Source organism: Streptomyces sp. NRRL S-920, from assembly GCF_000717945.1.
Classification (GTDB): domain Bacteria; phylum Actinomycetota; class Actinomycetes; order Streptomycetales; family Streptomycetaceae; genus Streptomyces; species Streptomyces alboniger.
Genome location: NZ_JODF01000004.1, coordinates 1 through 57,671, shown reverse-complemented (window position 1 = coordinate 57,671; position 57,671 = coordinate 1). Strand labels below are relative to the sequence as shown.

At 68.5% G+C, this 57,671-nt stretch carries 49 protein-coding genes (1 of these 49 running past the window's edge); 7 read left to right on the top strand and 42 right to left on the bottom strand.

Annotated features, from left to right (window positions below):
* The 7 genes from IG54_RS0104785 to IG54_RS0104755 all read right to left on the bottom strand — a co-directional run.
* A protein-coding gene (locus tag IG54_RS0104785) for a hypothetical protein (protein WP_030777670.1) crosses the window boundary here: on the bottom strand, nucleotides 1-3,098 show its 5' portion. It extends 952 nt beyond the left edge of the window; only the first 3,098 of its 4,050 coding nucleotides appear in the window; its start codon is at nucleotides 3,096-3,098; its stop codon lies off the left edge, out of view.
* Nucleotides 3,091-3,288, bottom strand: a complete 198-nt coding sequence (locus IG54_RS0104780) for a hypothetical protein (protein ID WP_030777668.1) — start codon at nucleotides 3,286-3,288, stop codon at nucleotides 3,091-3,093. The genes IG54_RS0104785 and IG54_RS0104780 overlap by 8 nt, the downstream gene beginning before the upstream one ends.
* Nucleotides 3,289-3,386: 98 nt before the next feature.
* Nucleotides 3,387-3,905, bottom strand: coding sequence for a hypothetical protein (locus IG54_RS0104775; RefSeq protein ID WP_030777666.1), 519 nt, complete (start codon nucleotides 3,903-3,905; stop codon nucleotides 3,387-3,389).
* Nucleotides 3,906-4,009: 104 nt separating this feature from the next.
* The gene (locus IG54_RS0104770) at nucleotides 4,010-4,621 is read right to left on the bottom strand and encodes a hypothetical protein (RefSeq protein ID WP_030777664.1); all 612 of its coding nucleotides are present in this window, start codon (nucleotides 4,619-4,621) and stop codon (nucleotides 4,010-4,012) included.
* An 84-nt stretch (nucleotides 4,622-4,705) separates the two neighbouring features.
* Nucleotides 4,706-5,140 (bottom strand): XF1762 family protein, encoded by a 435-nt coding sequence (locus IG54_RS0104765; RefSeq protein ID WP_234335975.1) that lies wholly within the window; start codon nucleotides 5,138-5,140, stop codon nucleotides 4,706-4,708.
* A gap of 50 nt (nucleotides 5,141-5,190) precedes the next feature.
* Nucleotides 5,191-5,619, bottom strand: a complete 429-nt coding sequence (locus IG54_RS0104760) for a hypothetical protein (protein ID WP_030777659.1) — start codon at nucleotides 5,617-5,619, stop codon at nucleotides 5,191-5,193.
* Nucleotides 5,619-5,840, bottom strand: a complete 222-nt coding sequence (locus IG54_RS0104755; RefSeq protein ID WP_158708824.1) for a hypothetical protein — start codon at nucleotides 5,838-5,840, stop codon at nucleotides 5,619-5,621. Before IG54_RS0104755 ends, IG54_RS0104760 begins: the two co-directional genes overlap by 1 nt.
* Nucleotides 5,841-6,213: 373 nt before the next feature.
* On the opposite strand from IG54_RS0104755, the gene IG54_RS41895 reads away from it, so the two are divergent.
* Entirely contained in the window at nucleotides 6,214-6,453 is a 240-nt protein-coding gene (locus IG54_RS41895; protein ID WP_158708823.1) for a hypothetical protein, read from the top strand.
* Between the two features lie 12 nt (nucleotides 6,454-6,465).
* Here the strand turns inward: IG54_RS41895 and IG54_RS0104745 are convergent, their stop codons facing one another.
* The 5 genes from IG54_RS0104745 to IG54_RS41200 are packed head-to-tail and all read right to left on the bottom strand — an operon-like array spanning nucleotide 6,466 to nucleotide 9,331.
* Nucleotides 6,466-6,999 (bottom strand): hypothetical protein, encoded by a 534-nt coding sequence (locus IG54_RS0104745; protein ID WP_030777655.1) that lies wholly within the window; start codon nucleotides 6,997-6,999, stop codon nucleotides 6,466-6,468.
* The gene (locus tag IG54_RS0104740) at nucleotides 6,999-7,331 is read right to left on the bottom strand and encodes a hypothetical protein (RefSeq protein ID WP_030777653.1); all 333 of its coding nucleotides are present in this window, start codon (nucleotides 7,329-7,331) and stop codon (nucleotides 6,999-7,001) included. Before IG54_RS0104740 ends, IG54_RS0104745 begins: the two co-directional genes overlap by 1 nt.
* Nucleotides 7,332-7,336: 5 nt before the next feature.
* Nucleotides 7,337-7,972: a poly-gamma-glutamate hydrolase family protein gene (locus IG54_RS0104735; RefSeq protein WP_051819270.1), complete on the bottom strand. Its 636-nt coding sequence runs from the start codon at nucleotides 7,970-7,972 to the stop codon at nucleotides 7,337-7,339.
* Between the two features lie 21 nt (nucleotides 7,973-7,993).
* A complete protein-coding gene (locus tag IG54_RS0104730) occupies nucleotides 7,994-8,851 on the bottom strand; it encodes a hypothetical protein (protein WP_030777648.1) in 858 nt (285 codons plus the stop codon).
* Nucleotides 8,852-8,863: 12 nt separating this feature from the next.
* Complete coding sequence (locus IG54_RS41200; RefSeq protein ID WP_030777647.1) at nucleotides 8,864-9,331, bottom strand: hypothetical protein; 468 nt, start codon at nucleotides 9,329-9,331, stop codon at nucleotides 8,864-8,866.
* A gap of 375 nt (nucleotides 9,332-9,706) precedes the next feature.
* Here IG54_RS41200 and IG54_RS0104720 point away from each other — a divergent pair, with 375 nt between their 5' ends.
* Together IG54_RS0104720 and IG54_RS0104715 are read left to right on the top strand one after the other, a co-directional pair.
* A complete protein-coding gene (locus IG54_RS0104720; protein ID WP_030777645.1) occupies nucleotides 9,707-9,994 on the top strand; it encodes a hypothetical protein in 288 nt (95 codons plus the stop codon).
* Between the two features lie 134 nt (nucleotides 9,995-10,128).
* The gene (locus IG54_RS0104715; RefSeq protein WP_158708822.1) at nucleotides 10,129-10,461 is read left to right on the top strand and encodes a hypothetical protein; all 333 of its coding nucleotides are present in this window, start codon (nucleotides 10,129-10,131) and stop codon (nucleotides 10,459-10,461) included.
* Nucleotides 10,462-10,506: 45 nt separating this feature from the next.
* On the opposite strand, the gene IG54_RS0104710 is transcribed toward IG54_RS0104715, so the two are convergent.
* The 30 genes from IG54_RS0104710 to IG54_RS37645 all read right to left on the bottom strand — a co-directional run bounded on the left by IG54_RS0104710 (nucleotide 10,507) and on the right by IG54_RS37645 (nucleotide 53,889).
* A complete protein-coding gene (locus tag IG54_RS0104710) occupies nucleotides 10,507-10,983 on the bottom strand; it encodes an IPT/TIG domain-containing protein (RefSeq protein ID WP_030777642.1) in 477 nt (158 codons plus the stop codon).
* Nucleotides 10,984-11,088: 105 nt separating this feature from the next.
* The gene (locus IG54_RS0104705) at nucleotides 11,089-12,336 is read right to left on the bottom strand and encodes a hypothetical protein (protein WP_234335973.1); all 1,248 of its coding nucleotides are present in this window, start codon (nucleotides 12,334-12,336) and stop codon (nucleotides 11,089-11,091) included.
* On the bottom strand, nucleotides 12,333-12,608 hold the full coding sequence (locus tag IG54_RS0104700) for a hypothetical protein (RefSeq protein ID WP_030777638.1): 276 nt from the start codon (nucleotides 12,606-12,608) through the stop codon (nucleotides 12,333-12,335). Before IG54_RS0104700 ends, IG54_RS0104705 begins: the two co-directional genes overlap by 4 nt.
* Before the next feature lie 75 nt (nucleotides 12,609-12,683).
* Nucleotides 12,684-13,208 (bottom strand): hypothetical protein, encoded by a 525-nt coding sequence (locus IG54_RS0104695; RefSeq protein WP_158708821.1) that lies wholly within the window; start codon nucleotides 13,206-13,208, stop codon nucleotides 12,684-12,686.
* A gap of 667 nt (nucleotides 13,209-13,875) precedes the next feature.
* Nucleotides 13,876-15,192 carry a phage major capsid protein gene (locus tag IG54_RS0104690; protein WP_234335971.1) on the bottom strand — a complete coding sequence of 439 codons (1,317 nt, stop codon included), beginning with the start codon at nucleotides 15,190-15,192 and terminating at the stop codon, nucleotides 13,876-13,878.
* Nucleotides 15,193-15,442: 250 nt separating this feature from the next.
* Nucleotides 15,443-17,356, bottom strand: coding sequence for a 2'-5' RNA ligase family protein (locus IG54_RS0104685; protein WP_030777631.1), 1,914 nt, complete (start codon nucleotides 17,354-17,356; stop codon nucleotides 15,443-15,445).
* A gap of 74 nt (nucleotides 17,357-17,430) precedes the next feature.
* A complete protein-coding gene (locus IG54_RS0104680; protein ID WP_030777629.1) occupies nucleotides 17,431-17,643 on the bottom strand; it encodes a hypothetical protein in 213 nt (70 codons plus the stop codon).
* An 11-nt stretch (nucleotides 17,644-17,654) separates the two neighbouring features.
* Nucleotides 17,655-18,260: a hypothetical protein gene (locus IG54_RS0104675; RefSeq protein ID WP_030777627.1), complete on the bottom strand. Its 606-nt coding sequence runs from the start codon at nucleotides 18,258-18,260 to the stop codon at nucleotides 17,655-17,657.
* A gap of 195 nt (nucleotides 18,261-18,455) precedes the next feature.
* Nucleotides 18,456-18,695 (bottom strand): hypothetical protein, encoded by a 240-nt coding sequence (locus IG54_RS0104670; RefSeq protein ID WP_158708820.1) that lies wholly within the window; start codon nucleotides 18,693-18,695, stop codon nucleotides 18,456-18,458.
* Nucleotides 18,692-19,246 carry a hypothetical protein gene (locus IG54_RS0104665; protein ID WP_030777623.1) on the bottom strand — a complete coding sequence of 185 codons (555 nt, stop codon included), beginning with the start codon at nucleotides 19,244-19,246 and terminating at the stop codon, nucleotides 18,692-18,694. Before IG54_RS0104665 ends, IG54_RS0104670 begins: the two co-directional genes overlap by 4 nt.
* Before the next feature lie 3 nt (nucleotides 19,247-19,249).
* On the bottom strand, nucleotides 19,250-19,504 hold the full coding sequence (locus tag IG54_RS0104660) for a hypothetical protein (RefSeq protein WP_030777620.1): 255 nt from the start codon (nucleotides 19,502-19,504) through the stop codon (nucleotides 19,250-19,252).
* A gap of 11 nt (nucleotides 19,505-19,515) precedes the next feature.
* The gene (locus tag IG54_RS37655; protein ID WP_037896376.1) at nucleotides 19,516-35,859 is read right to left on the bottom strand and encodes a hypothetical protein; all 16,344 of its coding nucleotides are present in this window, start codon (nucleotides 35,857-35,859) and stop codon (nucleotides 19,516-19,518) included.
* 111 nt (nucleotides 35,860-35,970) lie between these two features.
* Complete coding sequence (locus IG54_RS0104650; RefSeq protein WP_030777618.1) at nucleotides 35,971-38,433, bottom strand: phage portal protein; 2,463 nt, start codon at nucleotides 38,431-38,433, stop codon at nucleotides 35,971-35,973.
* The gene (locus IG54_RS0104645) at nucleotides 38,433-38,771 is read right to left on the bottom strand and encodes a hypothetical protein (protein ID WP_158708819.1); all 339 of its coding nucleotides are present in this window, start codon (nucleotides 38,769-38,771) and stop codon (nucleotides 38,433-38,435) included. Before IG54_RS0104645 ends, IG54_RS0104650 begins: the two co-directional genes overlap by 1 nt.
* 74 nt (nucleotides 38,772-38,845) lie before the next feature.
* A complete protein-coding gene (locus IG54_RS0104640) occupies nucleotides 38,846-39,343 on the bottom strand; it encodes a hypothetical protein (protein WP_234335969.1) in 498 nt (165 codons plus the stop codon).
* A 150-nt stretch (nucleotides 39,344-39,493) separates the two neighbouring features.
* Complete coding sequence (locus IG54_RS0104635; protein WP_037896373.1) at nucleotides 39,494-40,597, bottom strand: hypothetical protein; 1,104 nt, start codon at nucleotides 40,595-40,597, stop codon at nucleotides 39,494-39,496.
* A 1-nt stretch (nucleotide 40,598) separates the two neighbouring features.
* Nucleotides 40,599-41,426: a thiopeptide-type bacteriocin biosynthesis protein gene (locus tag IG54_RS0104630; protein ID WP_037896371.1), complete on the bottom strand. Its 828-nt coding sequence runs from the start codon at nucleotides 41,424-41,426 to the stop codon at nucleotides 40,599-40,601.
* 16 nt (nucleotides 41,427-41,442) lie between these two features.
* Entirely contained in the window at nucleotides 41,443-42,672 is a 1,230-nt protein-coding gene (locus IG54_RS0104625; protein ID WP_030777610.1) for a lanthionine synthetase C family protein, read from the bottom strand.
* Nucleotides 42,669-45,725: a lantibiotic dehydratase gene (locus tag IG54_RS0104620; protein WP_030777608.1), complete on the bottom strand. Its 3,057-nt coding sequence runs from the start codon at nucleotides 45,723-45,725 to the stop codon at nucleotides 42,669-42,671. Before IG54_RS0104620 ends, IG54_RS0104625 begins: the two co-directional genes overlap by 4 nt.
* 76 nt (nucleotides 45,726-45,801) lie before the next feature.
* Nucleotides 45,802-45,993 carry an FxLD family lanthipeptide gene (locus IG54_RS0104615; RefSeq protein ID WP_030777606.1) on the bottom strand — a complete coding sequence of 64 codons (192 nt, stop codon included), beginning with the start codon at nucleotides 45,991-45,993 and terminating at the stop codon, nucleotides 45,802-45,804.
* A 73-nt stretch (nucleotides 45,994-46,066) separates the two neighbouring features.
* Nucleotides 46,067-47,254, bottom strand: coding sequence for a methyltransferase, FxLD system (gene fxlM, locus IG54_RS0104610; protein WP_234335968.1), 1,188 nt, complete (start codon nucleotides 47,252-47,254; stop codon nucleotides 46,067-46,069).
* 132 nt (nucleotides 47,255-47,386) lie between these two features.
* Nucleotides 47,387-48,301 carry an endonuclease/exonuclease/phosphatase family protein gene (locus IG54_RS0104605; protein ID WP_030777600.1) on the bottom strand — a complete coding sequence of 305 codons (915 nt, stop codon included), beginning with the start codon at nucleotides 48,299-48,301 and terminating at the stop codon, nucleotides 47,387-47,389.
* A gap of 187 nt (nucleotides 48,302-48,488) precedes the next feature.
* Nucleotides 48,489-49,409: a hypothetical protein gene (locus IG54_RS0104600; RefSeq protein WP_030777598.1), complete on the bottom strand. Its 921-nt coding sequence runs from the start codon at nucleotides 49,407-49,409 to the stop codon at nucleotides 48,489-48,491.
* Between the two features lie 56 nt (nucleotides 49,410-49,465).
* Nucleotides 49,466-50,353, bottom strand: coding sequence for a hypothetical protein (locus IG54_RS0104595; protein ID WP_158708818.1), 888 nt, complete (start codon nucleotides 50,351-50,353; stop codon nucleotides 49,466-49,468).
* Nucleotides 50,354-50,478: 125 nt separating this feature from the next.
* On the bottom strand, nucleotides 50,479-50,679 hold the full coding sequence (locus IG54_RS0104590; protein ID WP_030777593.1) for a DUF5999 family protein: 201 nt from the start codon (nucleotides 50,677-50,679) through the stop codon (nucleotides 50,479-50,481).
* Nucleotides 50,680-50,905: 226 nt separating this feature from the next.
* Complete coding sequence (locus IG54_RS39090; protein WP_030777591.1) at nucleotides 50,906-51,373, bottom strand: LuxR C-terminal-related transcriptional regulator; 468 nt, start codon at nucleotides 51,371-51,373, stop codon at nucleotides 50,906-50,908.
* A gap of 98 nt (nucleotides 51,374-51,471) precedes the next feature.
* Nucleotides 51,472-52,083, bottom strand: a complete 612-nt coding sequence (locus IG54_RS0104580; RefSeq protein WP_158708817.1) for a hypothetical protein — start codon at nucleotides 52,081-52,083, stop codon at nucleotides 51,472-51,474.
* Between the two features lie 255 nt (nucleotides 52,084-52,338).
* Nucleotides 52,339-52,791 (bottom strand): DUF6302 family protein, encoded by a 453-nt coding sequence (locus IG54_RS0104570; protein ID WP_051819269.1) that lies wholly within the window; start codon nucleotides 52,789-52,791, stop codon nucleotides 52,339-52,341.
* A 94-nt stretch (nucleotides 52,792-52,885) separates the two neighbouring features.
* Entirely contained in the window at nucleotides 52,886-53,275 is a 390-nt protein-coding gene (locus IG54_RS0104565) for a hypothetical protein (RefSeq protein ID WP_030777587.1), read from the bottom strand.
* Nucleotides 53,272-53,889 carry an ATP-binding protein gene (locus IG54_RS37645; RefSeq protein WP_158708816.1) on the bottom strand — a complete coding sequence of 206 codons (618 nt, stop codon included), beginning with the start codon at nucleotides 53,887-53,889 and terminating at the stop codon, nucleotides 53,272-53,274. The genes IG54_RS0104565 and IG54_RS37645 overlap by 4 nt, the downstream gene beginning before the upstream one ends.
* 219 nt (nucleotides 53,890-54,108) lie before the next feature.
* Between IG54_RS37645 and IG54_RS0104555 the strand changes: the two genes are divergently transcribed.
* From IG54_RS0104555 to IG54_RS0104540, 4 genes are all read left to right on the top strand, one after another.
* Complete coding sequence (locus IG54_RS0104555) at nucleotides 54,109-54,891, top strand: aminotransferase class IV family protein (RefSeq protein WP_030777582.1); 783 nt, start codon at nucleotides 54,109-54,111, stop codon at nucleotides 54,889-54,891.
* A 21-nt stretch (nucleotides 54,892-54,912) separates the two neighbouring features.
* Nucleotides 54,913-55,815: a formylglycine-generating enzyme family protein gene (locus tag IG54_RS0104550; protein WP_030777580.1), complete on the top strand. Its 903-nt coding sequence runs from the start codon at nucleotides 54,913-54,915 to the stop codon at nucleotides 55,813-55,815.
* Between the two features lie 447 nt (nucleotides 55,816-56,262).
* Nucleotides 56,263-57,132, top strand: coding sequence for a helix-turn-helix domain-containing protein (locus tag IG54_RS0104545; RefSeq protein ID WP_030777578.1), 870 nt, complete (start codon nucleotides 56,263-56,265; stop codon nucleotides 57,130-57,132).
* Nucleotides 57,123-57,368 carry a DUF397 domain-containing protein gene (locus IG54_RS0104540; protein ID WP_420712224.1) on the top strand — a complete coding sequence of 82 codons (246 nt, stop codon included), beginning with the start codon at nucleotides 57,123-57,125 and terminating at the stop codon, nucleotides 57,366-57,368. Before IG54_RS0104545 ends, IG54_RS0104540 begins: the two co-directional genes overlap by 10 nt.
* The last annotated feature ends 303 nt before the right edge of the window (nucleotides 57,369-57,671 follow it).

Genomic DNA, 57,671 nt, shown 5'->3' with positions numbered 1-57,671 from the left:
GCGCTGATCCGGATGGTCTCCCCGACCTTCAGGCCGTCGAGCTTGCCGCGCAGGCTCAGGAACTCGGCCATGGCCTTGTCGACGCCGGAGGTCTTCATGATCGTGGTGATGGTGTCGGGGATGAAGCCCATCTGGTCGGCGAGTTGCTTCGCCTGGTCCTTGGGGATGCCCATGTCGGTCGCGAGCTGGATGGCCTTGGATCGGGCCCGCTCCATCGCGCCCTGGCTCTTGTCCATCGCCTCAGACATGGGCATCACGCTCTGCTCCGCAGCCTCTTTGGCCTTGGTGGCGACGCCGAGCATGGAGTCCCGCAGCTCTGTGAGCTGACTGTTGAGCGTCTGGCCGTTCCGTGAGGCGGTGTTGACAAGGCCGTCACTGTCGACGAGGGCTTTGCCCCAGCCCTCGGCGTGGTTGATGTTGCTCTTCATCGTGTCGTCGATCTGCAACATCACTGAGTTGAGCTGTGCCTGCGCGTCGTGAAATGACTGGGAGTTGCCATTGAGGGCGTCGAGTGCGCGGCGCAGGCTGTCGACGCGTTCGTCAGCGCTCTTGGTTTTGTCGCTGAAACCCTGGACGGCGGACTGGAGTCGGTTGTATGCGGAGGTGCCGGTGCTTGCCGTGCCGTTGGATGCTTCGTTCAGTTCCTTCGCTCGGGTCTTCGACTTGTCCAGCTCGCCGCTCATTTCCTTCAAGGCGTCAGCGGCGGCCTGGTACTTCTCGCCCTGGGGGGACAACTTGGGGACCCAAGTGTCGGCGCCGATCTGGGCGTAGTGCTTGGTTCCTTCTGCGAGACTCCGCAGCTTCTTCTCCAGCCCGTCGATGGAGCCGCCCTGGTCGAGATAAGCGTCCGTGACCTGCTTGAGGGAGACGTCGGCACTGCGGAGGGTGTCGACGAGCTTGCCCTTACCGTCCGAGAGCTTGACGTCCTGGAGGTACTGCGCGGCCTGAGCCCTGACATTCGCGTCGATCTGCCCGTTCGAGTCCGCGAGAGCCTGGGACAAGGAGCTGATGCGTTCCTCATGCGCGGCCGCGGCGCGGGCGGCCGCCTCCTGCTTCGAGGCGAGATACCCGAGCCCGATGGTGACGCCAGTGATGGCGATGCCGAGGGGCCCGCCGAGCGCGGACACCATGCCGCCCAGCGCGTTCGATGCCACCCGGTTCGCGGCTCCGATGCCCCGCAGGGTGCCGGACAGACGGCCTCCCTCGCTGGCAGCACCCCGGTAGGCGGTGCGCATCTGGCTCCAGACGCCTACCTGCTGTCCGGCGACCGCGGTGCCGTTGCGCAGCACTCCGACGGTGCTGTTCATCGACCGGCCCGCAGCCATGACAGACGTACTCAAACCGCGCATCATGCTCGTGACGCCGCTGATCACCTTCAGCATGAGCAGTGTGCCGAAGAAGGCGGACAGCGCGAAGTTCGCACCGGGGAGCACATGCATGAGCGAGTTGAAGGCGTGCACCACGCCGTTGAACGCGACCAGCAAGAGGCCGAGCCCGCTGCCGGCCGCCGACAGGTTGCCGATGGCGGTGGCCAGATTGGAGACCACACTGATCAGTGCGGGACCGATCGAATGCCCGATGCCGTCGAAGAACGTGCCCAGTGCGGGCATCAACTGGGTCCTGATCTGCCGGATCAGGTCGGTGACGCCGTTGTCTTTCGCAGCCCGTCCCAGACCGCGAAAAAAATCCGCGACCAGCAGGTTCAACTCGTGGAAGGTTGGAGCAGCGTCGGAGAAGAACTGCTTCATCGACGTCTGGCCCTTGGCCGAGTTCGCCCACCGCTTGAAGCGGGTCATCGAGCCTTCGAACCCGTCGAGTAGAGCGTCGCCGCTGTCCTGAGCGGCCTTTCCTACTCCTCCAAGGCCCTTGACCAGGTCCCAGGTGGAGCGCCCGAGTTGAGTCGCCTTATCGCCCGCGTGATCGAGGAACTTGGCGAGGGAGCCGGTCTCGCGTCCGGCCTGGACGGAGGCGCGCGCATACTGGGTGAAGCGTTCGATGCCGCCGCTGACCCGCTCGACAAAAGGGCCGGAGGCCACCGCAAAGTCAATGCCCGCGTGGCCCAGGTTCGCGAGCCCATCGGTCATGTGCCCGATGGCGGTGCTGTTGGTGGCCGCGATCGTCTTGAAGTCCCGGCGGAACGGGCCGCTCTGCATGAACTGCGCGCCGCGCTTGGCCAGGTCGCCCATCTGCCCAGCGGTGTCGCCGAGCGAATCTTTCAGCAGGGGCAGCACTGCGGAGGAGAGCGGCTTGACCTCATCCGCGACCTGCGAGAAGAAACGTTCCTGCGCCGACTGGCGCATCTTGCGCCATGCGCCGCTCAGGCCCCCGACCGTCGTGACGGTCTTGCGAGCCGAGGTCGACAGTCCGTCGAGGGACTGCGCCAGCGCCTCCTGCTGGGCCGCCGTCAGCTTCGCCCCGGAGCCTGCCTGCTGCTGCGCCTTGAGGGTCTGCTTCAGGGCCTCGCCGAACCCGGCAAAGGCCACCTTCGTGCCGATCGCCGCGGTACCGGCCGCGACGATCAGCCCGGGTATCGCGCCGAGAACACCGACGGCTGGCGCGGCCGCTGAGGCGAGCGCCGTCAGCCCGGCACCGTACTGGGTGAGCGCAGCGACGGCGGGCTGTGCCAGGGAGAGCAGGGAGCCGATGCCGAGCATCCGCATCGTCCCGCGGCCGCGCGGGAGCCGTATCCGCACCGGCACGTTGACCGGGGTGCGGTCGGCTTCCCCCTGGGCTCCGCGGATCAGGCTGCGGACGCCGGAAAGCAGACCGCCACCGCGGCCGCCGCGGTCGGAGTCGCCGTCCGGGCGGACGGGCACACGCACGTCCGTACCGGCGATCCGCCGTGCGATGCCGTCCAGCTCGGTGCGCAGCCGCTGGTCGTCGACCTTGATCTTGACCTTGGCGCTGACGCCCTTCGACGCCTCTTTGACGGCGGTGTCGAGCTTCTTGCGCAGGCCCTTGGAGTCGACCTTGACCTTGACCTTGACGGCCAGGCCCTCGGCGGCCGTCTCGATCTTGCTGCGCAGGTTGCGCGCGAACCCGGCGAGGTCGGCGACGACCGGCACGTCCAGGCGGCCAGCCTGAAGGCCCTCAGCCACTGCGGACCATTCCTCTCTGCATCGCGGCCGCGAGCATCTGCCGGTGCCCCGTGAAGTTGGAGGCGGACTGCGGCTGCGGCTGCGCGCCGCGCCGCTGGTGGGCGGCGTCGGCGGGGTTGAACGGGCGAGGGATGGACTTCGGTTCGTCACGTCGCCGATCGGCGGCCAGAATGCTGACCTCTTCGATCAACTGGGCCAGGAGTTCCGTCTCCTTCGTCCACCCGTTGATCTGGGCGGACTGGAGGCGGGAGTTCTCGGGGAGGCCGTCGATCAGGACGATCAGACGCCTCAGTCCGATGAAGCCGGGCTCTCCTGGCTGCCGCCAGACTCCTCGGGCGTCGAGCCCGTGGTGGAGGCTGAGGTCGGACTCGACGTCTCCCCATCGCTCTCGGAGGAGTCGCCCAGTCCGAAGGACTTTCCCAGGTCAACTCCGTAGACCTTGATCAGGCCCATGGTGAGGCGGACGTACGCAGGGAGAGAGGGCCCCAGGTCCTCGAACCGCTCGTACTCCTCCTTGCCCAGGAGGATGCGGTGCACCTCATAGATCGCCTCGACGAACCGGCGCGGCAGATGCGGGCGCTTGAAGAGGAGGTCAACGACGAGGCCGACCGTGGGGTTCTCGCTGGCCTCGACGACATCGCGGAGCAGACCGACCAGGTCCAGCTCCTCGGAGAGCAGCGGGTCGAGTGCCTTGGCCGGCAGCTCGGCCGGATAGATGAACTGCTCCTCGCGGTACTTGACCGGGATGCCGTGGGGGTACTGGACTTCCCGCCGCTCGGCGGCGTCGAGGTCGATGACGAACGACATGAAGGGCTGGCCTCTCGTGTACGCGGGCTGAGTCGCGGGGTGCGACAGCGCGCGGACACTGGCAAGCCGGGACGGCTTGCGTCGCGCGCTGCCGCAGCGAGAGGTCAGCCGGACGCCGGAGGCGAGACGACGGCCGCCGGCTGGAAGGCCGGGTCGTCGGTGATCAGGTACCAGGCGTCCACATCGTCACTGCCCTGGAGAGCAAGGCGCAGCGGCAGAATCGCTTCCTTGGTCTTCGCCAGCTCCTTGGAGACGCCTTCCATCTGCATCGTACGAGGCAGCATGTAGCGGTAGTGCTTGCCGCCGTCGATGACCTCGATGCACGCGGCGATCTCCGTGCGCCCTCCGATGCGGGGAGGGACGAACCGGTAGTGCTTCTGGGTGCCTTCCTTGGGCGTGATCTCCGTGATGGAACCGCCGCCGTACACCGCTCGGAAGTTCTCGCCAGACCACTGCTGCAAGTCGACTTCGAGGGTGCCCGCGTCCTGGGTCTGGAAGGTGCGGGTCGGGTAGCTGCTCTGCGCCGAGCGCACCTGCTCGAAGTTGGGCTCTGAATTGAACTTCAGGCTGTCCTCAGTGGTGAAGCCCACTGCGCGCCAGCCCTCCGGCATGGGGGCCGTGGCGTCACCCGGAGCGTTGACCCCGATGGCTGCGAGCCACACGCGCGTGAGTGAAGGGATGAGGATTTCGTTGCTGTTAGCAGTCTCGCCTGCCATGACGTTGGTTCTCCCTGGTCCGGTGATCGGGCCCGGGAACCTTGGGGAGAGGCGGCGCTTAACGTCGCGTGCTGGCCGGGGGCGTCACGGCGCTTCCCAGAGGGCCCGTGCGACGTGCTCGGTTCCGCGCGGTGTTCGGGGACGGCTCGCGCAATGCCAGCCTCCGCGAGGCGGGCGTCGCGCGATGACCCGCCACCCGGCCCCGCGGAGGCTCGCCCCGGTTTCACCGGCCTGCGTGTACGTGATCAACCGTGAGTAGCCCAGGGCCTGAGCTGCGCGCCAACAGGCCGCATAGAGCATGCTGTTGGCGTTGCGGACGCCGTCCGTCGCGGTGCGGGTGACCTCCAGGGTTTCGCCGTTGTCGAGATGGCGTGCGACGGGCCGCCCGACGATCGCGACGGCCCGCAGGACGCCGTGCTGGTCGGCAGCGCCCACGCTGAAGACGGCGCCGACCGGCGGTTGATGGTGCCTGTGCCACTGGGCGACGAACTCTTTCGCCTGCTTCTGCCGCAGGGGCACGAGGTGCAGCCTCACCCTCTCGTCGCTCGCACGCATAACCAGGCCCTCGCCTACGGGTGCAGGGTGACCAGCAGGCCGAGGAGCCAGCGGGGCTGTCCGTCGACGAGCGGGGACCACAGCAGAGCGCCGGAGGGCCGAACTCCGCTGATGACGGGCTGGCCGGGCGTGTGCGGGGCCTCGGGAAGCTCCGTGGCCGCTGCCGCGCAGGCGAGGGTGATCCGCCGCAGCTCGGCCTGCCCCGGCCAACCGCCGGGGTCGCCGTACACCTCCAGCGTCACCTCGGGCTCCGTTGCCCAGGTCAGGGAGCGCATATCGCCGCCGGGCCCGTGGGTGACGCGCAGGTGCGGCCACGGCGCCTCGGAAATCCCGGACACGCGGCCGGGCCCGCCCAGGGCCTTGGCCACGAGCGGGTGCGGTTGGAGCCAGGCGAGGAGAGCCGAGACCGGATCAGCGTCGGCGAGTTCGTACGTCGCGGCCATCAGGTACGGGCGACGTAACCCTGGCGGCGCAGGCGACGGGCATAGTCGGCGGACACGCGGATCTTGTCCCCCGGCTGGTAGCTGCGGCCCTCGATGTTGAGGTGGTGCGACAGCGTGATGGTCTCCGCCCCCGGACCAGCTGAAGAGGCGGCGCGGACGGTCTTGACCTCGTCGGCCGGAGCCCCCGGCGCGGCGGTCTTGGTGAGGTTCTTGGTAGTCATGCCGCGCACTGTGGGCGGCATGACGCCTTTGTGTCGCGCGCACTCGGGAGATCGCCGACGCCGCAAACGCGCTGCTTCCTCGTCGTGGGCTTAGCCGCCGGACGGCGGAACCTCTGTCGACGCCGAGCCCGTCAATTGACGTGTTCTGCCTACGTATTAATTACCGCAAAACGGGATCAGACGGTCCGACACCTTGACGTCAACGGATATGATGGCAGTGGCGGAAAAGGGCGACCGCCCCCGCCATGGTATCCGTCGGCATAAAGGCGTCACACCGTCTGACCTGCGGAAATGCCCTTTGAGTCATGCCTGAAGTCCCTCCAGTGTGGTTGTTGTGCCGGGAAGCCGACACCTCGAACCGGAGGGACCACGAATGAGCAGTAAGAAGCGCACCGCTGTCGACGGCCGCGAAGCCAGATGGCGAAAAGTGCCCTGCCAGTGGCGCCGTCCACAGCCTCTGGAAGTTACCGAGCCCCTGGCATCCATCTCGCTGGTGGCGTCGGTCGCCGGATACGTCCCCGAGGGTCCAGCGACGGTCGGCGCCACCGTCGCCTTCGCCCTGCACGCGGTGGCCACGTTGGCGACGCGCTGCGTGCGCCGTACCCGCGAATGATGTGCAGCCTTGTCAGCGTCGTGCGGCCACGATCGCCGCGGCGCGGGCCATGAAGTGAGTGCCGTCAGCGACCAGGTTGCCGGGGTAGACGGTGCCCACTTCGGCCTCCACGACCATCGGGCCGCGCGCGGTGACGGTTACGGTGACCTTCTTGCCGGTGATGATCGGCTGGCCGGTGCTGATGTTCCGGGCGATGCCTTCCGGGTCGATCGCCGTGGTGCAGCGGCAGTTCTTCAGGTTGGCGACGGCGCGGGACGACTGGTCACGGGGCTGGTGCATGTACGTGTTCGAGCCGACGCCGCGGTGGCGGCGGTCCCAGTCCATGGAGTTGACGGTGAAGCGCAGGTTGCCGGGCACGACTTGGCCCTGTGCCTGTAGGTGCGTGGGGCGCACCTTGTCGTCGGCCATCGTGACCCATCGTTTGGTGGGTGGAGCGAGGCGCTTAGCCTCGACCTCGACCTGGTGGGCGATGCGCTGGACGTGTGGGGCGATCATCCGCGCCAGCAGCGTCTCCAGCGCGGGGTTCGGGGTGAACTTCGCCGCCATCACGGCACCTCCGGCGGATTACGGGTGGCGGTGGCCTGGACGTAATCGACGACGGGACAGCCGGACACCTGATGCAGGCGGGCGGTGGTGACCGTCCACGTCATGCCGGTCTCGTCGCCGACGACGTCACCGGCCTCCACCGGCCAGGCGGCCGGGTCCAGACGCAGAGACCAGGGGCCGTCGGGCTGTTCCAGCGCGGAACCGGGCCAGGTCCCGCGCGGTTCTGGCCGTTGGCTCGGGTCGGGCGGTACCGGGACGCCGTTCGCGTCTCGGGCCCACGGATGCTTGAACGCGTAGAGCGTCAACCGTCGGTTCGGCAGGACGACGGCCACCGTCTTCAGCCCTTCCCCGGGGTGACCAGAGCCTGACGGATGCCCGTGGTCACCGCGGTGATGTACGCGGTGAAGGCCGGGGTGGTGTTCTTCCGGTTCGCGCGGCTCATGTCTCCCTTCTCGAAGAACTGGGCGCGCTGGGCGGTGGTGAGTTCGAGCTGCACGCCCATGCGGCGGGTGCTGCGGTTGGCGATGTTCGCCGGGTCGTTCCCGTTCAGTTCTTCAGCAGCCACGCTGACCGCGAAGCCGGCGGCGGCCAGGGCCTCGCCGATCTGGTCCCGGAGGTTGTAGTCGAGCCCGCCGAGGTAGGTCATCGCCGTGGTGCCTGCCGCGCCGTGCCAGGACACGATGTGACTCGCCTCCTTGGCCATCGTCAGGCCCTGCGGTTCATCGAAACGCGTCGAGGTGATGTGCAGCTCCGAGTTGGTGCCTGCCTCCTTGAACGCGTCGAGGGTGTAGAAGTCGTGTACGTCGCCTGCGGCTGCGTCGGCCAGTTCGGTGGTGCCCTGCTCGATCCCGCCCCCATGGATGGCCAGATGCAGCAGGCTGGAGAACGCGGAGGTGCGCCATATCCGCTGGTAGTGGATACCTTCGATCTGGCCGCTCGCCAGTTCCGCGTACGACTGATAACGGTCACCCACGGGTCTGCTCCCTTCTTCCGGTCAGCGCCAGTGGCGGCTGGATGAGTACGGCCACGGCGCGCGCGGCGGGCGAGAGAGTGGTTGGAACACCAGGCGGCGCAGCCGGTTCAGGCTGCCGATCACGGGGACAGCGCCCGCCTGCCCCGGGGCAGGCGCGGAGTCGTACGAGACCGACTGGCCTTCAGCGCTCACCGAGGAGACGCGTCGGCTCGCCCCCGCGTTCTCGCCGGGACGCTGACGTACGGACTCGGCGGCGTGCGCGACGACGTACCGCACCACCGACTCCTCCCGGGCGCCGTTGAGACCGACAAGGAGATCCACGTCGTACGTCCCGTCGGGGTTGGCCCGGTAGGAGACCACTTCAGCGATGTCGTCGAGGTGGACGGGCCAGGCGTCGATGTCGTCGAGAGCATCTGCCCAGTGCGGGGTGATGCCGCGCAGGGTGGTCGCAGTCGGCACCAGTGTCCGGTTGAGGTAGGCCGCGACGTCGGCTTGCGCGTTGCGGATCTCTTCCTCGTACGTGCTGCGCTGGCCGGAGGTGAGGGGAAGCGGGACGCCAAGGGCATCGGCGACGGCTTCGGGGGAGGCGACGAGCCCCTGGCCCGTGGGGAGGTCGAGGCGCACGGATGTGTCCGTGACAGGCTGTGCCACGGAGTTGGGGGTGAAGGTGACCGCACCCCAGTAGCGGCCGGGCGCGACCACCGGCAGATCAAACCGGTACGCCCCGGGGCGGAGCCGGACGGCGGGCGCGGCTGACGCGACAACCGGCCCGTCCCGTTCGGGCGTCGTGTAGAGGTCGAGGCGCGTCACCTCGCCGCCAGCCGGGCCCGGGTCGTAGTGCGCTCCGGCCCACATGGGCTTGTGGTCGTAGACCGACACCCCTGCGCTCCCTTACTGCTTGCTGCCGGCGCGCGCGGCCTGCGCGTCGAGACGTTCACGAATGCGGGCAGCGATGCTCTCGGAGACCACGGCACCCTTGGGCTGGAGCAGCCGGGTGACGGGGTTGCGGTGCGGTCCCAGGAAGGTGTGCTCGACCAGGCGGACGGTGCACTGGAGCGTGGAGCCGAACGGGGTGAGCGGGACGAACACGGCGTCCACGTTTGCGGGCGGCTGGCTGGTGGCGTCGTCGAGGATGATGTCGGACAGGTTCTCCCCGTCGGGGATGACCTCGGTGGGTGTGACGTACGGGCTGGGTGCCGGAGGCTCGGGGGCCTCGTCGACGTGGGGCGGCTCCAGCGGGGCGGCGTCGGGTGCGGTGGGGGTCGAGTCGGCCCCGGTCTGCGGGGTGGTCGCCTCAGACGGGGTGTCCTCACCGGTTGCCTTTGCGGCGGACTTGCGGGTGCGGGCAGTGGTGGCCATGGATGGCTCCTCAAACGGGTGTCGGTCCGATCGCGCGCACCCTGCACAAGGCGTTCGGCTTGTGTCGCGCGGTAAGTGGCAGGGATGGTTTCCTCGACTTCGCTGGGCGATGTGTGAGGGCTCAGGGATTGCTTGACGTGACCCGACTACCCGTCCCCGCTGACCTGCTCGGGCCGCGGGACGCTAACCGCGTGTGTACGCGGCCCGGCTCGAAGGTCGACCATCGGAGACGGCAACAGTCCGCCAACAGAGTGAGGTCGTCCCTCCCAGGTAGCCGGTGCCGCCGTGGCATCCGGACGGAGGGGCTTCCAGCGGCTATTCCGGTACACCATGCCCAACAACGTCTGCTCCCGCCCCGGCCGGTACCCACGCGAAGTGGTCCTCCTGCTCCTTGAGGAGTATGGCCCCCGTAGTAACTGGCCAGCGGGGCTGGGCACAGCAGCCCGGCTGTTGTTCGCCCTGCACGAGCAACTGTCGAGCGAGGGGTTCCTCAGGGCGCTGGAACTAGGACGCCGGCTCGACCTGCCGACAGTGGACGATGCGGATGAGCGACTGGCCCAGGTCACGTTGAAAGCAATGCAAGGCTCGCTAAACGGCGAGGCGTTCGAGGTGCTCATGGCATGCGCCGAGGAGGCCCACGACGTGCAACGGACAGCAGCGTGAAGGGGTTGGCTAAGGCGATTGCTGCTGACCAGATCCTCTGGCATGGCGTCGAACCAGGGTTCCGCTTCACTTGCCCCGACTGGTGCTCAATGAGGAAAGACCCCTCGTCCCACTATGGGTTTGACGAAAGGGACTTGGCCAAGGTGCTCCACTACGGACCCAACGGTGGCCTCGGCATCATGGACAACGACTCACTGGAATCCTTCGGCTTCGACGTCGACCTTATGGCTGGCTCAATGCCCGACGGGTCCCCCGGCAGGCCATTCCTCCGGTTCTCGGAAGAGGAAGACGGCCCTTTCTTTGACGTCCAGGACATCGAAGAAGGGCACGCCTTTCTGCGTCGTCTGTCCCACACAGCACATCGGATGACGCGCTGGATGGAACTGGCTGAGGAATGGGACAACAACGCCCCGGTCGGCCAGGCGGGCCGCACGGGCCTCGCTAATCTGAAAGTTGGCTGCACATGATCACGTCAAGGGGGCTGGCCTTCGTGCGGGCCCCTGCCGGTCGGGTCAGCCTGCGGCCGGGGCCTCGTAGGTGAAACCGTTGGCCTTAGTGACAACACCGCTGTCGTCGGTGAGTTCGACGGCCACGGCTCCGGCTGCACCGGGCGGCGTCTTCACGGTCAGCTCGGTGGCTGAGCGGACGTGAAGGTCGGCTCCAGCGGCGCCGCCGAAGGTGACGGCGGAGACGCCGTCAAGGTTGGCGCCCTTGATCGTGACGATGGTGTTGCCTCCGGCCGGGCCCTTGGCCGGGCTGATGCTGGCGACGCTCGCCGTGGTGAACAGGCGGTCGATGGCGGAGCGTAGGACGATCGTCCCGGCCTGGTAGAGCAGGAAGCGCTTGGAGCCCTCGGGCTGTCCATCGCCGCGCCCGTACGGCTCGGATATGTAGACGTCTTCGCTGACCCTGACGGGCGGATCTGTGAGTGCGGCTGCGGGGAACGCTGCCTTCGTGATGCGGGTGCCGTCCTGGCGATACAGGCCCATGGTGTTCCTCCTCCGATGCGGGATTGCGATGGAGGATGAGGGTGGACAGGTGCTTGGGTCGCGTTCCGAGGGTTTGCCCAATTGGGCAAGAACGATCTTGAGTGTCTAAAGCAGCCGGAGATGATCCCAGCCGTCCCGACCGACGCTGAGAACGAGCAGCCCTGAGGACGAGACTTCGCCGCTGCGAGCGGTGTACCAGTCGCTGCCGTTATCGAGTGTGGGGGCTTGGAGGTGAAGGCGTCCGTTCCCGAGCTGCTGGGCACGGAAGGTGTGGTAATGGCCCGTGATCAAGATGGCGGCGTCGGCGATGGCCTGGCGGCCGAAGCTCTGCGCCCGCCACCAGTCCCCGGCCTTCTCCGGCCGCGGGTACTGATGCCCGTGCGCCAGGCCCACCGTGGTCCCGGCGACATCGAGGCTTATCGCCTCTCGCCACTTCTCCGGGAGGACGAAGGAGACGTGACCATACGCGTCCACGTTCCGGGCGTACGCGTCGGCGATCTGCGACATCACCTCGATGCCCCAGTCGTCGTTGGGCGGGCCAACCGCTTCGCGGCCGCGGCGGACCCTGCCGTGGTTCGAGCCGCACGTTGCCGCGACGACGCGCCCGAAGCGCCCGGCGAGACGATCCAGACCCTCGAAGGTGATCCTGCGGTGGACGCGGATCATCTCCGTGAGCGACAAGTCGTTGGTGTACGCCCGCTGCCCAGTGTTCTCGTAGTTCTCTACGCAGTCGCCGGCGTCCAGCCAGTACGCGGCTGTGGGACCTTGGCCGATGGCCTTCAGATCCCGTACGTGATCGTCGAGCTTGTCGAAGCGCTCCGCGACGCGTCCGACCAGTTCCGGCGTTCCACCGTCACGGCCGACCTTGCCGGCCTGCGCGTCGGCGTACACGACGATCAGCGCGCGCTCTGCGGCCTCGGCGGCAGCGCGAGGCTTGCGGCGGCGGCGCATCGCGTCGCGGACCAGGGCGTCGACGTCGCCTGCGGAGAGCCAGGCAGGGGCTGCCGGTTCGACGACGTAACGGCAGCGCCAGACCGGTCGGGTGACCGCGTCCTCGCCTTGGGCGAAGCGGTGCCAGGCAGCCGGATCATGGCGAGCTTCGACGAGGCGAACTCTCCAGCCGTCGGGAACGGCCAGTCCGAGTTCTTCGACGCGGGCGCGCCAGTCCGCTTCACTGTTAGGGGGCTGCTCGGCGGCCGGTGCGGTGACGACCATGGTGCCGCCCGGCTCATATCGGACTCCAGCCTCCCAGCCGCGCGGCGCAGGCGCCGGGGCCCGCAGCACCTCACTCGGCTTCGACTGCCCGTTGGGGGCGGGCTGGAGCAGTGCCTCCAGGTCGTTCGTGAGGCTCATCGCGCACACCGGCATCCGTTGGCTTCACCACGGCGGCGGTGACGCGCCACGGTGTAGGCGGTGATCTGTCGGCCGTGCTGGTTGAGGATGTTGGCGATGGCCGTCGATGTGATCGTGCGGGTGTCGAGTGTGTGGCTCAGCATCACTGCGGTGTCCTTGTCGACGGACGCGAGGACCACGCCGACGCTGCACGGCGGCCCCTTGCGTGCGCCCGGCGCCCGGGTAAGCGCCTCCAAGTCGGCAGCCAGCTTGCAGAGTTCCTTCTCGGTCACCGGCAAACTCCAAGTCAGTGCGTACAGAAGCGGGACGGACCGTATGGTCCGCCCCGGTCTTACGTCGCCCCCTGTTCAGCGGCCCTGCGCTTCACGGTCTTCGGCTTCACCAGCTACGACGTGTGCGTAGGCCGCGAACTGTTGCCGCTCCTCCGGTGTCCCGTACAGGGCGAGCAGGCCGCGCGCGTGGTCGAGCTTGGGGCCAACTTCCTGACCCCGAGGGTGGGAGTGCGACCAGAGTTCGAGATTCCCGGAGCGAAGCCGCCCCCGCTCGTCCATGATGAGCGGCCCGGCGGTCCGGTTGTCGTGTCGCACACCGTTGACGTGATGCACGGTTTCGGTGGGCAGCAGTGGGCGACCGAGAATCTGCTCGATCATCAAGCGGTGCTCACCCTTCGCTGACTTGCCGCCCCCCTGCGAGATGACGCGGTAACCGTCCTCGTTGAGGTAGCCCTTTCCGTTGCCCGTCCGGTACGCGATGTGACAGGTTTGGGAACAGAACCGACCAGCTTGGGAGAGCGAGCGCGTGTAGGAGACGCCGCAGAATTCGCAGTCCCGGGTCACCTTGCGGGATTGAGTCGCGGCTTTCTTGCAATCCACCGAGCAATACCGACTCGTAGAAGCAAGAGCCTTGATGACGTAGTAATCGTTGCCACACTCTTCGCACGCGTTTGCGGCTCCGGTCTTAGGCTTGGATGCCCGCCCTCGGCACTCGGCGTTGCAGAAGACTCTCGTCCCTCGCACGTCCGCCCGGCGGCGCACCACTTTCCCATTGCAAGCGGCGCACTTGAGTTCAACAAGGTTGGCGGCCTTCTGGCAGTCCCGCGAGCAGTACACCGGCCGTCCAGCTTGCTGCGTCGCGACTTGCCCGCCACTCGCCTTAAATGAGAGCCCGCACCGGGCACAGGGAAGCATGGGGTGCTTGCGCTTCGGGCCCGACTTTCGCGGTTCGAGGTCGCCATTACGACGCATACGCTGATAATGCACGTTGCACCAGTCAAGGCGTCCGATGCGTCTGTCCGAGCACCCGGGGGCCTTGCACTTCTCGGACTCGTTCTGCGCTTGTTGATTAGAAAGGCTTTTGCGGACCCGCCCACGCGAGACCTCCCGATTGCAGCAGTCGCCTTAGATTAATGCGTTAACGCTAGATCACCCTCGCCTGAGTGGCAATAAAATGTCAATAACGCTTCTCAAGGGCTGATCAGAAAGTGAGGGTGGCTCCGGCAGGCCGGGACCACCCTCACTTGAGGTGCTATTGCCTCACCTTTTAAGCCGCGGGCTGGGTCCAAGTGCCTATGACAAACGACTCAGGACGGGGCACTTCCAAAGCGACCCTTTCGTCCGCTCGGAACGTGATCAGGCCCTTCTCGAAATTGTCGGCGTTCTCCGAACTGACGGTTACGGAGACGGACTCCCGGTCGTGGAGCTGGGCGCCGAGGCCGAAGGCGCCGATGAGGAAGTTGTCGTCGGCCATCGCGGTCGTCTCGACGACGTCCAGGCGCCAGACACGCTTGGTTGCGCCGACGGCGATCTGGAGGGCGACACGGAACGCTCCGGTCTTGTCCTCCTCGACCTCGACGTGCTCCCACATGGTCGGGCTCAGCACGATTCCGGTCGGGTCGTATTCGGCGAGCAGGGCCTTGGTGATGCTGCGTCGGATCTGGACGCTGTACTGGTCGGTGTTGAGTCCCTGGTACTGCTGGACTCCGGGGGTGTTGAAGATGCCGGTGAGGGACTGGCCGTCCCCGACGGAGTGCAGGAGGTCCCAGTCCTCCTGATACTTCACACCCTCAATCATTCGCGAGTTAATGAAGGTCTTAAGGCGGGGTTCGTCCGACAAGATATTCTTGTGCGAATCGATCAAATGTGCGATTTCGCTGACCGGGTACATCACGGGCACAAGGGACAGCTTCGAGCGGGGCGCCCGCCCCCAGGTGTCGGTTTCCGCACCAGTCGCCGGGCTGGTGCCGTCGGCGCCGTAACGTTCCTTCACCTGCTTGGCGTTGTTCGTCCAGCCGGTTTCACGCGCACCGTAGAGCACAGCTTGCTTGGTGCTGCTCTTGGGGAACAGGTCGCGGATGTGGAACTTCCGGTACTCGCGCTCGGCGATACCGAGATTCTGCGCGGAGCCGAGGGTCTGATGGGTGACGGTGCCTGCGGACAGGCTGAAGATGGACTTGCCCTCCATCTCCGCGCGGACGTACGGGCGGTCGCGGAATCCGGCCTGGGCGGCGTTCTTGTAGGCGTCGCTTTCGACGAACAGGTCACCGAGGCTCTTGCCTTCCATGGCGCCCTGCGGCTTCTGGCCGTAGTGCTGGCCAGCGGCGGAAACGGAGTCGGGTCCGGCGAGGTACTGCTTGACCTCGCTCATGCCCTCGGCGTCTGCGATGAGCTGCTTGAGTTCCATCGCCTGGGCGGACACCTTCTTGAAGGCGTTGGCCTGCTCGGTGGAGACGACGAAGCCGCCGTTGTCCTCGACCTTGAACGTCTGCGAGATCCGCTCGGCTTCGGCGGACTTTTCGGCGAGCTGGGCCTTGAGGCTCCGGACCAGTCCCTTGTTCTCCGCTATGACGGGGGTGCTCACGGTGTGCTCTCTCTACGTGCTGGGGTGCGGTTGACGTGCGTCGCTCGCCCGGCCAGCACCGGGACGACCCGACAACGCGGGGCATTTGAGAGAGCGGGGGTGGTTAACGTCGCGTGCTGCCATTCCTCAGGTGATGGAGGAAGGCAGCACGTGGGCTCTGACCTGCTGTTTTGTTGTTCTGGACGGGGTAGTGGCCGCAGGGGGCGGCCAGTCGGCGCGCGAGGGTGGAGACGGAGCTAAGTCGCGGGCGTCACCCCTGGATCGCGGCGAGTTGGGCTTTCACCTCCTCGGCGTCCAGGCGCACGGTGTCCTCGTCTTCGTCCTCGTCGTCGCTCGGTTCGTCGGTGAGGGCGGGACTGGAGTCGTGGGGCTCGTCGTAGGGGTCGTCGTCCCACAGGTCGATGCCGTTGCCGGCCATCGGGGAGGGTGCAGGGGTGGGCGCCTGCTGGCCGTCCTCGTCGCTGGGGCTGATGTCCAAGCCCTTGGAGGAGAGCGCGGCGAGGAGTTCCCCGACGGTGGCGCGCACGGGTTCAAGCTGCTGTGCGCTGTCAGCAGCCTGAACGCGGGTGGTGGCGTCCGCGAGGGCGCGCACGGTCGGTCGCACGATTCGACTGTCGGCGGTTTCGCCGCTGTCGGCGGTACGTGCAGGCCCCTGATCGGGGATGACCACGGTGGTCAGCTCGACGGGCTGGGGTGTGCCAAGGGACATCTCGGGGCCGGTGGAGTCGTAGTGCACGGCGTAGTTGACCGGGTCGTTGCCGTCCTGGTGGACGGAGACGATGACGCGGTCGGGGTAGGTGGCTTCGATGCACGTCCAGGTGCTCTCTTCCGTGGCCAGGAGGCGGCGGACGGCGACGCCGAGCCGGTCGCGGATCTCCTCGTACGATGCGGGCAGCGGCTGGATCGGCGGCACGGTGGCTCCTGTGGTGATGCGGGACTTGGCTTCGAGGACGGTGGCGCGGGCGCTGTCGCGCTCGGCGGCGTGGCTGGGCCGGTAGACGCTGCCTGCCGCCTTGGCTTCGAGGACGGCGGCTCGGGCGGTCTTCGCTTCGAGACTGGCCCGCGGCTCGATGTCCGCGCCCGGCTGCACCCCGGTCTCCTGGATGGGTATGTCGCCGACGGCCTGGCCGGTGAGGCGGATTGGGGTGGCGTCTGGGCCGCGCACGACATGCACGGTGTCGAAGGCGACGGGGAGCGGCGGCACGACCGGGGTGTCGGTCGGTAGCGCATAACCGAGGGTCACGTGCGGGGTGAACCCATGGTCGGTGCGCAGGGCCCCGGCAAGGGGGGACAGAGCGAGTGCGTTGATGACTCGTGTGCGGAGTTCACTGAGGCCGGGCACGTCGACAGGGACAAACACCGGCTCGCCTTCTCCTGCGTCGGGGAAGCGACCGATGCCTCCGATCGCCCCGGCGAGCGGGTCGGCGCCGTTGAGGGCCGCGGCGACGATGCCGGCAAGGTCGTCGGGCTGGCCAGGGAGCTGATCGGTCTCGCCGAGGTAGGCCAGGGTGATGTGCAGATCGCGTGCGGCGGTGCCGTCGCGGTGGGCGACCCTTGCAGCGATGCTGGCGGGGAGATACAGCGCGACCATGACGCCGCGGCCCGCCTGCTGTTCGGCGGCCTTGACGTCGATGTGGCCGCTGGATGCCGTGGTCTTGTGCTCCAGCTCGACCGAGTCGGCCTTGACTTCCAAGGACCTCGTCATGGGATGTGCGCCGTGGAGGACTGGGGAGACCTCGTACAAGTCCAGCTTGTGGATCACGCGGACGCCGTCGGCGCGCCTTGTGGCATCGCCGGGAGGGACGCGGTAGCCGATGGAGAACTGGGCTTCGCCGTGCTCGTGCCACTGCCGTACCTGCTCATATACGTCGCGGCCCTGGGACGTGCGCAGGTTGAACTGGATGGTCGCGACGAGGGCCCCGGCCCCTGCGGGCCAGTTCGGGATGTCGGCGAACCGGGGGTCGCCGGGTTGCCACTCGGCGATCTCCAGAACGACACCGATGGGCTGCTTCCACTCGTGGTGCCACACGGTCTTGACGGGTCTGGTCGCAAGGGTGTGGGCGAACGCGCCGGGGACGATCAGGTCCGCGACTTCGTCAACAACGCCCGTGACAGCGAAGATCGCCCGGCATATGCCCTTACGGGATACAGGGGCTCGGGACATGGGGGCGGGTGGCACGGCGAGGAACCTCCGGCGGTGGACAGTTGGCCGCCGCGGACCGTGCCGTGCTCGCCCCTCTACTGTCCCGTGCTGATCTCTGCCTGGGGGTTCCTGGCTTCGGCAGCCGTGCGCGCCGCCATCCATCCCTTGGTCCAGTAGCGGGCGCCGAACTGCTGCTCCTGGTCGGCGCTGTACTGGTCGTAGGGGCAGGCGTCGGAGGGGTCCCCCTGCCCGAACGCTGTTTTGCCCTCGTTGAGGAGCGCCAGGTATCTCTGGCGGTTCAGCTCCACCGGTCTGGCTCCTAATTCTGTTTCGGCGGGAACAGCGGATCTTGCCCGCCGCGTTCAGCGTCCATTGTCCCGTCGGCGCCGCCGCTGCTGCCCTGGCTGTGGGTGCGGGTCATCTGGGCGTCATCAACGTCGATGGCCCAGACGTCCGGGTCCGTGTATCGCCACACCTGACCAGTGGCATCGCGGACCCACCCCGTCAGTGTGCCGTCCGGGGCCTGGTCGAGCCACGCCTCTTCCCCGTCCCCGCCGTTGTAGGCGGCGAACGCGTCGGCTGGCTCGGTCTCGTCGCCCTCGTCGTACATGTCGCCGGACCATGGACGGGCGTCGTCTTCTGAGCCGGGTACCGCGCCGGCGGCTGTCTCGTCTTCCGGGGGCGCGGCGCCATCGGCGGGAGTCTCCTCACCCGCGGGGCCCGGTGTGGTCATCGCGTCGTCGGCCGTATCGCCCGAGGCGTCCTCCTCTGCGTCGGACTCCGGAGCCTCGTTCGGCTTCTTAGGAATCGGAGGGGCGCCGGAGCTGGTTATGTCTGCCGCGTCCTGGTCCTGATCTTCGTCGTCGTCTTCGAAAGGCTTGCCGCCTTTCGGGAGTGCCTTGATGGCGAATCCGTATCTGGTCACCAGCGGAGCATGTCGGCGAGAAGCCGCTTGTGTCTCGCTGCACTGACCATTCTTCCTGTGCACATCAAGCTCTCGCGGTCACCCAAACCGTGGGGTATAGGTGCCAGCGGTCGGCGCGCCCCCTCCCCTCACCGAGCGGGCGCGCCCAGGCCCAGTGCCGCAGTTGATTGTTGCCGGCGTCTTCGGCGTCCTGTGTTACTCCTGCTGCTCGCCGTCCAGCTCGCGCCTGCGGCGGGCTCTTTCCTTCTGCCACTCCTGAAGAAGTGCCTTGCGGTGTGCGCTGTTCTGCGGCCATACCTCGCGGATGAGGAAGCGCGCTCCGAAGAGCAGGATGGTGAGCACGATGACAGCGAAAACAGCCCCCCAGGGAGCCGTGTCGATCAGGGAGAACATGATCTGTGCCTTCCGACCTTGCTTGGTCGGCGGGTTACTCATGCAGCCAGTAGAACGCTCCCCAGCGTGCTGCGGTGGTACCCGCCCCAGTGACTCGCCACGGGGAAGGGAAGGTTGGGGCCTCTAGGCGTTATCTGGGGCGCTGTATCGATCGGGTCTGGCATCCACGTGAATGTCTCGTCGACTGTCTCTCGGCCGAGTAGCCGGGACAGCACTACCAGCAGCACACGGACCAGGAAGCGCAGCAAACAGATGATGAGTTGAGCGAGGGCCGCAAGGAACTCCGAAACAGCGGCGCGCCGTTCGGCCAAGGTCGCTGCGTACCGCAGTTCCTCAGCAGCCGTCTTGAAACGTGCCCGGGCATCAGCCTCTGCATGGTCATAGAGGAGGTCCCAAAGCCCAGCAATCGGCTCCGGTGCGGTGACGCTGAGTCGCTTGCTCAGATAGCTCTGGCCATCGGGCAGTGTCAGGTCGAGGAGGGATGCGTAGCCTGGGCTCAATTCGACTTCTATCCACCTGGCCTTCTCGGCCCGCTTCAGGCGAGACGCGGGTTCCTGCTGTCCCATCACACCCCCTTCCAGACGGTCATCCACTCCTCACAGCCTAGTTGTTCCTTGCCCCATCGGGATGACGTTGGTGTAGCGACTCAGGACTGCGAGTACGGTTTCTTCGGCGTCCCCGGCTACCACGCGCAGCGGACCTGTCGGTGTCAGCAAGATCGACTCGTCGACGTGCAGCTCGACGAGCGCGGCCGCGCGGGCGGAGCCGATCACCGGCCGGTCCGTATCCCCAGTGACCTGCACCTGGTAGGCGGAACCGTCGTCGAACCGGCCAGTGACGGTGTGTGGCATCCTCTTCTCCTTCATCGGGTGGCGAGCAGGCCGAGGAGGAACGAGCGCATGTCGTCGTCCAGATACCAGTCGCCGGTGAACATCGCCTGCAAGGAGCGCGCCAGGCTGTCACCCGTGTCGGTCTGTGTCTGCTGCTGCGCCAGGAGACGTCCCAGAGCGGTGAGGTCGAGCGTGCGGGCGCCGGGGCGGCCGGTGTGGGTGCGGGTGAACCAGAAGGCGCGCTGTGCGGCGTCAAGGTCCGGCAGGTGCGTGGCGAGGTGCTGGGCCAAGGCGTGGGCAGCCGTGCCTACTCCCGCGTCACCAAGGTCGGCGACCGTGGCGCGGCTTGCCCCGGGCTCGTACCGGCCAGCATCACCGGTGACCGCGGTGAGCCCTTCCGGCGTGGCCAGCCAGTCCCTGGGTATGAGGCGCTGCACGTTGCGTACGGCCCGCTCGGCGTCAGGGGTGGTGTCCGGGCCGAACACGATGCCCGCACTTCCCTGAGAGCCGAGGTCACGAACGTCGGCCAAGGCTGCGGCGACAGCATCCGGCACCGCGGCGGCGTACCGCGTCCGAAGGTCCGCCCACGCGCGGCGGGCAGCCGCAGCTTCCCGGCGGGCGGCAGCAATCTCCACGTCAATGCCCAAGTCCAGGACGGTGCTGCCACGAGCAGCCTGGAGGTTGAGCAGACGCCGCTCCGTGTCGGCCACGTACTCGTCCGCGTCCCGCAGGGCGCCGTGCGGGTCGCCACCGAAGTCGTCGCCGAGCGCATCGGCCAGGCGACGCGCCACGTCACGGTCGACGTCTGCGCCCGCCGCTCGCAGCGCGGCCAGGTGCCGCAGCGCGGTAGTGCCGGGGCCACCGTCGGAGGCGCGATCTGGCACCCACCGGGTTTCACCGACTCGTCCGGGGAGCCTGCCAGCAGCGAGCTGCGCCCATGTCGTCGGCCGCCACCAGGAGACACGACGACGCGCCAGCGCGAACCGGCCGCGTTCGGGCAGCAGGCCCGCCCACTGCGAGACCCGTGCGGCCAGCGATTCCCCGTCCACGTCCGGAAGGTCCAGGGCGGCGTTCAGCCGCGCCAGCCGGCGGGACTCCGGCCAGTTGCGTACCCGAGCCACCAACCGGTGCAGGAACCGCTTCAGGCCGGAGATCCGGTCACGGTTCTCACGCCACAATTCGGCGATCTTGCGAGCGGCGGCCTTCACCAGCTCAATGAGACGACGAGCAATACGCGAGAGCAGATCGATCACGTTCGCGAGGAAGCCGGGACGTGGGGCGGTGCCCGGGGAGGCAGCTGCGCGTCGGGTGATACGCCGGGCGGCGTTGTGCCGAGTTGCGTCGAGGTACGCCGCCAGAAGCCGGGACAGCGTCTCAGCGTCGCCCGGGTCGGCCCCGGCTTCTTCGAGCTGCCGCAGGAGTGCAGTGACGGCGTCGTCGACGTGGGTGGCGGCGTCGGGGGAGCCGCCCTCGTCCGGGACGTCACGGCGGCGCGAGGGTGACGGAGCCGCGACCGGCTCCGGGATCAACCGCAGTAGGTCAGCCGCGCGTTGCGCCAGGTCCTCGTTCGACTCACCGGGCAGGGGTTCGAGGTCGTTGACCGTGCGCAGCGCAGCCCGGACGGTGCGCTCGTGAGCCTTCGCACGGGCCCGGCGCAGAGCCTGCTGCACGGCGGCACGCTCACGGCCAGTAATGCCCGCTGCGTCGAGGGCGGCGCTTGCGTCCTGGCGAGCGGTGTTGCGGGCGCCTTGCAGGGCCTCGGGGGTCAGGCGCTGCGCGATCTGCTCGCGCAGGGCGTGGATGTCGCCGGGCGGCTTGGTCCCTGCAACGGCTTCGTCGATGATGCGCATGGCCACCGTGCGGCTGTGGTCATCGACGATCTGGCGCCGCACCGCGGCGATCGGCGGATTGGGGTCGCGCGGGGTCGCAGTGGATGCCGGGCCTTGGGCGTTGTCGTTGTCGGTGGTGTCCGTGGCGGGCTCGGGGAGCTGCCACACGGGCATGGCGGTGTGGACGATGCGCCGCTTCCACTGCCGGTTCTCGTCCTCCAGAAGGAGGCTGCGGACCCCGCCGGGTCCTTCCGCTACGTCGATGACCCGGTAGACGTGGATCTCATCGCCGTGGCGTTCGTCGGGCATGGCGATGATGTCGCCTTCGGTGATCTGCGCAGCGTTGGACGGACGGGGGCGGTCCAGTCCTTCCGGCGCGGTTCTGCCGGCGGTTCGGTCGAGGTGGTCGGCGGCGCGCAGCGCGGCCCGGCCCTCTGGGGTGGCCGGGTCTGCGTTCGCTCGGAGCTGGGCCGCGAGTGCGGCGGCCTGCTCGGGCGTGACGGGCAGGTCGGCCCCGAGTCGGGCGGCGGCCTGCTGGGCTGCGGGGTCATCCTCGGGGCTGGTGCCGGTGTCGGCGATGGCGTCGCGGTCGGCCGGGGTGAGGTCGGGGTCGATTGTGGGTTCGGTGACGGGGTCGAGCGTGGGCAGCGGCTCGTGCACGGTGAGTTCGTTGTCGGCGATCGGTGCGTCGTCTGCGCCGAGGTCCGGTGCGGAACCGTTTGGGCCTTCAGCCCTGTAGACGACGGCTGTGGCGTCCATGTCGATGGTGCCGAGTTCACCTGTGGTGGTGTCTACGTAGTCGAGGGTGACCCGGTCACCGTCGCGGTTGGTGTCCTGGATCTCCACGGTGGTCGGAGCACCGTCGAGGTCAAGCACGACGACGTCGCCCTTGCTGATCTCGTCGGCGGTCGGCTCGCTGATGCCTGTGATGGGGGCGGTGTCGGGTGTGGTGTCCCGGACTTCGCCGACGACACGCAGGTCTGCGGCGTCCCGGGTGATGGTGCCCTCGGCGGTGGTGACCGTGATGCGGTCGCCGTTGGTCTCGTCGACCGGGCCAAGGAGCGCACCGTTGTCGTCGGAGACGATGTGACCGGGGCGGACTCGCTGTCCGGTAGAAGTCCAGCCTGCGGGACGCCGGTCATCGGTGCCGGTGATCGTGAGGGAGGTCGGGGCGACGCCGTTGTCGGTGTCGCCGTCGCTCCAACGCACGGACACGGTGGTGTCGGTGACGCCCGTGACCGTGCCTTCGCGGTCGCCGCTGCCGGTGACGTGGCTGCCGGGGAACAGCCCGCGGTCACGGGTGTCGGTGGCGATGGTGTCGGGCAGGTCACCGTTCAGGACGTCCCCCTGGGCGCCGGTTGCCGGGGCTCCGGGAACGCTGCTTTCCGGTGCTTCGACACGGGCGGCGCTGGCATGGAGCGGGGTGTAGACGGTGCCGCGGTTGCCCGTCCGGCCGTCGGGGCTCTCGCCGATCGTCGTACGCCACATCTCCTCGGTGCGGCCCCGGCGGGTCACGGTGACGCGCTCAGGGGTATCGAGGACGTACCCGGCGCGGGTTACGGCGCGGCCGCGGTGGGTCGTGCCGTCGATGCGCGCCATGTCGCCGGGCTGGAGCTGGTCGACACTGGACCAGTGCGCGGGCTGTCCGCCGATGGGCTCCGGCTCCGGCAGGGATTCGGGCGCGGCCACGCTTTCTTCGGTGCTGTCGGGCGTCCGTACGGGCTCAGGTACAGGTCGGGGCTCGCGCGCCGGACCCGTGTCCGGAGCGTTCGGAGCCGCCGCAGGGGTGTTCGCGGGCACCGAAGGATCGTCCCGGTTGGTTGCGGGGGCACGCGCGGTGTCCGGGGTGGTGTTGCGGCGCCCTCCCTGGGCGTTCGGCGTGTTACTCGCCGGGCCGGGCATGTTCGCCGGGGCCGCCATCTCGTCCGCGGCATTGCCCGCAGCGGACGGCTTCTCCGCCGCGGGGTCGGTGGCTCGCACCGAAGGAGTTGACCCGTCCGGCTCGGCCCCAGGGACGCCCGTGGAGTCACGCTCACCGTCTGGGAGGAACCCGGCACGAAGGTGCTCCGCGAAGAAGGAACGGCGCTCAAGGTCCTTGAGGACATCGCGGTCCTGTCGTGTGCCTCGGGCGGCCAGGGTGGCACGCAGCCATTCGAACTCGTCGCGGGCGCGCGTCAGGTCCTGAGCAAGGTTGCCGCTCGGTGACTGCTGGGCGCGGAAGGACTCGACGAGGTGGACGAGCTGGTCGTACCGCTCCTGGACGGCTGGGTCGTTGCTCAGCTTGGTGGGGAGTTCCGGCAGTTCCGGGTGACGGCCCGCGAGGTGCGCCTTCACCGCATCCCAGGTGTCCTCGTTGGGGGCCGTAGCGTCGGCGGGATTCCGCTCAGCTCGGACCACCAGGTTGGCAACAGCCAGGTCCCGGGTGGCGGAGCGGCTGTTGTGGTCGTGGCTGATCGTCAGAAGCGGCCTGGCATCCCACATCGGCGCCCGATCCGGAGAGGAACGGTGCACGTTGCGCACCGTGCCGATCCGGCGGCCGTCCATCCAGACGTCGAATGAGCCGGAGTCAGCGAAGGGGTGGAGTTCGGCGCGTTCGGCCAAGGCGCGCACCTGGTCGGCGCCCCCGAATCGGCGGTTCGCGTCCTCCTCAGGCTCCGGGACCAGGGTGAACGAGGGCAGGTCGATGTCGTCGATGTTCACCGGGGGGATGCTGGCCGTCCCGAGGGTGGCCGCATCAGTGGTGGCTGCGGCGCGGCGCTGCTCCTCCTCGTACTGCTCGCGGTCGATCTTGTCGTTGGCTCGGCGCTTTTGCTTCCACTGGTTGTAGGTGAGGCGTCCGCCGTTGTTGTCGAACCACTCGATCAGTTCCTCGCTGGCGTACTCCCGCCACCGGCCGAACCGGGACAGGTTGCCGCCGGAGAACAGATCGCGCTCGCTGACCGGCGGGAGACGCTTACTTGTCCTGCTGAAGAAGTAGCCGTTGGTGGCGTCGACCGCCGCGGCATACCGGGCTTCGTCGACTTCCTGGAACTCCCCCTGCAAGCGTTCCTCGCGGGTCTGCGGGCGCCGCGGGACATTGGTGGTTCCGAAGCCCAGTGCGGTGTCCATGGCCTCCCCGCGGCGCCGGACTTCCTCGGCGTCTGCTGCCGGCGTCGAGGGGATGACGTCCCGTACTCGCCGGTCCGCGGCATCGCGTCGATCCATCTCGGCGGCCACACGCATCTGGTCCGTCTCGGAGAGGCCCTGACCCCAGGCAGCGGCGAGGTCATCGTCGTCCAGGTCGGTCAGGTCCTCCGGGAGCGCGATGGGTGCTCGACCCGGGGCACTGGTCTCCGGCTCGTCGCCGCCCTGGAACAGGTCGCGCATGGCGCGCAGAGCCTCGGGCAGCGTGCGCCCTTCACGGTCGCGCCACTGGGTGATGGTTTCCGGGGTGAGCGGCTGCTGCCAGTCGACCGGCTGCCCGTCAGCGCCGGGGGTCAGCTCGAACAGATCGGCCAACTCGCGGGCATCACCCGGGTTGGCGGCGATGAGCGTGATGTTGCCGAAGCGGCCGCCGTTGCGGGCTTGAGCGAACTGCCAGCGCCTCATGCCGTCGGTGGCGGTGTCGTCGGTCCACGTAACCAGCCCGCCTCCAGACGACAGGGTGAGGGTGGGGTTCGCGGCGAGGCGGGCCAGGAATGCCCGCCGCTCGGGGGTGTTCTCCTCGCCGGTCAGCCTGTCTTCACGCCGCCACGTGGTGCGGAGGTCGGCCACTGTGCGGGGCGTCGTGTGGTCGGGCGCCTCGCTGTCGTTGGCGGCGCGGTCGCCGTTTCCGCCGCTGCTGTCGGCGGGGGTGCGGGGCTGGTGCGGCAGGTCCGGGCGAGGCGCGCGGGGGCCGCCCGGCCCGCCTGGACCACGGCTGTGACCGCGCTCTTCACGGCGTCGGCGCGCACGGCCCCCCGCTGCGTCCCGGTCCTCGCCTTGCGCGCCGCTGTCGCTGTTGGTGCCCGGCGGCTTGGGGGCACCACCGCCCAATTCCGGCACGCTGTCCGCCCCGGCGGCGTCTGCATCCGTACCCCGGTCACGACGACGCTGCTCATCGTTCGAGCCCTCTGACGACCGCTCGTCATCGTCCGAGTCCTCGCCGTCCTGGAGCTGCTCACCCTCACCCTCCGGCTGCTCGTCGCCCTGGACTTCGGACTCCGGGGCCTCGTCGTGGGTGGTGCCGTCGCTGCGGGGAGACGCGGGGATGGGGCTTTCGCCGACGTCTGCCGTCTCGGTGTCGCGCGGGCCCGGCACCGGCTGCTCATCGCGGTCGTCAATGACCTCTTCGTCCGGGTAGCGAAGCCGGAGTTCGGAGTCAGGGGTGTAGAACCGCTCCGCGCCGTCGCTGGTGACGATGCGGATGCGGCCCCGGCCGGTGCGCTTGGGGGGTTCAGCGACCGTGTGGGTGCGGCCTTCCGCGTCGGTGTACCGGTCGCCTTCCGTCAGCTCTTCGGGCCTGAGCATCTGGGCGGGGCGAAGGCGGCTGGTGTCGCGTCCCTCGTGGACAGCGAACATGTCCGGAGTGCCGAACGCATCATCTGGCCGGTCGAGCGGGTTGTTCGGATCGGCAGCGGCGACGGGGCCCTGCGGCTGCGGTGTGTCGACGTCGAAGAGGCCCCCCTCCGGCTCGGTGGGCACCGGCTTCTTCGGCTCCGGCTTCGGCGTACGCCCGGCGCGGCGGTCCTTCTCTGCCTCCAGCACGACCATGCGGGTGCGGTCGGCGCCGGTCAGCTCTCCGTCCGCCATCTCCCGCTCCATCAGGGCCACAATCTCGTCGGCGATCTCCTGATTGGTCATGCTCGTGGGCGCCTTGTCGCCTGCGGGGCGGATGGCGTCGAGCTGCTGGGCGACCTCGTCAGGGTCAAGGGTGACCGTGTTACCGGTGTCGGCCGAGTCCTCGTCCGCGGTGTCGTCGACTTCGTCGGCCGCGCGGTCCGGCTGCTGCACATCGTCGCCGGGGACGGGGTGCGGCTGCCCGGTGTTTTCCTCCGAGTCCTCGCCGCCGGACGCGGGCGCCGGAGGGCTGCCGCTTTCACCGCCATCTCCCGACCCCGCGGCAGTGTCCGGCTGGCCGGTGGTCTCGTTGATGCCGTCCTCTTCGGGACGCAGCCGGGTGAGCGTCTGGGAGACCTCCTCGGCGGAAAGACGCACAGGGTCCTGCTTCGGCGCGCGCTCCTCCGGCGCCTCCGGGCTCTCGGCCCGCTCGGGCTGAGGGAACTTGCGGTCGAAGTCGTCGAGCATGCGGACCGCGGCATCTACGGCACCCTGGAGAGGAACGCGGGCCTCGCGTCGCTCATTAATGACTGCTCGCCGCTGCGCCTTGGTCAGCTTCTTGTCGAGTTCGTCTTCGTCGATCTCCGGCAGCTTGTCGAGGTCAGCGATCCGCCCGACAACGTCGTCCAGGAGGTTCGCGCGTGCTCGCGCGTGCTCGATCTGCGGGGTGAAGTCGGCGGCGGCCTGAGCCGACTGCAAGAGCGCCATCTGCTCGTCGAGTTCGGGAAGCCGGGCACGGTCGGCCTGCTGAAGCGCGGGTGCCTTCTCCAGCGCGTTGGTGAGCCGGGTGATCATGCCCGACCCGGCGCCCCTCTTCTTCAGGTCGTCCGGGCCCCGCTCGAAGTCGGAGCGGGCCAGGTCGGGGAAGCCGACGTGCGCGAGGAGCTTTCCGTCCGGGCGCTTCTCAGTACGCACACCGATGTCCAGCCCGCCGAACTGCCCCAGGATCTTCCAGGGGCTCATGCCGTCGCGGTCGTGTTCCAGGAGGTGGGTGGTGACCTGCCGGTGCAGGGCCGCCGCGGCGTCGGTGCGCTCTGTGTACGGCAGCCCGCCGAGGCTCATGGCGAAGGAGCCGCGGACGTCACGGATGCGGGGCAGGGACTCCTCGCGGCGGGCGATGCCGTCGCGGGTGGCGGCGAGTTCCTGCTGAAGGTCGGCCAGGGCCTCTTGGCGGCGGACGCGTTCGGCTGCCTCGTTGTGCTGGTCGATCTCCAGGTCACGCAGGAGACGGCGGGCCTTCATGAGCTGGCTCATGTAGGGGTTGCCGCCGATCTCGGCTTCCATCGTCTCGTAGTCGGGGTAGTCGATGTCGAGTTCTGTGACGGTGTCGCGGGTGTCGCTGTCGGCCATCTCCGGGCGCTGGATGTCGACCAGGCCCTCGGCCTTGTAGGCGACGAAGCCCGCCTTCCAGCCGTCGAGGCTGCCCTTGGTGGCGAAGATGTCGATCTCGACTTCGGGGTTCTGGTTGCCGTAGCGCAGGATGCGTCCGTTGCGCTGCTCCATCTGTGCGGCGCCCCAGTCGAGGTCGACGTGGGTCAGCGACACCATGCGGTTCTGGGTGTTCATGCCGGTGCCGGCGACGCTGCTGGAACCGATGAGGACGGCTATCTCGCCGTCGCGAGCCTTACGGAACAGCTCGGCCAGTTCCTCGGGCTTGCCCGTCTTCTTGTGGTCCTGGACGAATGCGATCTTCTCGGCCGGGATGCCGCCCGCGACCATGAGCTGCTTGAGTTCGGCGTAGGCGTCGAAGCTGCCGCGGTTGTTGCCGCCCGGCACGCCCTCGTTTAGGAAGATCATCTGAAGGGCGCCGGGGGTGGGGTGGTCCGGGGCGGTACCGTCGCGCGAGTAGTGCGTCTTGTAGACGCGGTCCTTGTGCTGGTGGTAGCGCTCGATGTGCCTGGCGGCGACGGCGCGCAGCTTGTTGCCCGCCGGGGCCTTGGCGTCGACGAGCCGCGGGTCCAGTGCGACGGACGTGCCCTCGCCTGCGACGGCGAGCATGTTGTCCTGGGACCGGTCGACGTCCCCGTTGTGGATGGCGCGCCCGCGGGCGACGAGCTTCTTCAGCCGGGCCGTCTGGTCCTTGGTCGGATCGACCATGACCAGGTTGGGGCCGCCGCCCTTGACCTTCGGACGGGGAATGCCGACGTCATCGGCACGCTTGGTGTCGGCGACCAGACCCCACATCGTCTTCATGGCACGGCGGTTGTGGAACTCGGCGAACCGCTCGACGATGCGCAGGCCGGAGCCGTCCGGCGCGTTCTCGACGCGGAGCGTCTTACGGCCGAAGGTCGCGGCCCACAGGTCCGGGGCACCGGCCTTGTAGGAGTCCAGGACCCACGGGGCGGCCAGGGCGAGCATCGTGAACTGCTCGGTGATCGAGTTCGACAAAGGGGTGCCGGTGGCCAGGGTGACCGTGGCACGGCCACCGCGGCGGCGGTGCAGGTCGGACAGCTTTTGGTGCAGGTCGATGCCGCGGATAGACGCGGGGTCACCGCCGCCCTCACGGGAGCGGAAGCCCACGCCCTTGTACCGGTGGGCCTCGTCGATGACGGCGTAGTCGAATCCGAGGTCGTCCCAGTACGTCTGGCCGGGCGTGCGCATCGGCGCCGCGTTCTTGCTGATCTTGTTCTGAACCGTCGCAATGCGCTGCTCGATCTTGGCGACGATGAACGGGTGATCCGGGTTATCCGCGTCCTCGTACTGCCGGTCGAGCTGTTCCCGCAGAGCCTCCAGCTCCCGGAACTCGTACTCCTCCTGCGCCTCCGGCGACATCTTGATCGAGCCGAAAGCGGGCTCGGTGAAGATCACCAAGTCCGGCTTGTTGGCGCGCAGCCACTCCAGCGTGCTGTCCCGCCGCCCCTCGGCCAGGTCACCGCTGGTGATCAGGTGAATCTCGGCGTTGGGGTACAGGAACCGGGCCTCGTCGTACCACTGCTGCGCGAGGTGGTCGGGGACGACGGCGTACGGCTTCTCGATCTGCCGGGACGCCTTGAGGGCCTGCGTGCCCATGACGAGCGTGGACGTCTTGCCCAGCCCCACCTCGTGAGCGAGGATCACGCTCCGCTCGAACTGCATCCGGGCCGCGCCGCTGAGCTGCCAGGGATGCGGAGTACGGTCCGGGGTGAAGCCGTCCAGGGACGGGCTCATGCCGTCGTACGAACGGACGACGTGCCCGTTCATGATCTTGTTGTAGGAGTCGGTCAGCCGCGTGAGCCGGTCGGCGTTGGCCGTCGCGTACTTCGCGTACTCCGACCGCATCTGGTCGGCCTTCTGCCGGACCAGGCGGGACGTTTCTTCGTCGACGTCTCGGCGCTTGTCGTCGCGGTAGATCGTCAGTGAGCCGTGGCCGAGGATGGAGCGGGCGATCTCGACCGCGGTCTTGCCCTTGGTCCCCTTTTCCTCGTCGGCTGCGACGCCGTGCAGGACGTTGTTGGCCTTGGGAACCTGGCCGGTGTAGAGCATCCAGCCGTAGCGGTCGTCATGGGCGACGCGCAGCGTCTTGTCGCCCAGGTACTCGCGCAGGAACCCCTGCAACAGCTCGGGCGGCGTCCAGTGCGCGCCCATCTCCGGGGTGAACTCACCGATGGTGCGGTCGACCGGCTGCACTGCTTCGAGCGCGGCGACGTTGACGGCGAACGCCGGGTCCTTCTCGGCGGCACGGCGCGCGGCTTCGAGCTTGTCGCGGACGGGGCCGGACAGATAGGCACCGGCCATATCAAGGCGGCCAGTTCGCGGGTCGGTGAAGACCTCGCTGCCCAGCGCCCGGACGGCGTCCGCCGGGGTCATGTCCAGCAGACGGGCGATCTCGCCGATGTCCACCAGGCCGGTCGCCGCAACGACGGCGGACAGCGCCGTCTTCGGGTCATCGGTCCGGTCGAGCGGCTGTCGGCGCGCGGCGGCGCGCTCCTCGAAGACGCGGCTGAGGATGGGTTCCTGCTTGTCCGCGTCCCACCGCTCCAGAGCAAGGACCGAACCGGCGTCCGGGTCCGAGCGGAAGTAGCCCCACGCGGTCGGCGTGCGCTCCTCCGTGCCGTCCCCGCGGGTGCCGGTCTTCATGCTGCGGAACTGGCCCGGCTTGGACAGGGGCCCGTACTGCTCGACGTACGAGGTGTGCAGGTCACGGAGCTGGGCGCGCAGCTTCTCGGCACGCTCGTCTTCCGCCTGCTTGCGGTCCAGGGCCCGCAGTTCGGCGGCCACATCCCTCAGCTGCATGAGGGCGCGGAGCTGGTCGCCGCGGCCGTCGGACGGCTCGACTGCGACGGGGTTGCCGCCGTTGACGTGCTGGTAGAGCTTGCCGTCGTCGCCCTCGTAGAGGCGGCCGGTCCAGTCGTTGGCGTGCTTCTCCCGAGCGGTCTGCAACAGCACAGGCGGCCGGTTGTCGCCGTCGGGGTGCGGCGCATAGCCGCGGCCGTCAGCCGTCGCCTTGGCCGCGATGCCCTTGAGCGCGGCACGGAGCTGGTCGGCGGCCTTGACCGGGTCGCCCTTGACGGTCAGGCGCGGCCCGTACGGGGACGACTCGGTCGTCAGCTCGCCGAGAACGTGCTCCGGGTGCTGGGTGAAGTACGCGTTGACGTGCTCCCAGGTACCACCGACCTTGCGCTCCGGAGCGTTGAGCCACGACGTGTCACCGGGCTCGTCGCCGTCGGCACGGCGCCGCAGCACCAGAACGTCCGTGACGACGCTGGTGCCGGCGTCGTTGAAGACCCCGCTCGGCAGGCGCACGGCGCCGATCAGGTCGCCGTACTTGGCGATCTGCTTGCGGGCCTTGTCGCCCTTGGAGTCGAGGGTGTGCCGGGAGGTGATGAGCAGGGTGATGCCGCCCGGCCGGGTCAGCGCGAGTTCCTTGGTGATGAACCCGTTGTGCAGGGACTCCGCGGGGTATCGCTTGTCGCCGAACGGCACCGACGCAAACGGGACGTTACCGATCGAGGCATCAAAGGTGCCGGGCTCGGCGTCGGTCTCCGCGAAGTTCTCGTTGAGGACGTTGGCGTCCGGGTAGATCGCCTTCGCGATCCGCGCCGTGGTCGGGTCCAGCTCAATGCCGGTGAGGCGGGCCTCCTCCGGAGCGACCCCGAAGAACGTTCCAGCGCCGGACCCCGCCTCAAGGACGTCACCATGCTCGAACCCGAACGCCTTCAGGCCGTCCCACATCGCCTCCGCGACGGGCTGCGGCGTGTAGTGCATCGAAAGGGTGCCGCGCCGGGCCTGCTGCCATTCCAGAGGCGTCAGCTCATCGGAGAGCATGATGCGCAGGTCGCGGTACTCCGCCCAACGGGCGTGGTCCTGCGCGAACTTACCGAACCGGGCGCCGCCCTGCTGGTAGCGCGGCTCCTTCTCGTTCGGCTCCGACGCGAACATGATCGGAACCGACCCCCACCCGGTCCAACGGGCGAGGGTGACCTTCTCCCGCTCGGTGGCCGGGCGGTTCTCCTTCTCCAGCCGCTTCAGTACCCGGATCGCCTCGACGTTCGCGGCGGCACGCTGGAGGGGGCCCTTGGTAGCCGCGTCAGCCGGGTTCGGCCGGAAGCGGCGTGCTACATGTCGTACACCGCGTCCTGCATCGCCATCAGGTCCCGCATCTCCGGACTCAGCGTCGGCGCCTCCTCGACCTCCGGCTCCGGCTCCGGCAGCAGATCCCGCAGAACCATCGCGGTCGCGTCCGCTCTGATCTGCTTGATCTGACCTGCCCTCGCCTCGTACTCCTCCGCCGGAGGCACGGTCTCCTCCAGCGCCTCCTCGGCCGCCAGAATCGCCGTCTCGATCTCCCTGCCCTTGTTCAGGAAGAACGTCTGCGCGTCGTCCATCGCCGCCAGCTCCCGCGGACGGTACTTCGCCCAGTGGTCCCTGGCTGTCTGGCTGTAGATGCTCACCATCAGCCCCTTCGTCCGTTCCCAGAGCCGCGCGCAGGGCTGCCTGCTGCGCCTCGATCTCCTCGCGGGAGATGACCTTGCGGTCGTCGTCCCCGCCATCCTTGCGTACTGCGGTGCGCTGCGCGTCGATGCCGTGCAGCGCAGCGTTGATGGAGGCCAGCCGCGTGCGGGCCTTCGACCGCTCCGACGAGTCCAGCTCCCGGTCGCTGGCCCGCAGCATCATCTTGCGGGACAGTTCCTCGGTGACCCGTTGAAACTCGGAGAGCAAGCCCTCCGGCACATCGATGTTCGCGCCCTTGCTGACCTTCCCCGTGATCGGGTTGCTACTGGCCGACCAGTCGCCGTAGCCGCGGCCGGCAAACAGGTCGTAGAGGGTCTGGCGTTCCTTGCTCGCCGACGGGAAGGAGTCGGCTCGGCGCGAGGCGCGGTACAGCTCGTAGAACATCTTCGGCACCCACACGCGGCGCACGGAGCCGTACAGGCGCACGGCCTCGGTCGCCGGGTCGGTGTCGTAGCTGTCGACGACCGCGGCCAGGGCCTCGGTCATGCTCGGGAAGGCCCCGATGATGCCGCCGTGGCGTTCTCGCTGCGCGTTCCACCCGGCCTTATGGCCGCCCTCGTGCGGCGAGTCGTGCTCGTGGTAGCTGACCTTGCCGTAGCTGTTGCCGTCGACCTGGACGTCGATGTTGTACGGGCTGATGAGTGGGTTCTCTGGGGTCTCTGCACGGTTGACCGTCTGCTCGCGGCCCTCGGCGCCGCGACGGTTTTGCTCCTCGAAGAGAGCCTTCAGACGCTCCTGTAGAGCTTCCTTCTCCCGGCCGCTGGTGAGGTTCCGCTTCTTGTAGAGGTCCTTGAACGCCTTGTTCAGATCGTCGTCGTCGAGCCCGGCCGGATCGGGGCCGTTGCGGTAGACAGCCGCTTTGCGGTTCTGCCGCTCTTCGGACACCGCGTGCCTGCGGGCGGACAGGATTTCGTTCTGCTCCGCACCCAGCCGTCGCAGACGGATGGGCAGCTTCAGGAACTCCTTCTCCAGGGCGTCGTCGTCGAGATCCTGGACCGGCGGACGCTCCTGGATGGCGCGGAGACGGCGGGTCTGCTGCTCGGTCTCGGCTTCTGCCAGTCGCTCGGTTACCTGGTTCCACAGGTCCCGCTCGGGGGCAAGGTACTCCTCCTCGTGTATCGCCCCAGACGGTTTGTGGGCCCGCTCCTGGGCCTCCAACTCCTTGATGCGCGCGGCAAGGTCTTCCTTGCTCAAGTTCTGCGGGTCCCGGCCCTGGTTGAGGCGTTCGGCGGTACGGCGACGCCGGTCGGCGTACAGGGCCTGCTCGTCCTCATTAAGCCGGTCGCCCCGGCGGGGGCCGTAGGTCCCGCGGTCCCGCTCGGAGCGGCGGATGGCCTCGGCGAGATCTGTGTCGCTCAGCGCGGCCGCGCGCTCTTGCGTGCTCGCCGTGGGGGCTTCGGGCTTATCGGCGGTGTTCTCGTCCTGTGCGAAGCGGCGGCGTTCGAGTTCTGCTTCGACCTTCTGGAGGGCGGCGCGTGCTCGCTGCTTGCGGGCCGGAGTCTTGGCGATCTGTACGTGGATCTCAAGGTTGTCGCGCTTCCCGCGAAGGACCTCATCGTCCATCGCCCGGAGCATCTTTGCGTCCTCGTCGAGCTGGGTCGTATCCGGAGTGCTGGCGCTGTTGCGGCCCTCGTCGGTGACGTGGACGTTGCGGCCCTGCTGGATGAACGCGGCGAGGATGTCGGCGGCCTTACGGTCGCGGGTCTCCCGCTTCCACTGGGTGCCGGTGACACGGGCCTTCTGGATCGGGGACCAGGCCAGCTTGCCCGCGGCGCCCACGGCCCGGTCGTCGCGAGCGTCGTTCTTGATGGTGCCGCGCACGGCGAGGATGCGCTTGCCCTTGTGGGTGGTCCACGCCAGGTGGACGTGGTCAGCCTGGTCCGGGTTGGTGGTGGCCAGGTGGTGGCGGGCGATGATCTGGTCAGCGATGTTCGCATGACTGCCGATGGGCACGTAGACGCCGTCGATTGTGGCGTGGCGGTCGCTGTAGCCGCCGGCAACGGAGGCGATTTGTGTGCCGTCCGGGGCGTACACGGTGACCGGACCCGGGTTCCAGGAGGTGGCCCAGTACCCGGGCACGCCGTCGACGGGCTCGGCATCCTTGGGTACGCCAGTCGGCCGACCATCGGCCTCGGGCTCAGGTGCCTCGTCCTGCTGGGAGGCCACAGCAGGGTCGGGAGCCGGTTCCGGTTGGCCACCCGGCGGGGTCCCCTCCGTCCCGCCGCTCTGCGCCCGCGCATACTCCGGGATGTCGGGTTCATCGGAGTTCTCGGCCTCTGGAGTCGGCTCCGTGGGCGTCTTCGCCTTCGGGTCCTGGTCCTCGTTGTCGCCGAAGGGGCGGCGGCGCAGCGTTTCGGCAAGGCGTTCCGTGGCGATGCTGTGCTTCGGCGGGTGCTGCTGGTCCCACAGGGCGCGAGCGGCCGTCCACTCCTGGTCGTAGTCGCGGCCCTTCGCAGAACGCCAAGAGCGGCGGTCGTCCGCAAAGTTGGGGTCGGAGAAGTCGAGGGCGTTGCCGTCCTTGTCCTTCAGAATGCCGATGACGTGCTCGGCGAAATCCTTGGCATCGCTCTGCCGGTCGAACCACCACGGCATCCGCTGGCCGGTGCCGGTGGCATGCAGGTACCAGTCGCCTTCCTCCCGGCGGGTGACGAACTGGCCGTCGCCGACGAGCTTGAGGCGCTGCTCCTTCGCGAGGGTGTCAAGGTCGCGCGCAGTGCGTTGATCCTGCTCGGAGCCGGTCGCGCGCAGGGCCTCGGCTCGTTCGGTCCAGTTGGTGCGGGCCTGCTGGAGCGTCGTGAACCGGCCGCGGGCCTGAGCACGCGGCTTCTTGGACGCCGGAGCCTTCGGAGAGTTGCTGCCCTGGTGACTGGCGTGGAAGTCCCTGACTGCCCGCCGGATGGCCTGTTCGGCGTCTTCGCCCTTGGTGGAGCGCCAGGACGGGAACTTGTCGGCGATCTTCGGGTCGGAGAAGTCGATCGGCTCGTTGAACTCGCCCGGCATGATGTGGCCGTTGCGGACGTGCTCGTTGATGTACTCGGCGGCTGCTTCGGCTTCTGCGCGGGTGGAGAAGTCACCGACGTCGAGGTACCCGCCGGTGCCGGTGGAGGTGAGGTACCAGCGGCCGGTGGCGTCGTCGCGGGTGGTGACGAGGCCGCCAGACGGTGTGATCTGTAGATCCTCATCTCCGGCCAGGCGCCGCAGTGCCGGCGCGTTGGCATCGGGCTGCTGCGCGAGGTTCAGGAAGTGGCGTCGTACCGCTGCGGTGTCCTCGAACCGGGCGCCGCTGTGGGCCCTGCGGTTCGGCAGGGCCTCGGTGTCGACGTCGTGGTGCCCGTCCTCAGGCTCGTCCTGGTCGTCGTCTTCCGGCGCATCACCGTCGTCGTCGCCGATGTCGTTGCCCTCGTCATCGACGCCGTGCGGTTCGTCTGGGGTGTCCGGGTCACCCTTGTCGTCGCGGGACAGGCCCAGGCCGCGCCGGTCATCGGCCTCGCGGCGGGCGTCCTCGGCCTCGACCTTCTGCTGATTCGCGGTGGGGGCGCTGCCGTCGGGGCGCGCCACCATGGTGATCCAGCGGGCGCTGGTGCTGTGGCGGCGCCCTGTGTATGTGCCGTCGGGCGCGCGATCCTGCACGAGGACACGGTCACGGGGCAGGGCACGAACGACGCGGGCGAGCGTGCCCGACCACAACCGGGCGACACCGCCGGTCTCGATGAACCTGCCCTTGCTGTCCCTGGGGTGCAGGGCAGAGTTCCACGGCCGTCGTACGGACTTGGCCTCAAGGGTGCGACTCAGGTCGGCCGAGGAGGTGCGATTCAGCATGGGCGGACCATGCAGACCGCGAGGGGTTAGCGTCGTGTGCTGAGTTCGGGCCTGTACGTGGGGGTGAAGAGGGCAGCCTCGTTGTTCCGTCTGGCCAGGCTTTGCGACGTGTCAGGGGGCCTCCGCGGGGGAGAGAGCGGTGCGGTAGCGCAGTCGACAACGGCAGTTGACGGTGAGGTCGGCGGGTGCGAATGGATCGCCGGGGTAGCGCAGGGTGGAGCCGCGGACCGTGTAGGGCGTCCCGGCGGGCAGCGTGACGCCGCTCAACTCCTGATGTGCGGAGCGAACTCGGGCGTCTCCGCGGGTCTCCCACGTACGCAGGACGGCTGGACCAGCGCTTTCGGCGGCGGCGTCGGCTGCGCCGTTGACGGTGGCCACGGCGCACGACTCAGCGAGCAGAGCGATGAACTTCGCGGTCCGAGCACGGTAGAACGCGGTGACCGCGCTGGTGAGGTCGTCGAGCGTCCCTGGCTCACGTTGTGCGGTATCGAGGGCGTCGGCCAGGTCGGAGAGCAGTGCGGTCACTGCGCTCCCGGCCATGGATGTGGCGGCGAGTGCTGCGGCGACCGCGCCCGCAGGCACGGCGGTCGCGCCGGTCATGCTCCTGCTCAGTGAGGCTGCCACCGTCGCCGCGGTCTGGTGGAGGATCGGGCCCAAGGTGCTGGCCGTCTCCTCCTGCCACCGGGCTGCGCTGACTACGCGGCTGCCGTCGAGAGGCCCGTCACCGCGGCGTTGGTCGCTGTCGCCGTCTGGCTCCCAGTATCGGGTGTGCTTACGGGTCTTCGGCGCGTGCAGGCGAGCGGTGATGACGCCCTCCTGCCGAGCGAGGAGGGCGGTGAGTGCGGCTGTGATGGCGGCGGTGGCCGTATCGAAGTCGGCGTCGGTGACTTCGTATCCGTCTGCGCGGGGCAGCTCCTTGCGTTCGGTGAGGGAGCGCGCGGCGTCGACATCGTCTGCGGCGTCTCCGCTACTGGGGTGAGCGACGACGGAGCGGGCAGCCGCAACATCGTCCGCGGCGTCGCCGGGCAAGGTGAGCGGCATGTTGCTGCGGGCCTGGTCGACGACGGCCGCGGCCGTGTCTGCGGCTGCCGGCTCGGAGGTGGAGCTGCGGGCGGCGGCGACGTCCGCGGCGGCGGTTTCCTGTACGTCCATGCCGCGCGCTTCGGCCACTGCGTCGGCCGCCGACCCGCCCGTGGGAGCGGACAGTGTTTCGGCTGGCAGCGGGCCGCCGCCAACGCCGGGCAGCCCCGGCGCCCCGGCCGTCGGGTCCTGAGCGACGCCGAGGGCGGATGCGTCCTGCTCGTTGGCCGGTACGGGTGCCTTCTGCGGGCTGATCCACAGGGCACGGGTGTGCGGGACATTGAAGGGTCGACGCCCGGCGATCTCGCGGTACTCGTCGACTGTGATCAACCCGGCGTTCCACTCCTGCCGAGCTTCCTCCCTGCGCTGGCGGCGGGGGAATTCGAGGGCTTCCACGGTGGAGGTGTTGAAGCGAAGCGACCAGCCGTCGTCCAAGTCCAGATCGAAGGCGGAGGCGAGCAGTGAGAGGTGGGGCAGTTCCGTGTGCTGCCAGAAGTTCCATTCTTCGCGGTCGGCGTTCGCATATGTCCGCTCGCTGGCGTTGCCGACGATGGACTCCGGGACACCGAAGGCGCTCAGGATCTCGTCCTTCGCGGTCTTGGACAGCGTCTCGTAGTTCATGTCGCGTGGGCGCGTGCTGGTGTCCACGTAGTTGAGGCCACCGGGCCCACTGCCGACGACGACGGTTTCACCGGCTTGTTGCGCGCCCGGGGAGAGCCGTTGCTGAATTCGGTCGATCTCGCGCTGGTCCAGGCCGTCGACGTCGATGCCGACGATGCCCGAGGGGCGCGCGTCGTTGTTGATGAAGGCGATGTTGTACATCCGGGCCTTCACGTCCAGGTCCACGGACAGGCCCGCGGCCTCCAAAGGTGTGACGCCGCAGAAGGGGTCGGTCGGGTGCGGGTCACGCAGCCAGACGACGCGGCTGGGGTCCAGCTCCCGGACTCGGCCGTCGTACGTCGTGAACTCGAAGTGAGACACGTAGTCGCCGTGCGGGTCGGGTATCGCCTCGACCCGGTTGGGCGGCAGCAGGTCGAGGCGGGTGATCGTGCCTGCCCGGCTGCGAGTGATCTCGACGAACGCGCCCTTCTTGGACAAGAGGAGCTGCGCCGAGAGCCGCTTCTTGAAGACGGTGGCCCGCTCCAGCGGGTTGGCCTGCACGTTCAGGACGTGCAGCAGTGGGTGGTCGGTGAGGGTTTCCGCGAACTGCCGCTCGTCGCCGCCACGTCCGATCTCGACGGTGAGCGCGCTGGGGTGCTTGGAGATCGCTTCCACGGACTTGAAGGTCCAGATGCTCCGCTCGTACCCCTCCTCGATGACGCGGTCGAGGTCCCACCCCGCGGCGCGGTTCTCGGTGCCCCACACGGTCGTGGTGCCCGCGTAGGTCATCGAGACGTAGGGGCTGCCGATCGGCCCGGCTGACTTCTCTTCGAGGGGCGCAACCGATCGTGGGACGAGGAGGCGGCGGAGGCCGGGCAGGAACTGGCGCGGCATCAGGCCCCCTCACTGGCCAGCCATACGCCCACCGTGCTGATGCCGGCGCCGACTTCCACCCAGCCCAAGAGCGGGAAGTACGCGAAGGCGCTGCCGACGGCGGTCGCAGCCGTGACGGTGCTGGTGGCGAAGGCGACGGTGCGGAAGGTCCTGCTGGTCGGCGGCACCAAGAAGTGAAAGGCCGCGAAGGCACCGGCTGCGGCCACGGTGCTGCTCAGCACTGGGTGCACGGCGCCCAGGGCGGCGAGCACGACGAGGACGCCGAGGGCGACGAGGAGTAGTCCGGCGGCTTCGCGGGCGAGGCTTCGCGGCGAGGGTGTCTCAGGCGGTGTACTCACGCCGCGCACGATGGATACGGCGCAGGGCTAGTGTCGCGCGCTCGCTTGTGAGCAGCATGCGAGCGCGCGGTGCGTCAGCGAGGACGGCTGACCCCGGCCATGTAGGCGCCGATGCCGCGGCGTGGAATCTTCTCACCCGGAATGATCTTCGCACCCCGGGGAGGAGGCGGCAGCTTGCGCTTCTTCCTCGTCGACTGATCCCCGCCGATGAGGTGCCTGTTGTCGACTTTCTCCGCGCAGTCCTGGCCCTTGACCTCGTCGTACGGGCGGCGGCATCCGCGGCAGTACACCTCCAGCGCATCTACGCGCTGCTCGGCGGTCGTCTTGAACGATCCGCGGAAGTCAGCGATGGACGCGATGCGCGGGCCCACCTGGATCTCTGCGGCGACGATCCAGGTGTGTGACAGGTCCTGCGTCGGCTCGGAGGACTTGGGCGGGGGCGTGGGCGCCCCCGCTTTGGCCTCGACCGGCTTTGCTGGCGTTCGTGTCGGCGCGGGCCTCGACGGGAACAAGGGTTCCTGCCAGAAGGCTCGGCCCGCTGCCGACGAGAGAGGGGCAGTCGCCGTAGTCACTCAGTCCTCCGCGCCGTCTTTCAACCGGTTGACACAAGGTGCCAACCCCCTTTTCACAGCGCGGAACGTCGGTCGGCCCTGATCTGTTACACCGGCCGTCCTCGGGTAGATCCGGACGGGACGCGGCGGTTGCGGGACGGGTCGGCCTGGTCATACCTCATGGCGGGTGGCGAGATGCTGCTCGACAACCGTTGTGCTCACCTCCACAGCCGCAAGAAGGCTTCGCTTCATTTCTCTCCCCATGCCGCCAGTGCCCCCCAAGCCGGCGGCTGCTACCGCTTCGGCGAGCTGCCTCCGATCTCCCTCTGCCATCTCGACGGAGCAGGCGGAGTGGGCAAGGACTTCCCGTGCGACGTACCCGTCCCCCGAGCGCAACGCGTCGACCACCAGGCGCCGGGCCACCTCCGTGCGAAGGGACGGGGGAGACAGGTCAAGCACGGTGAGTCCGACCCGTGTGCGGAAGACTGCCAGGCCAGGAGCGGTCGAGAGCTTCAGGTACTCCGCTGCCATCTCCTTGGCCACGTCGTTCTTCGGCGCACCGCTGCACGCGACGCATAGGCCCGCGAGGCAGGCTGCGACGGGATACTCCCAGGCTTCTGACAGCGTGCTCTCGTTCAGCATCCGTCGGGCCGAGGTTGCCTCCCCGCTGAGGCAGCGGGCCGCGATCTCAGCCTGGCGTCCATCGAGGAGACGACGGCCGACTCCCTTGTGCTGGGCAACGTGCGCTCGTACTCGGGCCCACTGGCTGGCGGCTACCAGCGCCCGCGTCCCATCCCCCAGGAGCACAGCCCAGAGCCACTGGCACACCGTTCGATGATCTTCTGCTGTGGTGGTCAGGTCCTGGAACGACACGTACCGGCCGCCAACGGTCGCGTCGGCCCGATGCCGCACGGCTCGGTTGAGGGTATCGAGCAGCTGGTATGCGCTGTCGCCGTCGCCGTCTCGGATGTGCAGGCGCGCCAGGTTGACGAGTGGTTCGAGGGCATAGCGGGCTTCCTGCGCGCTGAGCGGCATACGGGGTAGGTACAACTCTGTTTGGCGCCAGCACAGAGCGCGGGCGAGGTCGGGGAGGCCGCAGTCGCTGGCGATCAAGGCTGACTTGTTCAGTGCCGCGGTGGCCAGGCTGAGCTTACCGTTGTGAGCGGCGGCCTGGCCCATGGCGTTGATCTCCTGGACCCGCTCGGTGAGCGGCGGGCAGGCGGGGCGTGGACGGGCGATCAGTGGGAAACGCTGTGCTATCCGGGTGCTGTCCATCTCACTGCCGCTCGGCAATCGTGCGGCTGTTGGCACAGGTCGGGTCCGGGCCGAATATGGCGGTCTTCGCGGCAGCCGCAAGGGCGGCCTGGGTGGTGAAGGGCAAGCCGATCCGGTTCCAGGCGAAGATCACGTGGTGGGCGAGGACGTCTCGCAGGCCGCGGTGTAACCGACCGGCCTTCGTCAGTTCGGCCAACTCTTCGCCCGCGTTGAGGTAGGCACGCGCCCATTCGGTGGTGTGAGCCAGCGCTCCGTCCGGCCCGAGCACGTATTGCTGGTCCACGGAGATCAGACGACGTACGGCGTCGTGCAGGCGGTCGGCATGCCCCGGCTGGGTGCCGGCGGGCAGGACGCGGTGGGCAGAGACGCGCGCCCAGACGTCGCCCTGCTCGTACCAGTCCAGCCCGGCGGAGCGCATGAGCAAGCTACACAGGATGAGGGAAGTCTCCCGTCGATGGTTGCCAGCCTCGCGTTGCAGGAAGTCCAGGAGGTTACGGCTGTCGCGGTGGAACAGACGGTGTGCGCTGGCCATGGCTTCGTCGCCCCCGAAGGCGTGGACTTCGGGCTCGTAGATGATCTCCGCCCAGCCATCGGCGTGCCCCCCAGCCACCAGGGCGTCGAGGCCCCGGCAGATGCGGTCTCTTCCGGTTGCGGTGGGCAGGTACCGCACCCGCCAGCAGGGACGTTTGCGGACGATGAACCACGCGGTGATGGCGCCTTCGTCTTCTGCGGTACACAGGAGCGGGGCGAGTTCGGTCAAGGCGGTGGCCTCGGACCGTTCCCAGTCACGGAACGCCACGTTGACCTGGTACCAGGATGGGGTGTTCATCAGGGCCTCCGGAGGATCACGCCGTGGCGAGAAAGGTGTCCCAGTGAGGTGCGGGTGCGCTGCCTGTGCCGAGGGTGTGCAGGACGAGGGCGGCCCCGGCAGCTCCGTCGAGGAGTTCCGGGTCGAGGTCGTTCTGGTCGAGCGCGACGATCAGGCGTTGGGTCAGGAGCGGTAGCTCAGCGGTGATCTCGGGGCTGCCTGTCTCAGCCGCCATGCGCCACGCGGCATGCAGCAGTCCGGCCATGCCGTGGCACAGTCCGATCTCGGGGAGCAGGTCGAGTTGGTGCGGGTCGCGCAGCACCGCAAGGATGCCGTTCTCGGCGAGCTGGATGCGTACGGGCTCGTTGAGTGCCAGACCAGCCAGCTGCTGGGCTCGGGCGGTACCGCTGATGCCGTAGCACCACGACGGTCGCGGCCGCAGGTCCGGATGAATGTGCCCGTTCGTGGCCTGCTCGCGCGAGATGAATCCAGGCCACCACGGATTGGTCTCGTCGCCTTGGCGCCAACGGTCGGTCCACTCGCAGATTCGTGCCACTGCCTCGTGCATCTCCGGCACGCGCAGTCCACGAAGGAGCGCCAGCGACATCAGGGCCAAGGTTGAGCCGATGCCGTGCGCAAGGCCGAAGTTGCCGTGTCCTCCGGGGAAGTCGGGGGTGTGCTGGCCGTTGGGGGATACGTCGCTCCACCACGGGGGCAGGGCCTCCGTGGTGGGCAGTGGGGTGGTGAGACGAACGAGGTAGGCCAGCACATCGGCGGTGATCTCGTGGTGTGGTTGGTGTGCGAGATGGTAGGCGCACAGCCCGGTGAGCCCGCGGATCACGTCGAATTCCTTCATCGCGGGGCGTTCGCCTCGGTCGATGCGCGCGTGTGCCGCTGCCAGGCGCCGACGGGTGACCGTGATCGTGGCGTCATTCAGTTTTTCCAGCGCTGTGCGGTACCGGCGCTCCGAGCCGGCAGCGGCGTGCAGGACGAAGGCCAGAGCTGGGGCTCCGAGGTACAGGCTTGCGTTGGGGGCCGCGGTCAGGTCCTGGGACACGGCCTGGGAGAGCCAGGCGTGCGCAGTCCTCCAGCTGCCGTGTCCGGTGTTGGCTCGTACGACGTGCAGCAGTGCGACGCCCGCTGCGCCGCCGGCCAGAGACTGTGGCCATGCTCGTCCGCCGGGTGCTGCGGCCCAGGCCGTACGCGGGTCGGCCAGTGCCGAGGCGAGGGCGTCAGCAGCGGTTAGCGCCTGCGGTATCGGCTTCACGAGTGGTGTCCATTCCGGGCGGCCCAGCTCAACGCTGCGGCGCGGGCCAGGTGCAGGCACTGACTTTCTGCCTCCATGTCGACCCCCGCTATGCGGGTGTGGTGCAGATGCAGCAGCTCGGGCAGCAACGTGGTGGTGTTGGTCGTACCCGCCCTGTCGAGCGCCGCCTGGTAAGTAGCCAGGCGTTCGTGTCGGCGGGCCCAAGCGGCGACGATCTGCTCGCCACCGGGGTGCTGGGCCAATACGGCGCGGTCGTTCGGGTTTCCCAGGGCGACGGCTTGGTCATACAGCCCGCGGTCGGGAGCTGTCCTTGTGGTCTGGGCGTGTTCGATCAGCCACTTCATTCCCGTGGAGGGGCTACCGAGCATGCGTGTCGTGATGTCGAGCATGCTGGCGGCGGCCAAGGCTCGGGTTGCAGGGCCGCCGGGTGCTGCACTGGAGCGGAGCTGTGCAGTGGCGGCTTCGGAGTCTGCTTGGAAGTACGCCTCGGCGGCGTCGATCGCGCCGGGGCCTCCGAAGCGAGCGGTCTCGGGGAAGTCGGTGTCCCACTGCACCCGTGAAATCAGCCCAGCTCGGCGCAGTTTGCGACTCCAGGAGCCGATCGTCACGGCGGCTTCTCCGGCCTGCGCGCTGGGCACGGCAAAGCGCAGCCGGAGATGGTCGTCGGGATCGTGATAGGGGAGGAACCACCACCGGGTCGCGTCACTCAGTTCGAGCAGCACGTCCGGCACATGACGGGTGAGGATGCTGCCGTACCGGCCGGGGCGACCATAGAGCTTGACGAGGAACCGCCCCCCGTATCCGGGGAGGTGACCATGCTCGCGCCCGACGCTTCGCCCGCCGCCCTCTGCCCACCGCGGTGCTCGTCGGGGCTCGCCGTTGAAGGCGAGCGGGATGACGACTTCATGGGCGCGCCCGTCCAGCCATCCTGTGTCAGCGGCCGTGTCCGCGCGGAGCACGGCGGCGCCGTCGCGCTGTACTTGGTGGCGCAGCAGGTCCCGGTGTGCAGGCTCGGTCAGGTCCAGACGGATGCGCTGGTCGCCGTCACCGACGTAGACCACGCTCGGCGCGGAGACCTGCTCCTGCCACTGGACGAGGGAACGGTGCCACTGCGGCCCGTGTGCCTCGGCCAGGTCCGTGGTGGTGAGCAGCCAGCGTGCCGGGGACAGGATGGTTCGTCGGTAGCGCACCGCGGGGAGGAACGGCAGGCGCGATGCGGCTCCCCAGTCGAAGGCGGCGCAAGGAACGCTCATCGCCTTGGGGGCCTCGGTGAGGAACCGCACCAGCGGATGTGTGCGGCGGGTTAGCTCGACGGCATTGAGCGCCACGAAGTCCAGCGGTCGGCGTCGGCCTCGTGACATCAGGTAGAGGTGGTGCACGTCCGCCGTGATGGCGATGTCCTCCAGGCGGATCACCTTTTCCCCGGGACACGTCCGGCACTCGCCAAGAGGAAGGACGGTCGGCAGGACCAAAGGTGCCCGCGCGAAGTTCTCGGTCTCCACGTACAGAGGGGGCGCGCAGACCTGCACGGGAAGGGCGTCCTCGGTCGCCGTTGCCGCAGTGCGGTAAGCATGGGCCATCCGCTCGCTGTCACCGGAATCCAGGACGTGCAGGAACCTGCCGGCCATGGTCCCGGCCGCGCGCGATACACCAGTGATCGAGAGCGTGAACTCCCCATCCGACAGGGCCTGGATGCTGGAGGCATGCACACGGGCTGCGACTTCCGTAGTCGGTTGGACAGGCGCGCACGGGTCTGCGACGGCGAGGTCAGCGACCATGGCGTCGTCCAAGACGATCTCGTGCTGGCGGCGCAGCGCCGCGTTCTGCGCGAGCACCAGTAGCTTCGTATCCCGGTCATCTAACGGGCTGCTCGGTGCAGCGGGGGGCCCGCCAAGGAAGCCTGCCGGGTAGCCCAAGCCGCTATCACCGTCGACCGCTTCCAGAACTGGCACCAGAGCCCGCGGACCGTAGCGTTCCAGGAAGCGGCTGTGCCAGTTCGCCCATGCGCGGCTGAGGAAAGGGCGACGAGCCAGCCTTACCAGTGCTGTTGCGGCACCCGCGGCCTCTGTGACGACCGCGTGCGGGATCGTCACTTCAGCGTCGAGCCGGAGGTCGACACCGAACGCAGGACCGGGGCAGGAGGCGACGTTCTGCATGGCGGATGTGAGCTGGGCGCGCTGCTCTCGTCCGCAGGCGGGGGAGGCGTTGTGCCGGGCCAGCGCGTCAGCCACGTCGCGCAGTTGTGCGGTGGTAGCGCCGACTGGGGCCAGGTCCTCGGCCCTCGCCGCGCCGAGTGTATCCAGCAGGTGCGTGAGGGGTTCCACCGTCGTGAAAGGGCTGCGCAGGTCCGTGATCAGGAAGCCCTCGGCAATCATGTCCGCCAGCAGCTTGTCGATGATGCCGACAGGCACGTGGGGGAAGTCGGCCGCGAGCTTGGAGGCCAGCACGTCCACACGGATCGGGCGGTGCGCCGCGTGCATGGCCGCTCTGACGGGTACGGTGGCGCGGACTTGGACGCGGGCGGGAGACGAGCTGGAGCTGTCACCGCCGCGGTGCTCCAAGACCAGGTAGTCGTCCGTTTCAACTGCCAGATCGTGAGCCTGGACCGTCAACTGCCGACGGAGTGCTGCGTCGGCTTCCAGTCGTTTGATGACGGCGTTCAGCCACGCGGCCGTGGGTTTGCCGACGGCCTGGTGGGCGGTGCCGACGCGCGCGGTCGGTGCGTCGGCGATCCGTGCCGGGGCTACTCCGGCGAAGAAGCCGAAGGGGGTAGCTCGGCTGGAGGCGCGCAGCAGGTAACGCATGACGGCGAGCCCCGCCTTACGAATGGTGGTCTCGGGCAGCGCTCTGCCGTTGCTGATCTCTTGAACACGGCTGACCAGTACCGGGCTGGCCAGCTCTAACGCGGAGGCGAAGCCGGGTATGCACAGGGCCTGCTGTATCCATGTTCGCCACGACGCTGCATCGGCGGCCGGATCGGGCCAGGACTGCATCTGCTGGTCTGGCGGCCAGGCCACGGCTCGCACCATCACGGCATCTATGGACTCGTACACCGTCACCCCCTTCGGCGTGCGGTGTCCAGCCGGGGTCGGCCGGACACCGCGTTTCTTCAGGACTTTCGACGGCCTGCTACGGGCAGCTCGAACTGCAAGCGGACTCGCAGGTCTGGCCGCAGCCGTCGTCGGTCATCTGGATGAGCCTGTCGGCCGACGGGCCGGACTCGACTATGGAGACGTCCAGGTCCCAGTCCTGGAAGCTCTCTTCACTGACCGAGCCCTGCGCATCGGTTGGCGCCTCCGCGCCCTTGGTCTGGGTGAACACAAGTACCTCCCTGTTGAGTTGGGTGGTGCGTGATTCCCCGTGCCCCTGCAACGGTGTCGCGGGGGCACGAAGCCTATGACCAGGAAATCTCGACAGCTCCGAAGTGCTTCGCCACGATTCCCGGGGACGGTTCGGCCGTGCCCGCGGGCATCGGCCTGTACTGGATACGAGCGGCGCCGCGCCGTTGGCTTTCGGACGCCCATCGGCGCAGCAACTCGACGTAGCGAGCCGCTACCGCTTTCGCCTCGGGGCCGTGGGCGAGGACGCCGCTCTCGAAGCCGCCTGTTTCCTCGTTCGGTCGTTTGGTGCGGTACGCGAAGCTCCCGCCGTCGACCAGTGCAGGTACCCCGCGGGTCACGGAGGGAGCGAAGACGCCTTGGTCCACGAGTTGCTTGCTGCCGTGGAGCATCACCATCTCGGGCGTGCTGGTCGCGAGGAACAGTTCCAGCTCGTCCGGCAAGTCGAAGACGGCTCCCGACCACACCTCCAGGCGGGGCGAGTGCGCAGCGGCAGCAAGGGCCGGCACGTCGACGTCCTGCCTTTGATCATCGACTCGCAGGCCGATGCCGTCGGCTACCGTGAGGAGCCGTTCGACGTACGCGCCGGCTCCCTGCATGGGCACGAAGCCGCACAACCGGTAGCTGTCGCTGACCAAGCCACCACCCGAACGATCGAAGGCGATTGAGCGGGTGATCCCCCGCAGGCGCAGGGGGACGACGAGCCTTCCGTCCTCGGAAAGCTGGTCCAGCCACGCCGGGGGGATGTCCCAGGCCCCGGCTGTGACGATGATGCGGTCGAAGGGCGCGTGCTGGGGTACGCCGGTGTCGGCGTCGGCCTGCACGACCTTGACCTGGCTGTATCCGGCCGCCTCCAGGCAGGTACGGGCGCGCGCGACGATGTCCGCGTCGATGTCCACGGAAACCACCGCCCCGGCGTCGCCGACCAGCTCAGCGATGAGTGCGGCGTTGTAGCCGCCGGAGCCGATTTCCAGGACCCGCATGCCGGGTGTGATCTGCGCCTGTTCCAGCATGACCGCCTGGATATGCGTGGCGGAGAGGGAACTCAGGGCGTCACCGTCCTGGTTGCGCTTGACCACCAGCGCTTGGTTGGCGGCATACGCGGTCTTCAGCGGCTCGCCCACGGCGAACAGATGCCGGGGCACGGTGGCGACCGCTTTCGCGACGGACTCGGACGTGATCGCGCCCGAGTCGCGCAGCTCCTGCGTCATGGCCGCCCGCAGTGGGGCTGCCTCGTCATCCACGTTTTGATTCCGGAAAGTAGTCATTCCGTCACCCTATCGATCGTGTTCGGTGCAGTCCTGCACTCTCCGCAGGACTCCTGTTCGGCTTCCGCGGTGCACCTGTTCACCGCCGTCGGCGGACCGGCCGCCCGCTCATGCGACGCACAAGGCGGGCGCGGTCTGCGTGAGCACGCGTTGCAGATGCGCCAGGTTGAAGCGGTAGAACACCAGCGCGTGGTCGGCGACGGCTCTGGTGTCCTCGTTGTCGATGACCTCAACGTGTTCGAGGGCAGCAGCGGCGCCGCCCGCCCCGTACCCGCGATCGATGCGCTGAGGGCCACCTTGAAGCGGCTTGTCGAACCCTGCGGTCGCTGCGAGTGCGTCCGCCCCGAACCCGTCAAGATGATCGGCGGCATGGCGGGCGAGATCCACGTACCCGGCGTCGATGAGGGTGCCATCGGGCCGGGTATCGCTGTGGCGGCTGCCGTCCACCCCGAGGTAGGTGCGCTGCACCATGTGCGCGCGGTCGGCGACGTTCTCCCAGACGGGCAGAGCGGTGGGCTCGGGGCGCCGCGGGTAGCTGTTGGTGTCCCCGGCCGCGATGGTGACCATGCCGGGCCGGGCGAGCGTGGCGAGCCACCCGGCTTCCGTGAGCCGCTGCTCGGCGTCGAAGAAGCACATGTGGAACGACACAAAGTTGAGCGGCACGGGGCACGCCCCGAGGTACGCCTGGACGTGGCAGGGGTGTAGCCACCAGGGCTTCGCGTGTGGCTTTTGCTGGGTGACGTGGAACATGCTGGGACGCACGTACACGGCGGTCGCGATGTCGGCGTCGACGTACGGGTTGGGTGCCGCGAGAAAGCCGCGCAGTCCCAGTCGCTTCTCCGCGGCGTGCATGAGCCGTCCGCCTCGTTCGCGGCTGTGCTTGGCCTCCTGCTGGAGCACGACGTCCGGGCCGCCGTCCCCGAGCTGGGAGAGGATGTCGAGCGCGAAGTCCCGGCGGTCGCTGTCGCGGCCTCCGTCCGCTTCGATGTTCCAGACGGCGATGTCGACGGTGCTGGCGTCCATGAGGTCCCTTCTCTGCGTTATCAACACCATGTGGAGAGCGTGGAGTTGTTCGGGCCGGCCGCTTGCTCCCCCACAGAGCGCGGCCGGGGCGCCGGATGGGCGCCACCTCCCCTCGGGGGCGGCCTCGGGGACTCTCCGCGCGAGCGCGGGTGTCCCGGCTAGACCAGAGGAGGCCCCAAGCGTGTGGTCAGGCGTTCGGCCTTTCGGTCTTCCACCGTGATCGCGTACTGGGCCTGCTCACGTCCGGGGTGGAAGCGGGGGCGGTGCCTTCAGGGATCGGGCGGCAGGCCAGGAAGGTGGCCGCGGTGTCGGTGTCCGGGTGGCAGGGGCGTTTTCGGCGACGGACCTGGTAGCCCGCGGCCCTGAGGGTCTGGACGAGGTGTGTGAGGCCCTGTATCCAGTGGGTGTACGCGCCGGGCGGAGCAGTCGACTGATCAGGGCCACGTTTGTAGTCCGGGCTCGGCTCCCAGGTGACGAGGGCGCAGTCCCGTGTTCCGGGAGGCCACAGGAACTCCTCGACCTCTCGCACGAGGCATCGTCCGGCGCTCGTCGCGTTGTCACACGCCATGGGCGGGTCGGCTCGTGCCAGCAGGCAGCGAAGGCGCCAGGTGTCGACGGCGGCGTGGGGCTTGAAGTTGGGGCGCGGGGGGTGAGCGTGGCGCAGGTCCTCGGTGGTCCGCGGGGAGGGTTCGATGCCCTCGGGGAGGCGGTAGACGATGAGGTCGGCGCCCCCGTGCAGGTCCGGAGTCTTGGGCACGCCCCATTCCTCGACGACGAAGCCGCAGTCCGCCAGGGCGTCGGCGCACGCGTCGAGCCGTTCCGTCCAGTGCTGCATCGCGCCGGGGGGCACACGCCCGGTTCGGTCGTCGCGGCGGAACAGAGGGTCGGGGAAGAAGTGCACGACGACGGCGAACTCGGCGTGGGCGGGCCACAGTTCCTCCGGCAGGGCCGCCGCCTGACACCAGCCGCGGCCCTCGGGGATATCCCGCGGAACCGCGGAGAAGTCCATATACAGCCCCCCGAGCTTCAACCACTTCAGGTGGTGGTTGACCAGAGCGCTACCGGACCGGCCGGGGTCAGCGGGGTCGAACAGCGGGGGCGTGCTCACCGTTGAATCCGTCACCGGAGGCTCGGGAGAGCGATGCGGAGAGTCAGGGTGGGCGCTCATGCAGCGGCTCCCGGGGCGCTGGGTTTGGCTGGCATCTTCAGCAGGCGTGTCTCGATGGCGATGACCGCGATGACCACAGGAAGGACGGCCAGGAGGCGGTAGTGGAACGCGAGCGGCATGAGGAGCCCTCCGAGTGCATCGAAGAAGGCGTGTCCGATGATCAGCGGCACTACGCGGCCGTGGCGCAGGAAGATGGACAGACGGCCGGCGGCGAAGAAGACCATCGCGAGGGCGGGCGCTCCGAAGTAGGCGTGCAGCGCGACCTCGACGACGCAGACCGTCGTGTAGATCTGCCAGAGGGGGCGTCCCGCGGCCCTCATCAAAGCGGCAGTGGCGGCCACGATGACCACGTCCTCAACGGCGACGACCACCACGAGTCCGGTCAGCAGGTCGAACGGGCCCGTGACGCCGATGGTGTCGAGCTGGCTTCCCTCCATGACCGGCAGGACCTCCCAGTCGAGCATGCGCAGCCCCTGCACGCCGAGGAAGGTCAGAGCCACACCTGCGAGGCAGTAGGTGAGCACGCGCTCAGTGAGGTTGAACGTCTCCATGTGCCTGCGCCATCGGTCCTTCTCGGGGGACGGCCTCTCGAGCGTGATGCCGTGGGCGCGGCACACTTCCACCGCGAGCCACGCGAATGCCACCCCGCGCGCGACCGATCCGACGTAGCCGAGGCTCCCGTCAGGATCGGTGGCGTATAAGGAGACGGCGCCGCAGCTCACCGCCGCGCACCGGTGCAGCATCCGCTGCCGCGGGGACACCCGGTCGAGGGTTGTGCGGGCTATCACCAGCCAGGGCAGCCAGAAGAAGACCACGATGCCCACACCTATGCGGATCAGCGCGGCGTAGTGGAACATGCGGTGCGACCAGGAAACCTCGTACAAGGCACCGAGCGACAACCCTGCATTGATCAGTGGGGTGATGGAGCCAACGACCAGCAGCGCGCCAGCGTGGAGCAGGGCCCGCCGAGCTGCCGCATCGTGCAGTTGAACGGGGGCGAGCGAGTGCGTCACGCCGCCACCACCGCGGCGGAGACGGGGCGGTGCGGGGCGATGATCTCGCCGTTCGGCAGCAGCTCACCGGTGTCCTCGAAGAGGAGGACGTGGTTGCACAGCAGGCTCCAGCCCTGCTCCGGGTGGCTCGCCAAGAGGAGAGCGGCCTCCCGGTCGGGGGACTCGGCGCTCGGGCACGGCGGCTTGTGCTGGCACATCGTATGGCCTATCTGGGTCGGGTCGGATCGGGGAGCGCGCAGGGGGTGCGGCAAGGGATATGGGGTGGCCGGCCGCCGCCTCGCACCCTGAAGGGCGGCGGCCGGGGCGGCTCCCGCAGGTGCCGGTCTACGGGAGTGCCGCTTCCTCCCCCGCGGTTGTCTCGGGCCGCTTCCGCACGGGGGCACGGTGGGCCAGCGAGACGGAGAGGAAGCCCAGTCTGGGAGGTCAGGTCTGTACGGTGGCGCTGGCGCGCGGCGCCGCCGCCTTCAGCAGGCCGTACTGGCGAGCCCGGGTCACGATGTGCGGCCGGGTCCGAGCGCGGAGGATGTGCATCAGCCGCTTGGTATCTCGGTGGATGCGAGACGGCGCCCTGTTCGTCTCCTCGGCGATCTTCATCGCGCTCAACCCCTGCACGATCAGCGGGATCAGCTCCCGCAGCTGTGGCGGTACGTACACCGCACCGCCTTCGGAGGCGGGCGGCCGGAGCAGCCCCAGGGCGTAGGAGCAGTTGACAAGCCCTACCTGCCCTTTTGCGCCCACCTTTTTTGACGCCGCGGTGATGTGGCGTCGGATCGTCGCCGTCTTGCGGTTCAGACGCCGCGCGATCTCGTGGTCGGTCAGCCCCTCGGCGAGGCCCTGCACCACCTGCCGCTCGCGGCGGGTGAACGAGGTGGTCACGGTGTCAGCCGACACGTCAGCCCTCTCTTCGGATACCGGGTTGAGGGCCGCTCGATGAGCCGGGCGCGAAGTCTCCGGCTCACCGAGCGGCGGTCTGTGGTGGCCGCGCACGGTCACAGGTCCTCCAGGTGGACGACCGTGAACGCCCGCGGCGTTCGAACAAGTTGCGCGGCGACGATCCAGTCCAGGGCGGCACTGCCGTAGGGCACGGGGACGCCGTCGCAGGCCATGGCCTGGATGGTGCGGTCAGCGGTGTACTGGTAGGGCGTCCCGATGACGCCGTACAAGGGTGCGCTCTGCGTGAGCAGCGCGACGTACCCGTGCTCGGCGAGGTGGGGGCACCGTTGCGGGGCCACGCGCGCGTGCTTGAGGCAGAACGGCGGCTGGGCCGTGCGGATCGTGGTGCTCGGGTTGGGCCCGCACTCCTCTTTTGAGTTGAGAAAGAGGAGACGGCCGTCCGGCATCCTGGCGGGCTCGCCGCAGAACTGGCACAGCAGCTTCAACATCGCCTCGCGCTGCCGGGGCGAGCTGATCATTTTCCAGCGCGGCGCGCCGGTCAAAACCCCTTGCTCGTCGCGAGATTGGGAGAACCGTGCCCACAGGACACCTTGCCCGTCGCGGTCCCCGAGCCTTTCGTTCCAGTAGCTGATACGGCTCGATCCGGCACTGCTGAGGAAGGCGCGTAAGTTGAGGAGTGATTCCTCCACCTCGCCCTCGCGGGCCACGATGTAGGGGATCGGCGCCCGCGGGGCAGTGCCACTGCTGTTTCTGCCGTGCGGGCCAGCCAGTGCGGGACTACTGGCCTCCCGACGGGCGGCGGGGCGCCGGAGCTGCCGCCGGGCCGCACGCCCCGGCAGGACGCTATGCAGCCGCGGGCGTAGTCCCCGCGGGCGGTCTCTGCCAGCCTCGCGCTCGGCCGCGTCTACGTCGGCGCTGGCAGGCTTGTACACGGACATGCGTGCTTTTCCTTTCGGGCATGCTCAGACAAGGGGCCGCTCGGGCAAGAACACCGAGCAGGAGGTCGTGGCCGTGGTGGGTTCCCGGGTGCGCTGGACGGCCGTGTACTGGGCGATGGCGGCTTCGCTGTAGCCGTAGAAGCGCCCCACGGCGGCATCGTCGGCGTCAGGCCAGAGCGTCGGTGGCCTCTCGCCCCACTCGACGACGTAGTTCTCGTAGGGGCGGGTAGACCGCCGCATCCGCAGGTGCGGGTAGCCGGGCCGCCCGTGCAGCGCGTCACGGAAGGCCAGCGCGAAGTCGGGGCAGGGCACGGGGTAGTACCCGCCGCGGCGGGTGCCTCCGACCCGGAGCGCGAGCAGCGGCATGCGCATCATGCGCACCGCAAAGCTCTCACTCAGCAAGTCCGGCTCTGCGATCCGTTGCGCGTAGTAATCAAAGTCGTACGCCTCCCACGGTGGCAGCAGGACTACAGTCACCGGCGGGTGTGTGCAGGCCGTGGGGGAACCCATCATTCGGTGTCCCGGGGGTCCGTGCCGAGTGCTTTCAGCAGGTCGAGGGTGGGCCGTGCTCTCATGGCGCGTTGTCTCCCATCAGGTCGAGCACGTCGACGATGGCCAGGGCGTAGCGGAGGATGTATCGGTGGGCGTGCTGGGGTTGTGGTCGCTCGGCGCGCAGTTCGGTGAGGAGGTACATCGCGTCGAGGGGGTATGGCTTGACCGTGTACGGCACGAGCTGGATGAGGGAGAGCGTCGTCTGGTGGAACCGGGCGGCAAGTTCTTCGATCTCCCGTGGCGTGGGGCAGGCGTGTTCACCAAGCACGGCCTCTAAGTCGCTGTACAGCCCCGTCGCGTCGATGCTGACCTGAGACCGGCGCAGTGCGACAAGCAGCGGCCCCATCTCGTCGGGTGCGGTGGTGTACCGGCGGAGCATCAGCTCCGCGCAGACGTGTGCGGCGGTCATCGCGGCCGCCCCTCAGCGGTGGCGAGGATGCACCACGTCGCCATGCCGTCGGGGCTCACGCCCCACCTGGTCGCGAAGGTGTCCACGAGGTACATCCCGCGGCCGTGCTCCTCCTCCGCGGATGCCTTGTGCACCTGTGGCGTACTGACCGTGCCGTCGGTCACCACGATGGCGATCTTGTCCGTGGTGATGACCAGACGGAACCCGAGGACGATGCCGTACCGCAGCGCGTTGGTGGTCAGCTCGCTGATCACCAGCATCGCGTTCTCGGCGAGGACGGGGGAGATGCCCCAAAGGTTCAGCTTGGCCATGCTGATCCGGCGGCAGCGCCCGACCCACACAGCCTCGGACCGGGGGACGTCTGTGTCCGGGGCCCGGGGGTCGAGCTGGATGGTGAAACCCACGTCGTCGAGGACATCGGCCGCGTCCAGGGGGAGGTAGTCAGGAAGACGGTTGGTCGCGGTGCCCATCAGTTCCCGCCTCCGGTGATCTCCGCTGTTGACGACGAGCTGTACGCCCAAGGGGTGAGGGGGCGCCTGCTTGTTCGCCGGTATCCACGACTCCTGAGGCAGCGGTTTCGTACCTTCAGCAGCGACGGCTGGGATGGGGCTCATCGGGGACCTCCCAGGTGGACGGTGGGGGTGAGTGTGAGGGGCTTCGGCGCCGTCACGCGGCGCGGCACACGGCGTCTCGCTGATCACGCGCCGTGTTCGGAAGGTGACCAGCGAACACCGTGCGGTGGAGGATTGGGAAGGACTTTCGGGGGACGTTGACCCGTCAGTAACTCCGTTCGGGGTGCCGCCGGGGCGGGCGCTCCTGCCATGCTGAGCCGCATGGTGACTCTCGATGGAAAGCCCGTCTCTGCCGACGACTTGCTCCCCCTGGCGCTCACGAACACCGGCCACTTCACGTCCATGCGCGTCTCCGCGGACGGCAGCATCCGCGGCCTGACGCTGCACATGGAACGCCTCGTGCGGGACTGCAAGATCGTGTGGGGCGCGGAACTGGACCCTGAACGCGTCCGCGGCTACGTCCGCCAGGGCCTGGAGGGACAGAGCCGTCCTTGCGTCGTCCGCGTCACGATCTATGACCCAAAGGTCGGGATGGGCCGCCCCGCGGACGCCGATGACCCCCACATCCTGGTGTCCGTGCGCAGCGCCGGCGCCCTTCCCCCAGAACCGCTGCGGGCCCAAAGCGTCGTGTACGAGCGGGACTTGCCCGAGGTGAAGCACGTCGGCCTCTTCGGGGCCCTGCACGCCCGCGGTGCAGCCCAGCGAGCGGGCTTCGGCGATGCCCTGTTCGTTGGCAAGGACGGACTCGTCTCCGAGGGCGGCACCTGGAACGTCGCCTTCGTCGACCAGGAGGGCACCGTCGTGTGGCCCGACGCCCCCGTCCTTCCCGGGGTCACCATGGCCCTGCTCCAACAGCACGCCGAACACCGCATCGCCACCGTCACTCTGGAGCAGGCGAAGGGCATGGCCGCGGCCTTTGCCACGAACACCAGCATCGGCGTCCGCCCGCTGTCCGCGATCGACGACGTCGAGTTCCCCGTCGACCACCCCGTCTTGAGACAGCTCCAGGAGGCGTACCTGTCCATCCCCGGCGAAACCCTGTAGCGCACCGTGTCGGGGGTGACCATGTGGACCGGCCGCGAGGCCGGACTGCTGCGCAAGGCCATGCGCAAGACGGGTAAGGCGTTTGCCGACCTCGTCGGCGTGAACCCCCGCCAGATCAAACGGTGGGAAGGCCGGGGGGAGACCATCGAACTCGGACTCGGCAACCAGGCGGCCCTGGACACGCTCCTCGCCCAGGCCGACCCCCTCGTGCAGCAGCGGTTCGCCGCGCTCCTCACCGAACGGGCCGCCGCCGAGCACGACGAGCGCGCCGAACAACTCCTGCGCAACGACCCGCACACCCGCAGGCACCCCATCGACGGGAAGGTCATGACCCTCGTCGAGGAGGGCATCTGCCTCTCCGGCCCCGACAACCGTTCGGTGTGGCTGGACGCGTACCTCATCGACGTCTACCCGACGACCAACGCGGACTACGCGACCTTCGTGCGTGCCACCGGCCACCGTCCGCCCCGGCACTGGCCCGGAGGGACCTGCCCCGTCACGCTGGCCACTCACCCTGTGGTGTGGGTGACCTGGCACGACGCCACTGCCTACGCCCGTTGGGCCGGTAAAGCACTGCCCACCGCCCGGCAGTGGGAGAAAGCCGCCCGCGGGCCCCGCGGACGCATCTACCCGTGGGGCAACGAACCGACTGCCGCGAAGGCGAACGTCGCCGAAGCCGGCATCGACGCCACAACCCCCGCCTCCCGATACCAATCCGGCGTCAGCCCGTACGGTGTCTTCGACATGTGCGGCAACGTCTGGGAGTGGTGCTCCACCGAGGAGACAGCGGGGAGCAGCCGTTACGAGCTGAAGGGTTCGGCCTTCACCAGCCCGTTCGAGCGCTGCACGCCCTCCCTGCGCAACGCCGCCAACGCGAACATGAAGGACAACGACACCGGGTTCCGCTGCGTCGCTGACGCTTAGCGCGAGGCTGGCGTGTCCGCCGGAAGCCGGGCTTCTCGTCGCCTGGGCGGCGTGCTTCCGGGACACGCGGGTCCGGGTCTTGCGGGCGGTGCTCTGGCGCATTGCTGGCCTCGGCTCGTCGGAGGAACTGGAGTGCTGGCGCGGCCTGACCTCGAAACTGTCGTGGTTGACCCGCCCGGAGGTCGGGGCCGCGCATGACTACGGGGGGCACACGACCTATGTGTTCGCGCAAACGGCCTTGCCGATCAGCGCGCTCAACTACCGTGCTGCATGTGCGATTTACTGTGCAAGGGCAATCGCAAGCGCACTCAAATTGGCACATGCCGAAAGGCAGGCAAGGGGTTGTTCAAGGGGGTGCAGGGGCTGGCAGACTCAGGGGCAGCGGCCCGCTGGACACCGGACACAGAACGCGTCGAGCACCTACAGGGTTGGGGAGAGGGTTACAGAGTGGCAGCTAAGCGCGGGGCGACCTTCCGACGCAGGGAGCTTGGCAAGGAGCTGAGGAAGCTCCGAGACAAGAAGGGTGAAACGCTCCAAGAGGTGGCCAGGGCTCTCGGCTTTTCGCATACGAAACTCGCGCGGGTCGAGATCGGGGAGAACGACCTCCCGCGTGTGGGTGACCTCGAAGCCCTGATCGACCATCTCGACCCGGCCCTCCCTAAAGAGGACCTGGAGACCCTGCTCCAGCTGCACCGGGAGTCGCTGAGTAAGGAGCCGTGGACGCCGTACAAGGCGTACATGCCGTCGAAGATGCCAACCTTTCGCGGTCTGGAGATGGACGCCAAGGCGATGCGAGCGTGGCAGCCAGCGTTCGTCTATGGGCTGTTCCAGACGGAGGACTACGCGCGAGCGCTCTACCAGATCGCGAAACCGGTGGACGAAACGACTACGGAGTACATCGAGCAGAACGTCCGTCTGCGTCTGGACCGGAAGGAGCTGATCACTCGCTCGGAGGACCCGCTGGAACTGCGCGTCATCATGGATGAGGCGGCCGTGCGGCGGCTGGTCGGAGGACCGGACGTGATGTGCGGCCAGTTCGACGAGATCGTGAAGTTGGGCGAGCTGGAAAACGTGACCATCCAGATCCTGCCTCACGACGTCGTGACGTACCGATCCGAGAGCAACTTCACGATCCTGGACTTCGCCGAAACCCTCGACCCTGTCGTGCAAGTCGACATGCCCAACACCATCAGCGTCACCGACGAGCGGCAGGAGGTCCAGCGAAACACCCGCCGCTTCGACGCCATGCGCGACAGTGCCCTACCCCCGGCCCGAACAGCCGGGTTCCTGAAGGACCTAGCACGAGAGTGGAAGTAGCCATCAATACCAAGATCATGGCCCTTGACGTGGCCCCAGAGTCCGCCTGGTTCAAGTCCTCGTACAGCAATGACACCGGCGGCAACTGTGTAGAGATCGCCAGCTTGACCGAACAGGTCGGCATTCGCGATTCGAAGGACAAGACAGGTCCCGCGCTCGTTGTGCCGGCTGATGCATGGTCTTCGTTCGTCAGCCTCGTGCGCTCAGGCGCCGCAGACTCCGGCGTCTTCCGTTAGCAGCGCTGCACCAGTGGCCTGTCTCTTTCCGGAGGCAGGCCACTTTCGTACAGCCGCCCACCGTGGGCGCCGTTTGACGGTGATGGTCCGCCCCGGCAGTTGGGGGAAACCGCCGGGACGGGTTGCGCGTTAGCGTCCCTGCCGAGCGGTAGCAGCATGGAGTTCCTTGACTCCGCTGGTGTGGGGGTGGCGTTGTACCAGCTCGTCGACGATGCTGCGGATCGCGGGGCGGTCTCGGACTTCGCCGGGGCTGGCTCGGTAGGCGTCCAGGAGGGAGCGGGCGGCCTGCTCCGGCCGTCCCCA

Bases quoted from the DNA above. Each gene is read 5' to 3' on its own strand.
- IG54_RS0104775 (WP_030777666.1), bottom strand. From the start codon at position 3,905: ATGTCGTTCGTCATCGACCTCGACGCCGCCGAGCGGCGGGAAGTCCAG.
- IG54_RS0104770 (WP_030777664.1), bottom strand. From the start codon at position 4,621: ATGGCAGGCGAGACTGCTAACAGCAACGAAATCCTCATCCCTTCACTC.
- IG54_RS0104760 (WP_030777659.1), bottom strand. From the start codon at position 5,619: ATGGCCGCGACGTACGAACTCGCCGACGCTGATCCGGTCTCGGCTCTC.
- IG54_RS0104755 (WP_158708824.1), bottom strand. From the start codon at position 5,840: ATGACTACCAAGAACCTCACCAAGACCGCCGCGCCGGGGGCTCCGGCC.
- IG54_RS41895 (WP_158708823.1), top strand. From the start codon at position 6,214: ATGAGCAGTAAGAAGCGCACCGCTGTCGACGGCCGCGAAGCCAGATGG.
- IG54_RS0104745 (WP_030777655.1), bottom strand. From the start codon at position 6,999: ATGGCGGCGAAGTTCACCCCGAACCCCGCGCTGGAGACGCTGCTGGCG.
- IG54_RS41200 (WP_030777647.1), bottom strand. From the start codon at position 9,331: ATGGCCACCACTGCCCGCACCCGCAAGTCCGCCGCAAAGGCAACCGGT.
- IG54_RS0104710 (WP_030777642.1), bottom strand. From the start codon at position 10,983: ATGGGCCTGTATCGCCAGGACGGCACCCGCATCACGAAGGCAGCGTTC.
- IG54_RS0104705 (WP_234335973.1), bottom strand. From the start codon at position 12,336: ATGAGCCTCACGAACGACCTGGAGGCACTGCTCCAGCCCGCCCCCAAC.
- IG54_RS0104685 (WP_030777631.1), bottom strand. From the start codon at position 17,356: ATGTCCCGAGCCCCTGTATCCCGTAAGGGCATATGCCGGGCGATCTTC.
- IG54_RS0104670 (WP_158708820.1), bottom strand. From the start codon at position 18,695: ATGAGTAACCCGCCGACCAAGCAAGGTCGGAAGGCACAGATCATGTTC.
- IG54_RS0104660 (WP_030777620.1), bottom strand. From the start codon at position 19,504: ATGCCACACACCGTCACTGGCCGGTTCGACGACGGTTCCGCCTACCAG.
- IG54_RS37655 (WP_037896376.1), bottom strand. From the start codon at position 35,859: ATGCTGAATCGCACCTCCTCGGCCGACCTGAGTCGCACCCTTGAGGCC.
- IG54_RS0104650 (WP_030777618.1), bottom strand. From the start codon at position 38,433: ATGCCGCGCCAGTTCCTGCCCGGCCTCCGCCGCCTCCTCGTCCCACGA.
- IG54_RS0104635 (WP_037896373.1), bottom strand. From the start codon at position 40,597: ATGGACAGCACCCGGATAGCACAGCGTTTCCCACTGATCGCCCGTCCA.
- IG54_RS0104630 (WP_037896371.1), bottom strand. From the start codon at position 41,426: ATGAACACCCCATCCTGGTACCAGGTCAACGTGGCGTTCCGTGACTGG.
- IG54_RS0104605 (WP_030777600.1), bottom strand. From the start codon at position 48,301: ATGGACGCCAGCACCGTCGACATCGCCGTCTGGAACATCGAAGCGGAC.
- IG54_RS0104590 (WP_030777593.1), bottom strand. From the start codon at position 50,679: ATGTGCCAGCACAAGCCGCCGTGCCCGAGCGCCGAGTCCCCCGACCGG.
- IG54_RS0104565 (WP_030777587.1), bottom strand. From the start codon at position 53,275: ATGACCGCCGCACACGTCTGCGCGGAGCTGATGCTCCGCCGGTACACC.
- IG54_RS37645 (WP_158708816.1), bottom strand. From the start codon at position 53,889: ATGAGCCCCATCCCAGCCGTCGCTGCTGAAGGTACGAAACCGCTGCCT.
- IG54_RS0104555 (WP_030777582.1), top strand. From the start codon at position 54,109: ATGGTGACTCTCGATGGAAAGCCCGTCTCTGCCGACGACTTGCTCCCC.
- IG54_RS0104550 (WP_030777580.1), top strand. From the start codon at position 54,913: ATGTGGACCGGCCGCGAGGCCGGACTGCTGCGCAAGGCCATGCGCAAG.